Source organism: Pseudoxanthomonas sp. J31 (assembly GCF_000510725.1).
Classification (GTDB): domain Bacteria; phylum Pseudomonadota; class Gammaproteobacteria; order Xanthomonadales; family Xanthomonadaceae; genus Pseudoxanthomonas.
The window spans coordinates 104,019-158,327 of sequence record NZ_AZNZ01000004.1; the positions used below are offsets into that span (position 1 = coordinate 104,019).

Below are 54,309 nucleotides of genomic sequence, written 5' to 3' on the forward strand. Positions count from 1 at the left end.
GCGCGGCCCTGTTCCACCCACTCCACCAGCGGGGTCAGCAGGTCGAACTGGTCGCGCGCGGTGCCGCCGCCGCAATGGCCCATGCCCGGTACGAAGTAGAACCGCGCCGCGTCGTTCCAGGCCTGGGCGCCGTTGGCCGCCTCGGCGCGCCTGAAGTAGTCCAGCGTGTCCCAGGCCGAGAACCAGGGATCGCTGACGCCATGCACGTACATGGCCTTGCCGCCGCGGCCGAGGAAGCCGCCGAGGTTGGTCCAGGTGTCGGTGTCGGTCAGCATCTGCACCGCGTCGGCGCGCACCCGGCGGGCCTGGGCATCGGCGTCGAAGCCCTCGGCCGGGGGCATCACCGCGGCGAGGATGTCCGGCCCCTCGGCCGGCAGGAAGCCGGGGATGCCCGGGCCCTCGTACACGATGCCGGTGTCGTAGGGGTAGTCCACGTACAGCGGCGCGCCGGCCGCGTCGCGCGGTGCCTTGAACGCCTCCTCCAGCACCGCGACCTGGGCCGCGGAGAGGCAGCCGTCCTGCTTGCCGGCCTTGCACTGAAGGCGCTTCGGCTCGAAGCGGCAGGCCAGCACGTTCTCGATCACCCCGTCGGCCAGGCCGTCCAGGGCGTCGCACTGCGCCAGCAGTTCCTTCAGGACCAGCGCCTTGTCCGCGGCCGAATAGGTCCGCGCCAGCTGCGGCTTGCCTTGGGCATCGCGTGGCGCGGCCTGCATGAACCTGCTGCGCGCATGCGCCAGGGCCAGGTTGGAGAAGCCGGTGCGCATGGCCGGGGCCACCGCGATCACGCCGTCGAACAGCTCCGGATAGCGCTGGGTGGCGAGCATGGTCTCGCGGCCACCGGTGGAGCAACCGGCCATGTACGAATGGTGCGGCGCCTTGCCGTAGTAGCGCTCCACCAGCAGCAGCGCGGCCTGGGCGGTGGTGCCGACCGAGGCATGGGCGAAGTCCAGCGCGGCGCGCTGGTCGCGCATGAACGAGGCGTCGAAGCCCTCGCCCTTGTGCCCGCTGTCGGTGGAGACCACGGCAAAGCCGCGTGCCAGCGCAGGCGCGTCGCCGGCGGCGGTGGTGCCCAGTGCCGGGGCGATCGAACCGTTGAGCCCGCCGCCGCCCTGGAACAGGAAGCGCCCGTTCCAGCCCTCCGGCAGGGCCAGCTCGAAGCCGATGCCGTAGCGGACGCCATCGGCGCCGGTGCGGTCGTTGATCCGGCCGGAGACCTTGCAATGCGCCGGCAGCGGTACCGCCACCGGCGGCAGGTAGGGCTGCGCGCGCACCGTGCCCGGGGGCGCCGCGGGCACGCGCTCGGCCGCGGTCACTTCCAGCCGCAGCCGCGCATCGGTGAAGCCCACCAGCGCCTGGCACGCATCCGCGCCCTTGCCCGCGGCCAGCGCCTCGCCCGCCACGCCGCCCAGCAGCACCAGGCCCAGCAGGGCCGCTCCGGTCATCCGCATCGCATCCTCCCCTTGGTCACGGTTCCGTCCAGCCCGCGCGCGCCGGCAGCCGACGGCATGCAGCGCCTTTGCCGCGGACGGCGCAGACGGCCGCATCTTCCGGCACGCTTCCGGCGGAAGGCAATGCGGCGGCGCGGTTACTCGCAGCCGATGCCGTCGTTGTCGCGGTCCAGGTGCGGGCCGTAGCCGGGATCGCCGCGGCGTACCGGGGCGGCGCCGGCCGCGCGTGCCTCGGCGCAGTTGCGGAAGGCACGGCCATTGGCCGGGGCCGCGCGCGCGGGCGCCTGCAGCGACTGCGCCTGGCTGGCGGCATTGCCGGCGGGCGCGCGATGGCAGTGGTAGCTGCCGTTGCGGCGGTCGTGGTGGCAGCCCTCGGCGTTGAGCCCGCCGGGGTGGGCCTGCGCCAGCGGGGCCAGCGGCGCGAGCAGCACGACCAGCAGCAACCACCAAGACCTGGACATGCGCCTGTTGCGCATGGATCCCCCTCCCTCCCGGTGTCCGCACACAGGTACCGCCAAATGCCCTGGCATGCAATCGGACACTGGTTCACCCCTCCGGGACTGGGGCCGGGGCGGACCGGTCGTCGACGCAGGCGCATGCCTGCGCCGGCGGGAACCCCGCATCCTGCGACGCCTGCTCCGCCTCCGTCCTGCTGCATTTGCCCGCACGCGCCGCGGCGTGCATGCGTGGCCCAGGCCCTGCGGATTGCGGCCGGCATGGCCCGCGCTTGACCCAGGTCAGGGCACCACGAAGCGGCGACCGCCACAGTGCGCGCGTGGGCATCCGCCCATGCACGCGAGGACTGCAACACGCCATGGACATGGATCGCTACCACCGCGACCACGCGACGATCCTGGAGCAGATCGAGACCCTGCGCTCGCTGTCACGGGCCGGGATCGCCGGCAACGCCGGTGCCATCAGCCAGGCCATCGTCGGCACCGCCAGCCTGATCAAGTTCCACCTGGCGGCCGAGGACCAGGTGCTGTACCCGCGCCTGGCGCGCAGCGGCCGCGCCGACCTGGCCGCGCTCAGCTCCCGCTACCAGGCCGAGATGCAGGGCCTGGCCGAGGCCTTCGGCCGTTTCGTCGAGCGCTGGCGGGTGCCGGCGCGGCTGCAGGCCGACCCGGAAGCGTTCCGCAGCGACGCCAACACCGTGCTGCGGGCGCTGTACGAACGCCTGCGCCGCGAGGACCGGGAGCTGTATCCGGCCGCCGGCCGGCTCTGAGCGCGGCGCCGCCACCGGCGCGACGAAAGCGGCGGCGAAGAACGCCAGCGAGCCCAGGCCAGGCCCCAGGAACCGCATGTCCGCCATCGCCGGCACCTCGTGGCCGCGGGCAGCTAGGCCGCCTGCGGTACCGGCGGCAGCTCCGGTGCGTCCAGTCCGGCGAAGGGATCGGACCAGGCCGGAAGCGCCTCGATCCGCGCGTACCAGGCGCGGATCGCCGGATAGTCATGCAGCGGCAGGCCGGCGATCTGGTGGTGCGGCAGGAAGCTGGCCATGCGGAAGTCCGCATAGGAGATCCCGTCGCGCAACAGCCAGGGCCGCGCGGCCAGCTGTTCCTCCAGCAGCGCGGCGCTTTCGGCGAACAGCGCCAGGCCCTTGGCCACCTCGCCCCGGTCCACCGGTCCCAGGCCGTAGCGCTGCTTGGTCACGTACTCGAACTGGACCATGTCGCAGGCGCGCACGAAGTTCTGCTTGCCCCAGCTGAGCCATTGCAGCATTGCCGGCTCGTCCATGCCGGTGCGCCAGAACGGCGAACGCACCTCGCGCGCCAGCCGGCAGGCGATGGCGTCGGTTTCCCACAGGCTGCTGCCGTCGTCGTACACCAGGATCGGGACGCGCAGCGCCGGGGTGAGCGGGCGGTAGCGCTCGGCCTGGCCCGGCGCCAGCGGCGCGGCAAACTCGAACTGCACCGGCGCCTGCAGGTAGCGCGCGGTGGCCACGGCCAGGCGCGGGTTGGGGTTGCGGCTGTACAGCAGCTTCATGCGCCCCTCCCCTGCCGGCTGCGGTGCCAGGCGACGAGGGCATTGGCATGGCCGTGGCCCAGGCCGTGGGTCTGCCTGAGCAGGGCTACCTGGTCCATGTGCGCCAGTCCGGCGGTCTGGTCCAGCACCGCCAGCCAGTGGGCGATGGGCTTGCCGTAGGTTCGTTCGATCGAGGGGAAGTAGGACGCGGGCCCGGTGGCCCCTGCTGGATTGCCCATGGCGTGCTCCGTGCGCGGGGATGTCGCCGGTACGACGTCCCGGGCGCGCCCCGATCGACATTGCGGGCGCGCCGCCTAGCGCAGTCCGTAGTGGGCGAAGTACAGCAGCGGTGGCAGCAGGGCCAGGACCAGCAGGAAACCGATCCCGAACCACCCCGGACGCACCAGGAAGGCGCGGTGGTGGCGGGTCGGGTGGTGCAGCACCCGCACCCGGTCGCCGTCCGCGTGCACGCCCAGGCGCTGCAGCTCGAGCAGGCCGCGGAGGGCGCCGGAGGCAGCCAGCGGCCAGGCCGTCACCCGCGAGCCACGGTAGCGACGGCCGTCCACTTCGTACTCATAGTCGGCCTTCATGCGGTAGGTACGCTCCGCGCGGAGCAGGGCCACGCCGATCTGGCGCTGTTCCAGCATGCGCAGGGTGCCGGCCACCGCGGGCCAGCGGCGGATGCGCAGCAGGTACCACGCGCCGTAGCCGCAGCACAGCGAGGCGTACATCCACATCCAGAACAGCAGCGCCTGCCTGTCGCCGGCGGCCGCGCCGTGCCACATGCGCACCAGGTACTCCGCCACGCTCACGTGCCGGCCTCCGCGGCCGGGCGCACCCTGCGCCACGCGCGCCGTTCCAGGTACAGGCACAGCAGGCCAAAGCCCATGAACGCCAGCCCGCCGAACAGGGGCAGGCGGGCGGCCGCGGTAATCCCCGGCTGCAGCACCGCAAGCTCCGGCCGGGCGGGGTGGTGGAACACGGCCACCTTCCGCCCCGGTGCCAGGCCGGCAAGCATGGCTTCGGCGCCCTTGCGGTCGCTGGAAACCGGCAGGCCGGAGAAGTACAGGCGGGTGGACTCGTAGGACTGCCCGCGCACCTGGTAGCGGTAGTGCACGCGCGGGAGGAAGGTGTGGGAGCGGCGGACGTCCAGCCCGGCATCCAGCACCACGCCTTCCACGGCCGGCCAGTCGCGCGAGGCCGCGGCGTGGGACAGCCCGTGCAGGCCCGCGGCCAGCAAGGCCGCGCCCAGCAGCACGAACAGCGCGCAGAACAGCTGCTTCAACACCTGTGTTGCCCGTCCCCTTGTGGCCCCGGGCAGGCGACCACCAATCCCGTGGCGGGGCAACTCCCCCCGCCCCGCGCCTGCCCTGTCGGCGTCGGATCATCCGGCACCACGGCGGCCGCTGGCAACGGCCGGGGATGCTCAGTGCAGGGTCAGGACGATGGGCGCGTCGCGGGTGATGACCAGGGTGTGCTCGTACTGGGCCGAGCGGTTGCCCGGCGCGCCCAGCAAGGTCCAGCCATCGCCGGCTTCCTCTACCACGCGGGTGCGGGTGGCGATGAAGGGCTCGATGGTGATCACCATGCCCTCCTCCAGCACGCGCGCGTCGGTCGGGTCGTAGTAGCCGGGGATATGGTCCGGCTCCTCGTGCAGGCTGCGGCCCACGCCGTGGCTGCCCAGGTTCTCGATCACCCGGAAGCCGAACCGGCGCGCAGTGGCCTCGATGGCCTTGCCGATCAGGTTCAGCGGCTGCCCGGCGCGGGCGACCTTCAGCGCCTCCGCCAACGCAGTGCGCGAGGCGTGGCACAGCCTGGTATCGCGCGCCGAGGCCTTGGGCAGCACGCGGGTGCCGCCGGTGTCGGCATAGTAGCCACCCAGCTCGGCCGAAACGTCCACGTTGAGCACGTCGCCGGCGCGCAGCACGCGCGGGCCCGGCACGCCATGCGCGGCCTCCTCGTTGACGCTGATGCAGGTCGCGCCCGGGAAACCGTAGACCGCGCGTGGCGCCGGCGTCGCCCCGGCGTCGGCCAGCATGCGTTCGCCGATGGCGTCCAGTTCCGCGGTGGTCATGCCCGGAACGGCCGCCGCCAGCATCGCCTCGCGCACCCGCGCGACGATGCCGCCGATGACTTTCAGGCCCTCAAGGTCGGCAGGAGATTCGATGGTCATGCGCGGAGTCTACTCCTGGCGTGCGGCGGGGAATGGAACAGCGCTGCCGCGCGGGAGCGACCGGCCCCTGCTGGTGGTGCAGGCCGCCCATGCCGGGACCGGGCCGCACTTCAGGCCGCCTCGATGCGGTTGCGGCCGGATTTCTTGCCGCGGTAGAGCGCGGCGTCGGCGGCCTGCATGGCCTGCTCCAGGGCGGCGGTGCTGGCGAAGCTTCCGGAGATGCCGATGGTGACGGTGCAGCGCAGGGCTTGATGGGCCGGGTCATGGCCCAGGGCCTCGGCCTCGACCGTGCCACGGATGCGCTCGGCCAGGCTCCACGCGGCCTTGGCGTCGATGCCCGGGCAGACCACCGCGAACTCCTCGCCGCCCATCCGGCAGACCAGGTCGCCCGGGCGCACGGCACCGCGCAGCACCGTGGCCACCGCGCACAGCACCGCGTCGCCGGCCTGGTGGCCGTGGCGGTCGTTGATGCGCTTGAAATGATCCACGTCGATCATCAGCAACCGCGCATCGGCGCCCGGGCGCTGGAAGCAGGCCTCCAGCGCCTCGGCCAGGCCGCGGCGGTTGAGCAGCCGGGTCAGCGGATCGCGCGCAGCCATCCCGCGCAACTGGTCGGTCAGGCGGCGCAGCACCAGCCATACGAACGACGGCGGCATGATCGTCGCCAGCGAGCACATGTAGATGTAGAAGACCATCTGGAAGCGCGCGTCCATGTCCAGCGCCTCCAGGCCGCCGTCCACGAGCTTGCCCAGCTTCATCAGGTTGAGCACGAGGATGCCGCCGATCAGCAGCACGAACAGCACCACCTCGCCGCGCAGGTTGCGCGCGTAGCTGCGCAGGCCCAGCAGCAGGGCCACGATCATGAAGGCGAAGCACAGCGAGCACACCGCCGACAGCAGGGCATAGCGCGCCACCGCGCCCAGGCCCCAGTGCACCACCGCCTGCAGCGCGGCATATCCCAGCACCACCGCGCACAGCGGCAGCAGCAGGGGCACGCGCTTGCCGAAGAAGCGCGCGCCGCCGATGCAGTACGCCACCAGCGCGCCGAGGGTGAAGCAGTGGTTGACCACCCCCATCCAGCCCCATCCGGGCGACTCCATCAGCTGCAGCACGTAGGCCACGCCGAGGATGAGATTGCCCGCCGCGAACGCATCCATGCCCATGCGGTCGCTTCCCAGGCGCCGGCCGATGAGCAGGAACATCACCGCGAAGCTCAGCGAGTAGACACACAGCATGCCTACGAGGACGGTGGCAACCATCGGTCAGTCCCTGGACGGATGTGGACGCGCGAACCATCGGGCTGCCAGCGCCGGACCCGCGCTGGCGCGGGCCCCTTCCGGCGCGCGGGAGGTCGGGCCGTGTCGTGGCAACGGCCACCCCGGGGTACGGGACACCCGTGCCCCGGGGGTAATGCAACGCAGCCGGATCCGGCCGCGCGGCTGCCTGCGGTCAGTTGCTGGGCAGCCAGCCCTTCTCGGTCTTCTCGAAGTTGTGCCAGGCGTGGCGCTCGACGCCGTCGCCGACCTGGAAGTCGTCGGCGAACTGCATCTGCTCCAGGTGGTTCCAGGCGACGATGAAGGACACCCGCCGCAGCTCGGCCTGCTCCGGCGCATCGGCGCTTTCCCAGAACGCACGGCACGGCGCACAGGCGGCCAGCATCGCGTCGCGACGCGGCGCGAATCCGTCGCCCTGGGCGTTGAGCCACTGCGAGGCGACCATGACGGACTGCATCAGGTTGACCCCGTCCTGGAGCGCGCCGAAGTCCATGTCCGACTGCGCCTGGCGCGCCGCCGACTGCTGCAGCTCCTCGTTCAGGCCGCGGGCCAGGCCGAGGATGACCTCGCCGTAGGGCTTGGCCAGCTGCAGCTTGTAGGTGTAGGTCACCCGGTAGCGGTTGGCCGAATCCGGATCCAGCCGGCCATTGCTGCGCTGGAAATCCACGATTTCCAGGCCATCAGCCAGGTCGGTCTCGGCCAGCTTGCGCACCACCGGCTCGGCCACCTTGTCACTGGGCCGGTCCTCGCCGCAGCCGGCCAGCAGCAGCACCATCAGCGCCGCCGCCGCGGCCTTGGACAGAATTCGCTTCACGGATCACCTGCATTGGGGGGACGCCCTGCGCGCGGGCAGGGACAAGGCATCCGTTATCGGCCGGGCGGAGGCAAACCTTAGGCATGGCTAACGCCGCCGCTCGACCCGGAAGCGGAACACGTAGTCCTCGTCGTTCCAGTGCGCGACCACGTCGACCTCGTACGGCGCCCGGCCCCTGGCCTTGCCGACCACGATCTGCCCGCCCCAGGACTCCTGCGGGCCGACCGTGGTGGTCTGCAGGATGGTATTGCCGAGCCGTTCCAGGGTCGCGTGCAGCTCGCGGTCGATCAGGTAGATGCCGCCGGCGGCCAGCGCCGTGGCCGCGGCGGTCCCGGCGGCGGCCGCCGCCGGGTCGTACCAGGTGGTGCGCGCCAGGCGCGGACCGCGCGGCGTGTAAACCGTGGTGTCCACGCTGGTATAGGCGTTGTTGGTGGCCGCCACCGCCGTGGCCACCCCGGCCAGGGCCACGGCGACCGCCGCCCAGGTCGCCGCCGACTCCGCCTCCCGCTCCAGGTCCTCGTACGAATAGACCGGCACCCAGGCCCCGCCCACCCGCGCGGTGAAGTTCCCGGGCCCGAAGTCCGAAGGCATGTCCAGCTTGTTGTAGCCGGCCACGGCAAAGCTGATCCGCCCGTTGACCTCCACCCCCAGCGGCGTGACCCGCACCGCCCCGTTGCGCAGCTCCAGGTCGGCCGTCGGCCGCCCGTTGTAATAGCTCAGCTGTGCCGCGCCGGTATCGACCGGCGTGATCGTGTACTTCGTCGTCGCGCACGCAGTCAGCGCGAGCGCCGTCATGGCGCAAACCAGTGCCTTTCCAGCCATCCCCCTACCCCCCCACTCTGGCGCGTTCCGCCATGGGGACTCTATTACCTGGCCGGGCCGCTTGAAACGGACCACGGATGGCACCGTTGGGCGGCCAGACAGCCAGGACATCAGCCGGCAAACGGGGTGGCAAACACGGCAGACGGGGTCAGGTTCGCCTCCTGCAAGGCCGGTTGGATCTTCCGGAACCGGCCGGACCCTTGCCGCGGCGGACCAGGCCCAGGCCGCGGAAGTGGACCTGACCCCGCTCAACCCCGTTCGCAATCCGGCCGTGCCTCCACCCCAGTGGCGGACCCGCACCACCCCGTTGCGCGGCTCCAGGCCGGCCGTCGGCCGCCGGCGCGCGGCGCCCGCCGCACTGCCCCCGGCGCAAATAAGATGTATCCGGTGCCAGGGGCACCATCCCGGCCTGCCAGGATCGGCTCCCAATGGATCCCCGGCACGTCAGGGCCGACCTTTGCCGCACCGGTCGTTCCGCAGCGCGCAGGACCACGCCGCGCTGCTCCTGGCGCAGTTCCCGTTCCACGTTCCACGACCAAGGGAGTGAACGGATGTCACGCGTGCTGATGTGTGTCTTGCTGCTCTTCCTTTCCGGATGCGCCTCGGTGCCGAGGGAGGAAGCCCTGAAGCTCGGTGCTGCCGGACAGAAGGCCGCCGAAGCGGGCCAGGCCGCGCTGGCCGACCTGGCCGGCGAGGTCGGCGGGTTTCCCGAACGCAGCGCGGTGCTGCTGACGGTTGCCACGTGCACGGCGCCGGCAGCGCCCTCGCCGTGCGGGATCAGCCAGGCACCAGGCGATGTGCTCACGGCGGACGAAAAGCTTGCAGGGGTGATATCGCTGAGGGCCCGCGCCCTGTCCCAGCTGCACTCGGCCTATGGCGCCTTCCTGGAGGAAGCGGAGTACGACGCCGCGGTCGATATCGACCAGTCCCTCGGCGAGCTTACCGACAGCGTCAACAACCTGGCCGGTGCCATGGCCTTGCTGTCGGGCGGGACCAGCTTGCTGGCGCTTCCGGCCACGAAGATCGCGCGCAAGGCGGCAGGGGAATCGGCCAGGGCCGCGCAGAAGCGACGCCTGCTGGAAGCCAGCCGGGCACTGCGGGAGATAGACCAGCGGCTGCTCGAACTGCTGCGCGAGGAAGCGGAGGCCTACCAGGGCATCAGCGAAATCCTGCACACCAACCGCCTGCAGCTGGCCAATGCCCTGCTGCAGGCCGGGCTCCTCGATCCCAGGCCGCTGGTCGACGATTTCCTTTCCCGCAACCGGCTGGGAGCGGCCATGGAACTGGAGGCCAGCGACCCGGTCGTCCTCGCCCTGGCGCGCACCGTCCACGCACACCAGGCCGGCCGCCTCGCCGCCGCGAGCCGCGCGGCCTACCAGTCGCACATCAGCGCCTTCGAAGCCCTTATCGCCCTGCACGAGGACTTCGAGGCCGGCAAGCCGCTATCGCTGGACGACGTCGCCAGGGCCCTGGGCGAGATCAGGCTGTGGGCTGAACTTCTCGAGGAACCCGACGGGCAGGCCGCGGAGGAAGCGCCGTGACGATCAAGGACACCAGGCTCAGGGAATTCCAGCGCGCCCTGCAGGACGCCACCGAAAACCTTGCCGCGGACATTGCCGCCGCCCAGGGCAACGCGGAGCTGATCCAGAAGATCCAGGCCAACTACTGGAAGCACCACGCCAACTGGTCCATGGCCGCCACCGCCGCGCTGGAAAAGAACAACGACAGGATCCAGGCGCTGTTCGACGACGCCAAGGCTGCGAACAAGGCGATCAAGGAGGCGCGCAAGAAGGCGGAGGACATCGCCACCATCGTCCGCTCCTCGTCCAACGTCGCCACGGCGCTCACGCAGCTGCTGGAGAACGTGGCCAAGGCCTAGGCACCCGCCCGCCACGCTTCCTGGATGACGAGGATCGCGTGCGCTACCGCCCCGGAACAAAAGGGCCAGGGCCGAAGGAAACCCGACCCTGGCCCCTGTTTCCCATCTGAACCACCCGGGCCACGCCACGCAGCCCGGGTGGCACCGTTACACAATGCGCAACGGCGTCAGCCTTCGATGCCCATCTTCGCCTTGACCAGCTGGGCGGACTGCGCGCCGTGGCGGTCATACGGACGGGTCAGGAAGTACTTGTCGGCCGGGAAGCCGGCCGGCAGGACCTTCTTGTCCAGGGTCACCAGCACCTCGCCGGTGCCCGGCACCAGCAGGTCGAACGCATCCGGGAACACGACCGCTTCCAGGCGGGCGCTGTTGACGGTGGCCTTCTCGCCGCCGTTGTCGGACATGGCCGAGGCCAGGAACACGTACCCCTTCACGACCAGCGGCACATCCGTGTTGCCGTTGCCGTCGCGCTTGCCGGCCAGCTTGGCTTCGACCTCGCGTGCGGCGGCCTCGTCCATCGGCAGCCAGAATTCCGAACTGTTGGCCAGGTCCATCGACGGCACCACTACGGCGTACTCCACCGAGTTGCGCCCGTGCAGGTCCACTTGGGCATTGCTCGTGGTGGTGTACAGGAAGATCGGGAACGCCTTCTTCTCCATGTCGTACTGGCCGAAACGGACGGTGTCGTTGATATCGATGGCGATATCACCGATCTGGCGCACGCGGGCCAGGTACTCGTCCATCTTCGGCTTCAGCGCGGCGAGCATGTCCTTGCGCTTGAACGGGTCCTGCTCCTGGGCGAACTCCTTGGAGATGGTGTAGGCCAGCAGCTCCTCGTCGATCGGATCGGCCTTGCTCCAGTACAGGTCCACATAGGCCAGGTGCTCGGGGCTGTTCTCGTAGAACTGCTGGCCCAGCTTCATGTACGGCACGTAGGTACGGCCTTCGGCGCTGCGGAACGGCATCACGGTGATGTCGCGGCCATTGGCGTCCTTGGCTGCCACCACCATCGCGCTCTTGCCGCCCTCAGGCCCGGCCGACGCGCTTGCGCCGTTGCCATCGGCCGAGGTGGTATCCCCACCGCTCTTGTCGCCACAACCGGCCAGCAGGCCGCCCGCCAGCAGCATCGCTGCCATCAACGCATTGATCTTCACCTGAATCTCCATTGGGTTCGCAGTAGCCGTACTCCGGCGGCCACTCCGGTTCCCCAAAGCCGGCCGGCGCAAGAGGCCGGCAACGTTAGCGGCGACGATTCACTTTTCTTGACGGAACGGGACCAGGTTCACTTCCTGCCGCATGTGGCACAGGATCCTGACAGAGGCGCCGGCAGGCCGGGCAGACTCAGTGCGAGTCCATGCGCATCCTTCCGGCATTGCCGCCTGACGGAACGGGGTCAGGTTCACTTCCGAGGTCGGAACGGGGTCGCGGAACGGGGTCAGGTTCACCTCTTACTGGACGTGGCACAGGATCCTGCCAGATGCGCCGGAAGGCCCAGACAGACGTAGTGCGAGGCCATGCGCACTCTTCCGGCATGGCCGGCTGCCGCGCTTCAACCTCCCTGAATCGCCCCGGCTTCTGTAGACACCCCGAAGCCTCAAATTGATTGCCGCTTTTCGAACTCTACCGGAGGCAGGCCATCGTTGTGCCGCACCCAACCCAACGGGGAAAGTGAACCTGACCCCGTTATTGTCGAATTTCCTAGCCAGCAGCGCGCCCATATGTGCGCGCGATCAGCCGAACGTCCGACCGGAGCCCTTCACCAAGTCCAAAAAGCTTATGCAGGGCGGAGGCAGAATATGTACGCAAACCGCGGGAATCTTGTACTTCTTCTTGTTACTCGGAAGAGTTGGCTGCCTACTCTCATTTGACACTAACTGAGCGCCAAATACCCTCCCTACAGCAATTATTAAGATGTCATTCTCATCAACACCGTCAGGATGATATTGATCATTTGATATACCCAAACCATCTTTAATTAATTGCGCATACCTGAGTACGTCGTTAGTAATAGGGAGGACCTTGAGCCCTACTTGACGGAGCCATGCCGCGCAATCCGGAGCCACATGCTCAACTTCGGTCATTGCTGGCTGCGGGATGCACAAATCGCCATTTTTAAACCCCTCCTCAAGCCAACCCCAAAGCGGAGGAAATATTCCAATCGGGTAGTTATCCCAAGCATGCACAATAGCAGAGGCATCAATGACCAGCATAATGCCCCTCAAGCTTGTGTAAATCACCCACCTTTAAGCCATCGAGAAACTTACTGGCCTTTGTAAGAGTGATTCGCTGACGCTCCAGCGCCGAAAGAACCATCCGCACATAGCCATCGCCAAGTATGTGCTTTGGTTCCCTGTACCTATAAAGGCGGGCCCCGCCATCATCCTCCGGTATCGGCTGTTTAAGCTGCCACTCTTTATAGGCCGCATAGATCGAACGATCTATATAACCGGCATCCAAGAGCCTCAGCAGAATGACCTCCGAACTCACGCCGAGACGGGCCCGATGGTGCTTCAACCAATCGTCAATGCCCGATACATCTACCGGTACTGAAACCAGCCCCGTATTCTTCAGGTAACCATCGGGGATGAGGACGAGGGCAGCAAAGCGGTTAGCATCGCGCTCACGCCCGGAAATCAGCTCAAGGTCCGCCTCCTCATCGATCACACTATCTCGATGAAGAATGATATGAGCCAACTCATGGAAGAGGGTAAACGTTTGCCTGCTTTCGTATTTAGTTTTTCGAATAACTATTACAGGGAAGCTGTCGTGGTAGATAGCAAACCCAAGCACCGAGCTCGACTTTGGAATCTGCCATTTTCCTTGATACCCATTAGTCCGAAATACCAACATTCCTTTACGCTCGATGGCGCGGCGATACCCGTCGAACGAATGGATTCCGTCTAAGTCAAGCCAACCCCTAACAACTGATGCTGCATCTTCGATCGATAACCCATCGACCTCAGGAGGATTAAATTCTTCAACGCCATCGTCTTCAATGTCAGCTCTCAGCGATAAATACGCCTCCCGCTGCCACTCTGCGAGTTCAATTATGCGCTTTACAGAGGCATCAATATCCACCTTCTGGTTGGCTAAGGCTCGAAAGCCGCTCGTAAAAACTTGCTCAGGATCGACCGGTCCAGACTCTAAAAAGAAAAGAACGCCTCGCCCAAGATAACTAGCCAGCCTCTGCAGTTGATTGAAAGTGAGCGCATCCTCACCCTGCTCAACACGCCCCAGGACCGAATGGCTCACACCAACGGCAGCAGCGAGCTCTTCCGTAGTGATACGGCGCTCGCCGCAACACCACTGAATTCGCTGCCAGTTCACGTTGGAAATTCGCTCGACCATCTCAGTTCTGATGCCCCCAATGGGTATTAGCCTAGCACCTCAAACCTTAAGAAGAAGCCCCGAAAAAAGAAGGGCGGCCGTCCGGCCGCCCCCCCCCTAACACCCTGTGGTGCCCCTCCTCAAACCCCCACAGGGTTGGCCTTCTCCGGATCGATCTTGTACAGCTTGATCGCCCTGGCCACATCCTTGCCGGTCATCTTGCCCTCCTTCGCCAGGGCCGCGATCGCCGCGTGGGCGATGTAGTAGCGGTCCACCTCGAAGAAGCGGCGCAGGTTGGCGCGGGTGTCGGAGCGGCCGAAGCCGTCGGTACCCAGCACGGTGTAGCTCATCGGCACGAAACCGCGGATCTGGTCGGCGAACACGCGCACGTAGTCGGTGGCGGCGATGGCCGGGCCCTGGCGGCCCTCCAGCAGCTGGGTGACGTACGGCTTGCGCGGGGTCTCCTCCGGATGCAGGCGGTTCCAGCGCTCGGTGGCGAAGCCCTCCTTGCGCAGCTCGTTGAAGCTGGGGCAGGACCAGATGTCGGCGGTGACGCCGAAGTCCTTGTCCAGCAGCTCGGCGGCGGCGATGGCCTCGCGCAGGATCGTGCCCGAGCCCATCAGCTGCACGCGCAGCTCGCCCTTCTTGGGCTTGCCGGCGTCCTTCAGCAGGTACATACCCTTGATGATGCCCTCGGCCGCACCCTCCGGCATTTCCGGATGGGTGTAGTTCTCGTTCATCAGGGTGACGTAGTAGTACTCGTCGATCTGGTCCTCGAGCATGGCCTTCATGCCGTGCTGCATGATGACCGTGACCTCGTAGCCGAAGGTCGGATCGTAGCTGCGGCAGTTCGGGATGGCGCCGGCCAGCAGGTGGCTGTGGCCGTCCTCGTGCTGCAGGCCCTCGCCGTTGAGGGTGGTGCGGCCGGAAGTGCCGCCGAGCAGGAAGCCGCGGGTACGCATGTCGGCCGCCTGCCAGGCGATGTCGCCCACGCGCTGGAAGCCGAACATCGAGTAGTAGATGTAGAACGGCAGCATCGGCACGTCGGACACCGAGTAGCTGGTGCCGGCGGCCATCCACGACGCGATCGCGCCCGGCTCGCTGATGCCCTGCTGCAGCACTTGGCCGGACTGGTCCTCGCGGTAGTACATCAGCTGGTCGGCGTCGACCGGCTTGTACTTCTGGCCGAACGGGGCGTAGATGCCGATCTGGCGGAACAGGCCTTCCATGCCGAAGGTGCGGGCCTCGTCGGCCACGATCGGCACCAGGCGCGGACCGATCTCCTTGTCGCGCAGGGCGATGTTGAGCGTCTGCACGAAGGCCATGGTGGTGGAGTAGGCGCGGTCGCCGCTGGACTTGAGCAGGCGCTCGAACTTGTCCAGGCCGGGCACGGCGAAGGACTTGCTGGCCTTGCGGCGGCGCTGCGGCAGGTAGCCGCCCAGCGCGGCGCGGCGCTCCTTGAGGTACTGCACTTCCGGCGAGTCCTCGCCGGGGTGGTAGAACGGAACCTGCTCCGCCTCGGCCAGCTGCTTGTCGCTGATCGGGATGTTGAAGCGGTCGCGGAACGCGCGCACGGCGTCGTCGTCCAGCTTCTTGGTCTGGTGGGTCGGGTTCAGCGACTCGCCGGCGCTGCCCATGCCGTAGCCCTTGACCGTCTTGGCCAGGATCACGGTCGGCATGCCCTTGGTGTTCACCGCGGCGTGGTAGGCGGCGTAGACCTTGTGCGGGTCATGGCCGCCGCGGTTCAGGCGCCAGATGTCCTCGTCGGACATGTTGGCGACCATGGCGCGGGTCTCCGGGTACTTGCCGAAGAAGTGCTCGCGGGTATACGCGCCGCCGAAGGCCTTGCAGTTCTGGTACTCGCCGTCGACGGTTTCCATCATCAGCTTGCGCAGGACGCCGTCGGTGTCCTTGGCCAGCAGCGGATCCCAGTAGCTGCCCCACAGGACCTTGATGACGTTCCAGCCGCCGCCGCGGAACACGCCTTCCAGCTCCTGGATGATCTTGCCGTTGCCGCGCACCGGGCCGTCCAGGCGCTGCAGGTTGCAGTTGACCACGAAGATCAGGTTGTCCAGGCCCTCGCGGCCAGCCAGGGCGATGGCGCCCAGGCTCTCCGGCTCGTCGGTCTCGCCGTCGCCCAGGAAGCACCAGACCTTGCGGTCGGACGGCTCGATCAGGCCGCGATGCTCCAGGTACTTCATGAACTGGGCCTGGTAGATCGCCGCCAGCGGGCCCAGGCCCATGGACACGGTCGGGGTCTGCCAGTAGTCCGGCATCAGCCAGGGGTGCGGGTAGGAGGAGATGCCGCGGCCGTCGACTTCCATGCGGAAGTTGTCCAGCTGGCTCTCGCTGATGCGGCCTTCCAGGAACGAGCGGGCGTAGATGCCCGGGGCGCTGTGGCCCTGGATGTAGAGCAGGTCGCCCGGGTGGTGGTCGGACGGGGCACGCCAGAAGTGGTTGAAGCCCACGTCGTACAGGGTCGCCGCCGAGGCGAAGGAGGCGATGTGGCCGCCCAGGTCGCCCGGCTTGCGGTTGGCGCGCACGACCATCGCCATGGCGTTCCAGCGGATGATCGAGCGGATGCGCCACTCCAGCTCCGCGTTGCCCGGGCTCTTGGCCTCCTGGTGCGGCGGGATGGTGTTGACGTACTCGGTGGTGGGCGAGAACGGAAGGAACGCGCCGGAGCGGCGGGTCAGCTCGACCATGTCCTCCAGCAGTGCATGCGCACGCTCCGGGCCGTCACGGTCGATCACCGCCTTGAGCGATTCGATCCACTCGCGGGTCTCTACCGGATCCGGATCGTTGTGCAGCACATCGTTCAGCCAGTTCATATCACTCCCATTGCCGCGCGTGGGGGGCCGCGGCGTGACGTTCTTGTGGACCCCGGAGTTTACCGCACGGGTGGCACCGGCCGCTTCGCTACGGGTGCGTATGTGCGGTGGGACAGGCTTTTTCACCGGTGTGAATTGCGAGGGGGAGACGGGCCGCCGACCGCACCAAGGCCCGCCTGGCGGCACGTCTGGCGGATAGTCTCCGTTGCAACCAGTGGCGGCCGCGACTGACAGGGCTGTTGCCGGGCGACGCACTGCACGCCCACCGGATCGCAGCCGGAGCAGGTTTTGTTGCGTCGCAAAAAACGCCAGCAAACGACCGTGTGTGGGGTCGGGGCACTACATATCTATACGGGGTCGCGACTGATGGCCCTGATCCAGGTCAGATCGATGGGCGTTGGCCGTGCCGGGCGGGCGATGCGGAGGCACGCCTGATCCAGCGCCGATGCGGGTGCCGCCGGACACATGCTTGCCGGGTTGCTCCCGCGCCCGGCGGGTAGGAGCCGGGACGAAAGCGTCGACCGCGACCATGCCGCTGTGGGAGCCCACCCGGGCAGGTTGGCCTGCAATGCCGGCGACCTGGTCGCTGGAGGGACTGCGGCATGGTCCCACCGCCGCCGGGTGCCTGAAGAACCGTTCAGGCATGGCCTCCGATCACCACGTGGCCTTTGCATCTGCCCCCATACGATCCAGTACTGGCAGCCTGCCCCCCGGGGCGCCTCCGCAGGCCGCCGTATCCCTGCGGGACTGGAGACCGACGCAATGAGCCAGCTCAGGATCGACCCCACCCCGCCGCACAACGGCGTCCAGCGCATTGCCGTCAGCGGCCGCCTGGACGCGGGCAGCTATCCGGAGCTGGACCAGGCGCTGGATCCGCTGCTGGCCGACGACCGGGTGTCGTCGGTGGTGCTGGACCTGGAAGGCCTCAACTACATCAACAGCGCCGGCATCCGTTCGCTCGAGCGGGTGCGCCGCGCCCTCGCCGCCCGCCATCGCGCCGTTCTGCTGGTCAACCTGCAACCCCAGGTGCGGAAAGTCCTCGACGTGGTCGAGGCGGTACCGGTCGAGGAGGTGTTTGCCTCCTACGAGGAGGCCGACGCGTACTTCGACGTCATGCAGCGCCGACTGGTGTCCAAGGTGGCGGCGCACGCGCCGGAAGCCGGCGCGGACGGCTGATCCCTCGGCCTCAGCGCCGTCCCGTTCCGTTGCTTCGCTGTCTGCGCTGCGTTATCCGGGCCGGCAGAACACCGAACCTGCCCACCTCGCTGCAGCCACGACGGTCTAGCTGCACTCCTGCGAAAGCTTGACGTGGGTGTCGTACGCCGCGTGGGCAATCGTCATCAGGCTTGCGCGGTTATGCCATGTCCAAGCGAAGGCAAGGAAGGCGAACAGCATCAGCGGCAGACTGTTCCTGGTCTTCATAGCGGCAACCGAATGTGTACGTCCATCACGCGAGCACGCATGTTTCACGCGCCCCCCAATGTCATCCCGTAGTACGCCACCGACAGGACAAGCAGGGCATTGGATGCAAGATGCAGCATCCAGGTATGGAAGAAGGCGACCTTTGCCCCGTCCTTGCGTGCCAGGCAATACATGACCGAAAGGGATATACCTCCGGGCAGTCCGTACACCAGGCCATTGAAAGGGCCATTCATCACAAGGTGCAGGACGAAGAAGACAAGCCCGGCCAAGGCACCGCCTACATAGAGGGCCACGGGCTTCCCCCTGCCCAGCTTCAAGCTCGCCTCGACAAGAAGCGAATGAATGAGGGCCGTTTCAAGGAACGGCATCACCAGGATCACGGGAAGCAGGTTAGGCAGCTCGAGGAACCTGGCAGGATTCACTGGGCCAGCCAACAAGTCGCGGCACAACAGGCCAAGAAGCAAGCTTGCGAGATAGTCCAGAATCAGGATGAGCGGCAGATAGTTCATGCACTGCTCTCAGAGGCAGGGGCGCGGCAATCCGCGCCCCTGGTCATTACTCACCGCGGAAGGTATCCCGGAGGGACCGGTACGCATCCGCCACGGTAAACATCACGTGGGCGGTGAAATCCACCAGACCATCGTAAATGTTGGTCAGGGTCCTCCCCAGATTGCCAGGATCACCTTCGACGCTGACCTTGGCACAGAGGTCGCCCTTGCAGACCTCGCCCGCCATCTTCATGCCCCCGCAAACATACGGGACTTCGTCGACTTTCAAGATACGCATCATCCACTCCTTGGATTCTGCGTGCGGACCACCCCTGGCCCGCACGGCCGGCCCCTGCCGGCCATCGCTATTTTTCATATCCGGCAAGGCGCCGCCAGAGCCCACGCCCTGAATCTCGGGTCAGAAAACTCCGACCCGATCCGTCGCGTCGGCAGGCTGGCGTGTGGACGGCGACGACCTGCCCGAATGCGCGGCACCCGTCGCCATGCACGCCAGCGGGGCTCAATCCCCCCCACCCCGCTCCAGCTGCTGGCGGATCTGCGCGTCGACCGCGGCGATGGCGGTCATGTTGAGGATGCGGCGCGGGGTGGCGCTGGTGGTGAGGATGTGCACCGGCTTGCTGATGCCCATCAGGATCGGGCCGATGGCGACGCCGTCGGTGAACACCCGCACCAGGTTGTAGGCGATGTTCGCCGCCTCCAGGTTGGGCATCACGAACAGGTTGGCGCGGCCCTTGAGGGTGCTGTTGGGCATGATCTTGCCGCGCAGCAGCTCGTCCCAGGCGGTATCGGCCTGCATCTCGCCGTCCATGTTCAGGCGCGGGCTGCGCTTGCGCAGCAGTTCGCGCACCTGGCGCATCTTCAGCGCGTCCTTCGATTCGTGGCTGCCGAAGTTGGAGTGCGACAGCAGGGCCACGTTCGGCTCGATGCCGAACAGGCGCATGCGGAACGCGGCCTGCAGCGTGGCCTCGGCGATCTGCTCGGCGGTCGGGTCCTCCTGCACGTGGGTGTCCACGAAGAAGAACACGCCCTGCTGGTTGATCACGCCGGTCATGGCCGAGGTGGACTGCACCCGCGGCTCCAGCGGGATCACGCTGCGCACGTAGCCCAGCTTCTTGTGGAAGCGGCCGACGATGCCGGTGAGCAGGGCGTCGGCTTCGCCGCGCGCCACCATCACCGCGCCGATCAGGGTCGGGCGCGAGCGCATCAGGCTCTTGGCCGCGGCCACGGTCACGCCGCGGCGCTCGGTCAGGGCGTGGTAGTGCTGCCAGTACTCGTTGAAGCGCGGGTCGTCGTCCTGGTTGGTGATCTCCACGTCCACGCCGGGGCGGATGCGCAGGCCCAGGCGCTTGATCCGGGTCTCGATCACCTCCGGGCGGCCGATCAGGATCGGGAACGCCAGGCCCTCGTCGACCACGGTCTGCACCGCGCGCAGCACCACTTCCTCCTCGCCCTCGGCGTAGGCCACGCGCTTGAGGTCGGAGCGGGCGCGGTCGTAGACCGGCTTCATCATCAGGCTGGAGCGGTAGACGAACTGGCCGAGCTTCTCGCGGTAGGCGGCCATGTCCTCGATCGGGCGCTGGGCGATGCCGGAATCCATCGCCGCCTGCGCCACCGCCGAGGACAGCTCGACCAGCAGGCGCGGGTCGAACGGGCGCGGGATCAGGTAGTCGGGGCCGAAGCTGGGGATCTCGTCGCCGTAGGCGCTGCCCAGGTCGGAGGCTTCCTTGCGCGCCAGCGCGGCGATGGCGTGCACGCAGGCGACCTTCATCGCCTCGTTGATGCCGGTGGCGCCGACGTCCAGCGCGCCGCGGAACAGGTAGGGGAAGCACAGCGCGTTGTTGACCTGGTTCGGGTAGTCCGAACGGCCGGTGGCGATGATCGCGTCCGGGCGCACGCGGCGCGCTTCCTCCGGCAGGATCTCCGGATACGGGTTGGCCAGCGCCAGGATGATCGGGCGCTCGGCCATGGTGGCGACCATCTCCGGCTTGAGGATGCCGCCGGCCGACAGGCCCAGGAAGATGTCGGCGCCGGCGACGATCTCCTCCAGGGTGCGGGCGTCGGTGTCGCGCGCGTAGCGGCGCTTGTCCGGGTCCAGGTCGGCGCGGCCGGTGTGGATCACGCCGCCGCGGTCGAAGGCCAGGATGTTCTCCGGGCGCAGGCCCAGCGAGACCAGCATGTCCACGCAGGAGATGCCGGCCGCGCCCATGCCGGTGGTGGCCAGCTTCACGTCCTCGATCTTCTTGCCGACCACGTGCAGGGCGTTGACCACCGCGGCGCCGACGATGATCGCGGTGCCGTGCTGGTCGTCGTGGAACACCGGGATGTTCATCCGCTCGCGCAGCTTGCGCTCGACGATGAAGCACTCCGGCGCCTTGATGTCCTCCAGGTTGATGCCGCCGAAGGTCGGCTCCAGCGAGGCGATGATGTCGACCAGCTTGTCCGGGTCGGTCTCGTCGATCTCGATGTCGAACACGTCGATGCCGGCGAACTTCTTGAACAGCACGCCCTTGCCTTCCATCACCGGCTTGCCGGCCAGCGGGCCGATGTTGCCCAGGCCCAGCACCGCGGTGCCGTTGGAGACCACCGCCACCAGGTTGCCGCGCGCGGTCAGCTCGCTGGCCTGCCGCGGGTCCTCGACGATCGCCTCGCAGGCATGGGCCACGCCCGGCGAATAGGCCAGGGCGAGGTCGCGCTGGGTGAGCATGGCCTTGGTCGGCGAGACCTTGATCTTGCCGGGGCGCGGGAAGCGGTGGTAGTCGAGGGCGGCCTGTTTGAAATCTTCCTGTTCGGACATCGATCGGCTTCGGCGCGGCGCAAGGGGGCTCGATTCTAAGCCCTCCGGCGACGCAGCGACCCCCCCTTGCAATCGCGGCCGCAGCGGCGCCGGCGCGACGCACGTGCTTCGATGCAGTGCAGCAATCGGCGTATCGGCGCGGCGCTTGCGGCATGACAGCGTTGGCCAGCGCCCTCAGCGCAGGCCTTCGCCGATGTGGTCGATGCGGATGCGGTTGGCGAACAGCGAGAACGCCAGCAGCCCGGCCAGGCCGCCGGCGCGTTCGATCCATGGCGGCAGCCACTGCGGCGGCTCCAGGGTGCCGTCGGCGAACAGCGGCTCGAAGCGGACCACGTCGTCCAGGGTCATCTTGCCGGCCAGCAGCCAGCGGCACAGGCGCAGGCGGTCGCGTTGCAGGGCCAGGCGGAAGAAGGTGTGCACGCCGACCAGGCCGCGCAGGTACACCGTGTCCTTGGTGAAGGCGCAGCCCCCGGAGAGCGGCACGCCGCGGAACACGCGCTGGGCCGAGGCGAAGCTCTCCTCCTCGCCCTGCCCGGCGCCGAGGAAGTAGCCGAATACCTGCAGGAAGTCCGCGCCGTCCAGGGCCATGGCCACCGCCTCGGTGCGCAGGCTGATGCGCTTCATCCGGCCGATGTCGATGCTGCCGGTGATCAGCTCGGCCAGGGTGGCCAGGCCCTCCTGGGTGGCGGTGACCCGCGGCGAGGCCAGGGCCAGGCTCGGCAGCACCTCCTGGTTGCGGCCGTTGAGCGCGGTCAGCGAGTGCACCAGGGCCTCGTGGTGGAACAGCTGGCGGCGGTCGTAGTCGCTGAAGGCGGCGCCGGCGCGCAGGCGGATACGGGTCGCTCCGGCGGCGGCCTTGGCGATCAGCTCCGGGTCCAGCTCGACCTGGACCACCCGGCCGCCGAAGAACTCGTCGAGGTCGCCCTGCAGCTGCAGGGCCAAGGCGGTCGCCGAGACCGGCACCTGTTCGGCCGGAGAGAACAGTTCGTGGTCCAGCTCGCTGGCGATCTGGATGAAGTGGTGGGCCGCTTCGCGGGTGGTGGGGCCGTCGCCGGGCAGCGGATCGTCCGGACGCCCGAACAGGGCCACCGCCTCGGCCCCGGCCCGGGCCGTGCCCAGCGCCTCCAGCAGCCGCGCCGCGCGCTCCCAGCTGCCGGCCGACTCGCGCAGGTAGATGCCCAGCGGGTGGCCGGGGTCGGCGGCGGCGGCCACCGCGCGCAGTTCGGTGCGGGCGGCGGCGAAGTCCAGCTTCGGGTACTCGACCCGGGGCAGCACCGCCCGACCCTGGCGCCAGGCGGCCAGGAAGGCGTGCTGCACCGCGGCCGGCCAGCTGGCCAGGCCGAGCAGGCGGATGCCGCGCGCAGCCCGGACCAGGCGCCGGTCCAGTGCGGCATGGCGGGCGATGGCGTCGGTCATCGGCGGCTCGGCGGCGCATGGGGCCCGGGTGCCCCGCCCGCACCGTACCGCAAACCCGGCTAGCGCCGCGGGCGCGGGGCCGGACGCCTGCGCCCGGCAGGGCCGCGGGCCTCGTTCTTCTGCGCCAGGCGCTGGGCCAGGCGCGCGGCGGCACCGGCCACCTCCTCGCGCAGCTTGAGGTAGTTGGCCAGGCGCTTCGGGTCCAGGGTGCCGGCCTCGATCGCGGCCAGCACCGCGCAGCCGGGCTCGTTGCGGTGGCTGCAGTCGTTGAAGCGGCACTGGGTGGCCAGCTCCTCGATGTCGCCGAACCCGCCGTCGGCCAGCTCCTCCTCGCCGGTGGGCTTGAGCTCGCGCATGCCGGGGGTGTCGACCAGGCAGGCGCCGGAGGGCAGCGCGATCAGCGCACGGTAGGTGGTGGTGTGGCGGCCGCGCGAGTCGTGGGCGCGCACCTGGCCGGTCTTCATCCGCTCCTCGCCCAGCAGGGTGTTGGTGAGGGTCGACTTGCCGGCGCCGGAGGAACCGACCAGGACCACGGTCAGGCCTGGCGCCAGCCACGGGGCCAGCTGTGCCGCGGCGCCGCCGTCGCGGGCGTTGAGCGCCAGCACCGGCACGCCCTGGGCGCGCACGCCGGCCAGCGCTTCCAGCGCGGCTTCCGGATCGGCCCCTTCCAGGTCGGCCTTGGTCAGCACCACCACCGGTTGCACTCCGCCGCCGCCGACCAGCAGCAGGTAGCGCTCGATCCGGCGCGGGTTGAAGTCCGCGTCCAGGCCGCAGACCACGAAGGCGGTGTCGACGTTGGCCGCGATCACCTGCTGCTGGTAGTGCTCGCCGGCGGCGGCGCGCTTGATCGCGGTGCGCCGCGGCAGCAGGGCGAGGATGCGGCGGCCGTCGTGCAGCACCCAGTCGCCGACCGCGGCGCGCTCGTGCGCCGGCACGCCATCGGGGCGGAACACCGGGCGGCGCATCCATTCCGGCGGTGACTCGGCGCGGAAGCCGGCGTCCGGCGCGTCGGCCAGCACGTAGCCGGTGCGGTGCTGCTCGCTGACCCGGGCCGGGCGGGCCTGCGGATGCGCCTGGAACAGGGCCTGCCAGGCCGGGTCCTCGGGCGGGCCGGCCCAGGGCCAGCCAATCCGTTGCAGGGCGGTGTAGTCGGGTCCGGGGAGGTTCATCGGCAGGCATTGTAGTGCCCGGCCGGTTGGCGGCAGTGGCGGCGCGCCGGGTTGCTGGCGCTGCCAGCTTCCGTTTCGACCGAAACGGCCGCCAGGACTGGGCTTGCGGTCCCACCGGGGGGCGTTTTTTTCGATACCATGCCAGACCTTGCCACGCCCGCTGGGCCCTGCCATGCCGTTCACCGAAAAAACGCTCGCGGTGCGCGAGCGACTGTCGGAAGTCCGCTACGAGATCCGCGGCGAGCTCAACCGGCGAGCGCATGCGCTCGAGGCAGCAGGACGCAAGCTGATCAAGCTCAACATCGGCAACCCGGGCGCGTTCGGCTTCCGCGCGCCGGAGCACCTGCAGCAGGCGATCATCCGCGACATCGACAACACCGACCCGTACACCCACCAGCTGGGCCTGCCGGCCGCGCGCGAGGCGCTGGCCGCGGCCTACCGCAAGCGCGGCGCGCCGCACGTGGATACCGAGCGGGTGTTCGTCGGCAACGGCGTGTCCGAACTGATCGACATGACCCTGCGCGCCCTGCTCAACCCGGGCGACGAGGTGCTGGTGCCCTCGCCGGACTACCCGCTGTGGTCGGCCGCCACCATCCTCAACGACGGCCGCCCGGTGTACTACCGCTGCACGCCGGAGAACGGCTTCATGCCCGACCCGGTGGAGGTGGAAGCGCTGGTCTCCGCGCGCACCCGGGCGATCGTGCTGATCAACCCGAACAACCCCACCGGCGCGGTGTACCCGCGCGCGCTGCTGGAGCGGCTGGTGGACATCGCCCGCCGCCACAACCTGCTGCTGCTGGTGGACGAGATCTACGACCAGGTGCTGTACGACGGCGCCGAGTTCGTGCCGACCGCGCCGATCGCCGGCGACCACCCGTGCATCACCTTCTCCGGCCTGAGCAAGGTGCACCGCGCCTGCGGCTGGCGCGTGGGCTGGGCGGTCCTCACCGGTTCGCACGCCCGCACCGCCGAGTACCGCAATGCGCTGGACCTGCTGTCCGGCCTGCGCCTGTGCGCCAACGTCGGCGGCCAGTACGCGATCGAGGCGGCGGTCAACGGTCCGGACACCATCAGCGCGCTGTGCGCCCCGGGCGGACGCCTGTACGAGACCCGCCGCGCGGTGGTCGAGGCCTGCGCCGCCAGCGAGCACCTGCGCCTGATCGAGCCCAAGGGCGCGCTGTACGCCTTCCCCTCGGTGGTGGGCGCGGCCGCGCGCGGCTTCGACGACCACCAGTTCGCACTGGAGCTGCTGGAGACCGAGGACGTGCTGATCGTGCCGGGCAGCAGCTTCAACGTCCCCTACCGCGACCACTTCCGCGTGACCCTGCTGCCGGAAGCCGGGCTGATGCGCGAGGTGTTCGCGCGCATCGACCGGGCGCTGTCGCGGCGCGCCGAGCTCAACACCAAGGTCGTGCCGCTGAAGGCGCGGAACGCGGCGGCGTAAGCGTGGCGCAAGGCTTCCTCGCCCTGGGCGATTCCTACACGATCGGGGAAGGCATCGCGGCGGACGGGCGCTGGCCGGTGCAGCTGGCCGCGCTGCTGCGCGCCGAAGGGCTGGACGTGGGCCAGCCGCGGATCATCGCCACCACCGGCTGGACCACGGATGAGCTGGACGCCGGCATCGATGCCGCCCACGCGCAGGCGCCGATCCCGGCCGACCACGCCCTGGTCAGCCTGCTGGCAGGCGTGAACGACCAGTACCGCGGGCTGGAGCCGGATGGCTTCCGCACCCGCTTCGCCGCCCTGCTGCGGCGCGCGGCCGGCTTCGCCGGCGGCGATCCGGCGCGGGTGCTGGTGCTGGCGATCCCGGACTGGGGCGTGACCCCGTTCGCCTTCGCCCAGGGCCGCGACCGCGCCCTGGTCGCCACCCAGATCGACGCCTTCAACGCCATCTGCCGGGAAGAAGCCGCGCGCGCGGGCGCGCACTGGGTCGACATCGGCCCGGTCAGCCGCGCACGCGGCGCCGAGCCTGGCATGCTGGCCGACGACGGCCTGCACCCCTCGGCCGCCCTGTATACCCTGTGGGCACGGCTGGCATTGCCGGCCGCCCGCGCCATCCTGCAAGGCAGGAGTACCCCTTGAACGCGATGCCCCGACCCCAGCCGCGACCGCTGTCGCGGGACACCGCTGCGCGTATCGCCAGCAGCTTCCTGCCCGGCACCCTGCTGGGCAACCGCTACCACTACTACTACGCCCGGGCGAAGCTGCGCAGCGACCCGCTGTACCCGGGCGTGTGCGCGGCCCTGCGCGACGCCGCCGGCCCGCTGCTGGACCTGGGCTGCGGCATCGGCCTGCTGGCCCACGCCCTGCAGCACGAGGGCATCGCCCTGCGCTACTTCGGCGTGGACAACGACCACCGCAAGATCGCCTCGGCGCGCCGCGCCGCCGCCCGCGCCGGGCTGGTCGACGCCGGCTTCGAGGCGCTGGACCTGTCGCAGGCGCTGCCGCCGCACCGCGGCAGCGTGGCGATCCTGGACGTGCTGCAGTTCCTGCAGCCGCAGCGCCAGGCCGAGGTGGTCGACGCCATGGTCGCCATGCTCGAGCCGGGCGCGAAGCTGGTGATCCGCACCGGCCTGGACGACGGCAGCCGCCGCGCCCGCATCACCCGCACCACCGACGTGTTCGCGCGCCTGGTGGGCTGGATGAACGCCGCGCCGATCCACTACCCGGACGCGGACATGCTGAGGAAGCGTTTCGACGCCGCCGGCCTGCGCAGCGAGTTCTCGCCGCTGGCCGGCGACACCCCGTTCAACAACTGGCTGGTCGTCGCCACGCGCGACTGAGCCCTCGCCGGCAGCCGCCGCCCCCGACGGCGGCGGCCGGGCGCTCACTCCGGGATGACGCTGGCGTAGCCCTGCTCGCGCAGCAGGCACAGCGCCGCCTCGACGATCTCCACGCTGCGCCCGTGCGGCGCGCCCTCGTGCAGCAGCACGATCGCGCCCGGGCCTAGCCCGCGCTGCAGCCGCTGCAGCACCCGCACCACGTCGCCGTCCACCGCGTCGTAGCCGCGCACGCTCCAGGCCGCGCGCGCCAGCCCCAGCCGCCGCAGCGGCGCGGCCAGGAACGGATTGGTGTGGCCGGCCACCGCGCGGAACCAGCGCGGCGGCTGCCCGGCCAGTTCGCCGAGCACGGCCTGGGCGCGTTCCACCTGCGCGGCCATGGCGCGCGGGCCGAGCGCCCAGAACCAGGCCTGCGGATGGCTCCAGGTGTGGTTGGCGACGCCGTGGCCGCGGCGCAGGATCTCGCGCACCAGCTCCGGCCGCGCCTGGGCGCGCTGCCCGACCAGGAAGAAGGTGGCCTGCATGCCGTGGCGGTCCAGCGCGTCGAGGATCGCCGGGGTGTCGTCCGAGGGGCCGTCGTCGATGGTCAGCCAGACCTGGCGTTCGTCGCCCGGCAGGCGCGACAGCGCCGGCGCGTACAGCGTGGCCCGCGGCAGGAACACCGGCACGATGAAGGCCGCGTGCGACAGCAGCAGGGCCGGCAGGCCCCAGCGCCAGCCGGCCACCCACCACAGCCCCGCCACCGCCAGCTGCGAGGCGGCCAGCCAGGCCAGCCAGGCATGCGGCCGGTGCGGGGTGCGATGCAGTGTTGTCGGGCGGCTCATCGCCGCATCATGCCACGCGGCGTAGAATGCAGGCCCCTGAAAAATCCGTGGTGAGCCCCCGCATGTCCCTGGATCCCGCCCTGCGTTCGCGCATCGAGTCGCTGCTGCAAGCCAACCGCGTCGTGCTGTTCATGAAGGGCCAGCCGGGCATGCCGCAGTGCGGCTTCTCGGCCAAGGCCAGCGGCATCCTGGAGGACCTGGGCGTGGAGTACGCCCACGTCAACGTGCTGGCCGACCAGGAGATCCGCGAGGGCATCAAGGTCTACGGCAACTGGCCGACCATCCCGCAGCTGTACATCGACGGCGAGCTGGTCGGCGGCAGCGACATCATCGAGCAGCTGGCCTCCAGCGGCGAGCTGTCGCAGATGCTGGGCCTGCCCGCGCCGGACCGCACCCCGCCGCAGGTCACCGTGACCGAGGCCGCCGCCGAGAAGCTGCGCGGCGCCCTGGCCAGCGAGCCGGGCGCGGCGCTGGCGCTGTCGATCGACGTGCGCTTCCAGCCGCGCTTCCAGATCGTGCCGCGCAACGACAGCGCCATCGCGGTGGAAACCCAGGGCCTGCGCATCCAGTTCGACCTGTCCAGCGCGCGCCGCGCCAACGGCATCACCATCGACTGGGTGGACGACTTCCGCGGCCAGGGCCTGGCCATCGACAACCCCAACGCGCCCAAGCCGGTGCAGGCGATCACCCCGGCCGAGGCCGAGCGCCAGGTCGGCACCGGCGAGCTGGTGCTGGTGGACGTGCGTCCGCCCGAGGAACGCGCGATCGCCTCGCTGCCGGTGCCGCACCGCACCCTGGACGGCGACGGCCGCCCGGCGCTGGAAGCCCTGCCCAAGGACACCCGCCTGGCCTTCATCTGCCACCACGGCGGCCGCAGCGCGCAGGCCGCGGAGGAGTTCCGCGCCAAGGGCTTCACCGCGGTGTTCAACGTGGAAGGAGGCATCGACCGCTGGGCACAGGAAGTCGACGGCGGCATCCCGCGCTACTGAGCGCGCGGCGCCAGCCAGCTGGCGGCGGCCGCGGCCGCCCTTTTCCGTTTGCGCCGCCGCTAGAACCCGCCGCCGGCGTCGAGCCAGGCCTGCTCCTCCGGCGTGCTGGTGCGCCCCAGGGCGCGGTTGCGGTGCGGGAAGCGGCCGAAGCGCGCGATTACCTCGCAGTGGGCGATGGCGTAGTCCAGGTAGAGCTTGTCGCCGAGGGCGGTGAACAGTTCCACCGAATGGTCCTGGTCGGCCGGGTCCTCGGAGTGCTCCAGGGGCAGGTAGAAGAACGCGCGCAGCGCCGGTTCGACCTGCCGGTCGTGGCCGGCCTGCAGCGCGCGCAGCGCGTAGTGCCGCGCCAGGCCGTCGGTGGCGAAGGCGTGGCCGCTGCCGCGGAACACGTTGCGCGGGATCTGGTCGAGCAGGATCAGCAGGGCCAGGGCCCCTTCCGCCGTCCCCAGCCAGTGCTCGCACTCGCCGCGCGCCGCCGCCAGGTGCGCCTGCAGGAAGCGCGCCTCGCACTGGCGGTCGAACGCCTCGCCGCCGTTGAACCACGCCTGCTGCCCGGCCTGGCGCCAGAACTCCACCACTTCGCCCGCGCTTGCCATTGCATCCTCCTCGGTCGTCGCCCCCCGAGCATGCGCCATCGGCCATGCACGCGGCGACAGCACCGCGGCAACGCAGCGTGGCGCCGGGCGCTGCTGCCGGCATCATCATGCGCACGTCCCGCAGGAGCCGCCCGATGACGCCACGCTGGTACTTCGACTTCGTCTCCCCGTTCTCCTACCTGCACTGGCAGAAGATGCGGCCGCTGGTGCAGGCGGGCCGGGTGCAGCCGGTGCCGGTGGTGTTCGGCGCGGTGCTGGCCGCGCTGGGCAACCTGGGGCCGGCGGAAATCCCACGCAAGCGCGAATTCATCTACCGCCAGGTGCTGTGGCAGGCGCGGCGCGAGGGGGTGCCGCTGGTGTTCCCGCTGGCGCATCCGTTCAATCCGTTGCCCGCATTGCGCTTGTGCGTTGCGGCAAACATCCGCCCCGAGGCGATCGACGCGATCTTCGACGCGATCTGGCGCCAGGGCCTGGATGGCAGCCCGGCGGCGCTGGCGGAGGCCGGGCGCGGGCTCGGCATCGAGGACGTGGCCGCGGCGATCGGGGCGCCCGCGGTGAAGCAGAAGCTGCGCGAGCTAACCGATTCAGCCCTGGCGGCCGGCGTGTTCGGCGTGCCCACGCTGGAGGTGGACGGCGGCCTGTTCTGGGGCAACGACAGCCACGAGCTCATGCTGGCGGTGCTCGAGGACCCCGGACTGCTGCGCGAGGGCCCCCTGGCGGAGATCGGGAAGCTGCCGGTGGGGATCCTGCGCAAGCGCTGACCACCCCGCTTCCGGCAGTCGCAAGCCGCCGGATTCTGCGATAGGGTTCACGCCGCTCCGCGTGCAGGACGCCTGGGAGGGCCCAATGCGCATAGGGATAGTCGTCGATTCGGCCTGCGATCTGCCGGCCTCGTTCATCAGCGAACACGGGATCGTGGTCATGCCGATCACGGTCCGCATCGGCAACGCCGTGCTCGAGGACCGGCGCGACGAGAAGGCCACCCTGGCCTTCCTGCACGCGCACGTGGCCGAGCGCGGCCACGAGGCGGAGACCACGCCGCTGAGCGTGGAACAGATCCGCGACCTGTTCCTGCAGCGCCTGGTGATCGACTACGACCACGTCTTCTGCCTGACCATCTCGCGCCTGCGCAGCCAGATCCACGACAACGCGCTGCAGGCCAGCTACGCCATCCTCAACGAGTACAAGCCGGTGCGCCAGGCCGCCGGGATCACCACCCCGTTCGCGCTGCGGGTGATCGACTCGCTCAACCTGTTCGTCGGCCAGGCGATCACCGCGGTGGAGGCGGTGCGCATGCGCGCCGCCGGCGCCGGCGTGGCGCAGATGCGCGCGCGGCTGGAGGAAATGGCGCAGCACACCTGCGGCTTCATGATCCCGCGCGACCTGTACTACCTGCGCAACCGCGCCCGCACCAAGGGCGACCGCAGCGTCGGCCTGCTCAGCGCCGCGCTGGGCTCGGCGCTGGACATCAAGCCGGTGATCCGCGCCTGGCGCGGCACCACCGAGCCGGTGGGCCGGGTGAAGGGCTTCGAGGCGGCCACCGAGAAGATGTTCGAGATGGCCTGCCAGCGCGTGCGCAGCGGCCTGCTCACCCCGACCGTCAGCGTCTGCTACGGCGGCGACCTGGCCGAGCTGCACGGCCTGCCCGGCTACGCCCGCCTGCTCGACACCTGCCTGGACCACGGCGTGGAGGTGTTCGAGAGCATGATGAGCCTGACCGGCATGGTGAACGTGGGCAAGGGCGCGGTGGCGGTGGCCTACGCCTCCACCGACGCCAGCTTCGGCTGAGCCGGCGGCCACGGCCGCTTCGCGCCGGCGCTGCTAGATTGTCCGCTCCCGCCCGCAGGAGCCGCCGATGCCCGTCCGTTACGTGATCCGCCTGCCCGAGCCGGCCGCCGCGCGCGGCAGCGAGCCGTCGCTGTCGTTCACCGCCAACGGCTACGAAGCCTTCGCCGAACAGCTGCAGGATGCGCTGCGCTCGCCGGCGCTGTTCGAGCGCTGGCGGCAGATGCAGCCGGAACCGGACGAGGTGGACCCGGCGCTGGGCGCGACCGATCCGCAGGCCACGGTCGAAGGCCGGCGCGAGGACATGTCGGTCTACCTCACCGCCACCACCTCCCTGCCCGGCGAGATCCTGCGCCACCGCCTGCGCCTGCTGGCCGGTTCGCGCTGGGAACTGCGCGACGTGCGCTGAGCCTGCCACGGCGATGGCGGCACGCATCCCGGTCCTGCTGGCCTGGAGCGGCGGCAAGGACGCGGCCTGGACCCTGCACATGCTGCGGCAGTCGGCCACCCACCAGGTGGTCGGCCTGCTGTCGACCGTCAGCGCTGGCCGCGCTTCGATGCAGGGAGTACGGGTGGAGGTACTGCGCGCGCAGGCCGCGGCCGCCGGCCTGCCGCTGCTGGAGGTGGAACTGCCGCCGGCCTGCGAGAACGCGGCCTACGGCGCGGCCATGGCCGGCGCGCTGGACGCGGCCGCGCGGCGCTGGCCCGGGCTGCGCACCATGGCCTTCGGCGACCTGTTCCTGGAGGACATCCGCGCCTGGCGCCGGCAGCAGCTGGAAAGCCTGGACTGGGAGCTGCTCACCCCGCTGTTCCGCTTCGACACCGCGTTGCTGGCGCGGCGCATGCTCGACGCCGGCCTGCGCGCGCGGGTGTGCTGCGTGGATACGCAGCAACTGGACGCGCGCTTCCGCGGCCGCGCCTTCGATGCGGCCCTGCTCGAGGAACTGCCGGCGGGAGTGGATCCGTGCGGCGAGAACGGCGAGTTCCACACCTGCGTTTGGGCCGGGCCGATGTTCGCCACGCCGCTGGAGCTGGAGCACGCCGGCGACAGCATCGAAGCCGGGCGCTTCGCGCGCACCGACTTCGCGCTGCGGGAGTGACGCTCAGAAGCCCGTGGCCGCGGCCGGATCGCACTCGCGGCGCAGGAAGTCCAGCGCCGCGTGCACCCGCGAAGCCATCTCGCTGCCTTCCAGGTGAAGCACCGCGTCGTGCTGCTCGCCGGCAAAGCGCAGGTACACGCGCGAGCCGTCCTGGCGCAGGGCGCGGATCGAGCCGAAGTGCAGGCCATCCGGGCTGCCGACGTGGTCGTCGCCGGCCATCGCCGCGAAGCCGGCCTCGGTCGCCTCGCCGGTGGCCGGGTCGCGCACGGTCAGCCAGGTGTTGGCGATCTCGCCGATCAGGTAGGAGCGGCAGTGCGCCACCGGGTCGGCGTCGACGATCGGCGGCAGCGGCTCGAACTCGGCGCGCAGGCCGTCGCGGCGGGCCTTGGCCAGGACCTCGCTCATCATCGTCGACAGATAGCGGTTGCCCGGCAGCACCTGGCGCAGGAATTCCTGCGCGCCGGCCACCGTGCGCTGCGGCGCGGCGCCGCCCTCGGCCGCGGCCGCGCCGGCGGCCGTGGCCAGCAGCGCCACCGCCAGTGCATACCCGTAATGACTCCTGCCCCGCATGCGTCTCCCCCCTGGTCGGCGTCCATGTGGCGCAACCATGCCACACGGCCGCCGCGGGGGTCATGCTGCGGCGCCGGCGCGCTCAGCCGCGCGGCACCCCGGCCTGGCCGCGCAGGGCCGCGGCATGGTGCGCCAGGTGCTCGCCGATGAAGCTGGCGATGAAGTAGTAGCTGTGGTCGTAGCCCGGATGCATGCGCAAGGTCAGCGGATGCCCTGCCGCCGCGGCCGCGGCCTGCAGCAGCTGCGGGCGCAGCTGGAGCTCGAGGAACTCGTCGTCCGCGCCCTGGTCCACCAGCAGCGGCAGCTTCTCCGCGGCGCCGCCCAGCAGCTCGCAGGCGTCCCACTGCTTCCAGGCCGCGTGGTCCGCGCCCAGATAGGCGCCGAACGCCTTCTCGCCCCACGGCACCTGGCTGGGCGCGACGATCGGCGAGAACGCCGAGACGCTGCGGTAGCGCCCGGGATTGCGCAGCGCGCAGACCAGGGCGCCGTGGCCGCCCATCGAATGGCCACTGATGGCGCGTTCGCCGGTCACCGGGAACTGCGCCTCGACCAACGCCGGCAGCTCGTGCACCACGTAGTCGTGCATGCGGTAGTGGCGCGCCCAGGGCTCGCGGGTGGCGTTGAGGTAGAAGCCGGCGCCCTTGCCCAGGTCGTAGCCTTCGGCATCGGCCACGTCCTCGCCGCGCGGGCTGGTGTCCGGGCAGACGATGGCGATCCCGTGCTCGGCCGCGTAGCGCTGCGCGCCGGCCTTGGTGATGAAGTTCTGCTCGGTGCAGGTCAGGCCGGACAGCCAGTACAGCACCGGCACCCGGCGTTCGGCCGCCTGCGGCGGCAGGTAGATGGCGAAGCTCATCGTGCAGCCGAGCACGGACGACGCGTGGCGGTAGACGTCCTGCCAGCCTCCGAAGCAGGCGCGGTGTTCGATGCATTCCATGGTTACCTCTCCTTATGCGTTCCGGTGCGGCGCGGCGGATGCGCCCTGCATGCGCGCCGATCCGAGGATGGTGTGGCCGCTTGCGCGCGGCACTTCGGCGGCCAGCGCGGCAGCGACGTCTTCGGCGGTGATGGCACGCAGCTGCCCCGGCAGCAGCGGACGCAACCAGCGGTCCAGGCGCGCGGCCAGGTGCTCGCCGCGGCGATGCGGCTGGCCCAGGCGGGCGCGGTCGCCCAGCAGCAGCGCCGGCCGCGCGACCACCAGTGCATCCAGCGGCAACGCGGCCAGCGCCTGCTCCAGTTCGCCCTTGGTGCGGTTGTAGAACACCGGCGACCGGGGATTGGCGCCCATCGCGCTGACCAGCCCGATGCGGCGCACGCCGGCCTCCAGCGCCGCGCGCGCCACCGCCAGGCTGGCGTCGAAGTCCACCGCCCGGAACGCCTCGCGCGTGCCGGCCACGGCAATGGTGGTGCCCAGTGCCAGGTAGGCCTCGCCGGCTGCCGGCAACGGCGGCAGGCGCGCGAAGTCGACCACGTGCAGCTGGAGCTTCGGGTGCCGCAATTGCAGCGGGCGGCGGACCAGGGCGTGCACCGCGGCCACCTGCGGATCGGCGCACAGGCGCGCGAGCAGCGCGCGCCCGACCAGGCCGCTGGCACCGGCCACCAGCGCGATCCTCGCGCCGGTGGCCATGGCATTGGCGCCCGCCGGCTGCATCGCTCAATAGTGGATGACGGTGCGGATCGACTTGCCCTCGTGCATCAGGTCGAAGGCCTCGTTGATCCGCTCCAGCGGCAGGGTGTGGGTGATGAAGGGCGCCAGCTCGATCTTGCCGGCCATCGCGTCCTCGACCATGCCCGGCAGCTGGCTGCGGCCCTTCACGCCACCGAAGGCGGTGCCCATCCACTTGCGGCCGGTCACCAGCTGGAACGGACGGGTGCTGATCTCCTTGCCCGCGCCGGCCACGCCGATGATCACGCTCTGGCCCCAGCCGCGGTGCGCGCATTCCAGCGCCGCGCGCATCACCTCGACGTTGCCGATGCACTCGAAGCTGTGGTCCACGCCCCAGCCGGTCATCTCCACGATCACCTGCTGGATGGGCTTGTCGTGGTCCTTCGGGTTGACGCACTCGGTGGCGCCCATCTGCCGCGCCAGTTCGAACTTGGCCGGGTTGGTGTCGATGGCGATGATGCGGCCGGCCTTGGCCTGCCGGGCGCCCTGGATCACCGCCAGGCCGATCGCGCCGAGGCCGAACACGGCCACCGAATCGCCTTCCTGCACCCTGGCGGTGTTGTGCACGGCGCCGATGCCGGTGGTCACGCCGCAGCCCAGCAGGCAGGTGTGTTCCGGGTTGGCCTGCGGGTTGACCTTGGCCAGCGAGACCTCGGCGACCACGGTGTACTCGGAGAAGGTCGAGCAACCCATGTAGTGGTAGATCGGCTGGCCGTTGTAGGAGAAGCGGGTGGTGCCGTCGGGCATCACGCCCTTGCCCTGGGTGGCGCGCACCGCCACGCACAGGTTGGTCTTGCCGCTCTTGCAGAACAGGCACTGCCCGCACTCGGCGGTGTACAGCGGGATGACGTGGTCGCCCGGCTTGACCGAGGTCACGCCCTCGCCCACCTCGACCACGATGCCGGCGCCCTCGTGGCCCAGCACCGCCGGGAACACGCCTTCCGGGTCCTCGCCGGAGAGGGTGAAGGCGTCGGTATGGCACAGCGCGGTATGGGTGATCTTCACCAGCACTTCGCCGGCCTTGGGCGGGGCGACGTCGATCTCGACGATCTGCAGCGGCTGGCCTGCGGCGAAGGCGACGGCGGCACGGGACTTCATGGGGAAACTCCTTTGGGACGGCGACGAACGGATCCGCCGGCGCTCCGGCGGAGGGGGAATCACTTGAGGTAGGAACGCACCAGCGCGGTCATCTCCGCGACCCGCGCCTGGCGCTGCTCGTCCGAGCCGGCGGCGTGGCCGAAGGTCTCGCGGATATGGGCCTCCATCACCTCGGACATCAGCCCGTTGACCGCGCCGCGGATGGCGGCGATCTGCTGCAGCACCGGGGCGCAGTCGGCGCCGGCCTCCAGCGCGCGCTCCAGCGCCTCGGCCTGGCCGCGGATGCGGCGCACGCGGGCCAGCACGCGCCGCTTTTCCTCGGGACTGTGGGGCATGGCCGGCCTCCTCTGATACTGGGGGATAGTATCAGCCAGGCCGCCGGCCGGCGAGCCGCCGCGGTGCTCAAGCCAGGCCACGTCCGGCCGATATGGCCCCCGGCACCCTGTCCCCCCAGAGCCGCCGGTCCACGATGCAGCGCACCATCCCCGTCCACCAGCTCCGCCCGGGCATGTACGTGCAGCGGGTCAACGGCGCCTGGCTCAAGCATCCGTTCTGGCGGACCTCGTTCCTCGCCACCGCGCGCGACATCGAGCGCCTGCAGGGCAGCGGGATCGAGACGGTGGACATCGACCCGGAGCGCAGCCTGCCGGAGGAAGACCCGGCCGAAGCGGCCGCGGAACCCGCCGCGGAACCCACGCCGCCTCCCGGCGCCGCCGGGACGACCGCCGGCGCGGAGGAAGATCCTGGCCCGCGCGGCGCGAGGGTGGCGCCGAAGGTCGACCTCGACGCCGAACTGACCCGGGCGCGCCGCATCTGCCAGGAGGGCCGCGAGGCGGTGGAGGCGATGTTCCAGGAAGTGCGCATGGGGCGCATGGTCGATGCCGCCTCGGTGCTGCCGCTGGCGCAGGAGATCTCCGCCTCGGTCGGCCGCCATCCCGGCGCGCTGATCGGCATCGCCCGGCTCAAGACCGCCGACGACTACACCTACCTGCACTCGGTGGCGGTCGGCGCGCTGATGTCCGCGCTTGCCCGCCAGCTGGGCCTGGACGAACAGGCCTGCCAGGCCGCCACCGTCGGCGGCCTGCTGCACGACCTGGGCAAGGCCTGCGTGCCGCTGGAGATCCTCAACAAGCCCGGGCGCCTGGAGCCGGATGAGATGGAGGTCATGCGCACCCACCCGGAGCATGGCGCGCGCCTGCTGCGCGAGGGCGGCGAGCACGACGACCGGATCCTGCACATGGTGCTGCACCACCACGAGCGCATGGACGGCACCGGCTACCCGGCCGGCCTGGCGGCCGCGCAGCTGCCGCTGCTGACGCGGATGAGCGCGGTGTGCGACGTGTACGACGCGATCACCTCCAACCGCCCCTACAAGGAAGGCTGGGATCCGGCCGAGGCGCTGCGGCGGATGGCCTCGTGGAAGGGCCACTTCGACCCGGTCGTGCTCAAGGCCTTCATCGCCAGCCTCGGCATCTATCCGGCCGGCAGCCTGGTGCGGCTGTCCAGCGACCGCCTGGCGGTGGTGCTGGAACAGCGGCCGGGCGACCTCACCCGGCCGCTGGTGCGGGTGTTCTATTCGGCGCGGCTGCGCTCGCACCTGCTGCTCGCCGACGTGGACCTGTCGGCGCCCGGCTGCAGCGAGCGCATCACCGGGATCGAATCGCCCCGCGAATGGGGCTTCCGCGACCTGCACAAGCTGTGGGCGCCTTGACCGCCGCGCCCGCGCGCGGGCGTTCGCCGATGCGCAAGAAAGTGTTCCGCCAGGTTGCCTGAGCAACCTTCGCCGGATCGCTATAGTCGTTGCTCCCCCGACCGCCACACTGCATGGAGCAACCGTGAGCGATTCCCCCCGCCCACCATCCGTCCTCCCGTTCCTGTGCGGCGCGGCCGCGGCGCTGGCCTTCGCCGCCGGCAGCAACACGCTGCCCAGCCGCGCCCCCGTGCCGGCCACGCCGCTGCCGGCCCCGGCGCCGGCGCGCGGCCAGGCCGGCCGCTTCGATGGCGCGGACCTGTGCCTGCGCGAAGCCGCCGCCCTGCTCCCGGCCGATACCGCGTTCCCGGAGATCGCCTCCTACTTCGACCAGGACGGCAGCCTGCAGCTGTGCACGGTCGACTACCAGGACCCGGCCGATCCGCAGCGGCGGATCGGGCACCGTTTCGACGTGGCCGGCGGCCGCTTCGGCCAGCCGTATGCCGGCGTGCTTCCGGCCCGGCACGAGCCCGGCCTGGCCCTGCCCGCGCTGGATGCAGGCAGGTAAGCGCGGCGCGGGCCTCCACGGCCCGCCCCGCCTTCAGTAGGCGAATTCGGCGAACACCCGGTCGATGTCGCCCTGCCACGGGCCGTGGAACAGTTCGAGCTTGCGCTCGGCCGGGGTCAGCCCGGACTCGGCGATTTCCATCAGGGTGTCGAGGAAGCGCGATTCGTCGATGCCGTCGGCATTGCGCGCGGCGCGCCGGCGCAGGCCGGCGGCGGAGATCTCCAGCGCCGCCAGCGCCAGCTCGCGCACGGTGGCGCCGCGGAACGGCAGCTTCAGCGCGTGCCTGGGCACGCCGTCGCGCAGGGCGTGGCGCTCCTCGCCGGTGAAGTCCTTGACCAGGTCCCAGGCCGCGTCCAGCGCCGCGTCGTCGTACAGCAGGCCGACCCAGAACGCCGGCAGCGCGCACAGCCGCGCCCACGGGCCGCTGTCGGCGCCGCGCATCTCCAGGTACTTCTTCAGCCGCACCTCGGGGAAGGCGGTGGTCATGTGGTCGGACCAGTCGCGCAGGGTCGGCAGCTTGCCCGGCAGCGCCGGCAGGCGGCCTTGCATGAAGTCGCGGAAGCTCTGCCCGCTGGCGTCGACGTAGGTGCCGTCGCGGTAGCTGAAGTACATCGGCACGTCGAGCAGGTAGTCGACGTAGCGCTCGTAGCCGAAGCCGTCCTCGAACACGAAGTCGAGCATGCCGGTGCGGTCCGGGTCGGTGTCGGTCCAGATGTGCGAGCGGTAGCTGAGGAAGCCGTTGGGCCGGCCCTCGCTGAACGGCGAATCGGCGAACAGCGCGGTGGCCACCGGCTGCAGCGCCAGCGACACCCGGAACTTCTTCACCATGTCCGCCTCGGAGGCGAAGTCCAGGTTGACCTGCACGGTGCAGGTGCGGGTCATCATGTCCAGGCCGAGGCCGCCGACCTTCGGCATGTAGGCGCGCATGATCCGGTAGCGGCCCTTGGGCATCCACGGCATGTCCTCGCGCCGCCACTTCGGCTGGAAGCCCATGCCGAGGAAGCCCAGCTGCAGCTCGTCGGCGACCTGGCGCACCTCGTCCAGGTGGGTGCCCAGCTCGACGCAGGTCTGGTGGATGGTCTCCAGCGGTGCCCCGGACAGCTCCAGCTGCCCGGCCGGCTCCAGGGTCACCGAGGCGCCGTCGCGCACCAGCGCGATCACCCGCTCCGGCTGCCCGTCCACGCTCTCGCGCACCGGCTGCCAGCCGAACCGGGCCAGCCCGGCCAGCAGCGCCTCGATCCCGCGCTCGCCGTCGAACGCCGGCGGCCGCAGGTCGTCCAGGCGGAAGCCGAACTTCTCGTGCTCGGTGCCGATGCGCCAGTCCGCGCGCGGGCGTTCGCCGCCGGCCAGGTATTCCACCAGCTGGTGGCGGCCGGTGACCGGGGTGTCGGCGACGTGGCTGGGACTCGACAAGGCTGGCACTCGCGCGGGGGAACTGTAGGGACCCGGCGCTGGCCGGAACGGGTGCGAACTATAGCGTGCCGCGGCGCACACCGATGTCGTACCGGTGGGCGTGCAGCTTTCCATGGCCGGGCTGGACTGGCATAAGCTGCCGCCATGCCACAGCCCCCGCAGCGCCACAGCCGCCAGCCCGAACTGCACCGTACCGACCGGGTGGGCTGGTTGCGCGCGGCGGTGCTCGGGGCCAACGACGGCATCGTCTCGGTATCCGGCGTGGTGGTGGGCGTGGCCGCCAGCGGCGCGGCGCCAGGCGCGATCCTGACCGCCGGCATCGCCGCGACCGTGGCCGGGGCGATGTCGATGGCCGCCGGCGAGTACGTGTCCGTGCAATCGCAGGCCGATACCGAGCAGGCGGACATGGCGATCGAGCGGCGCGAGCTGCAGGAGGACCCGCAGGCCGAGCTGGAGGAGCTGGCGCGGATCTACCAAGCGCGCGGGCTGGAACCGACGCTGGCGCGCCAGGTCGCCGAGCAGCTGACCGCGCACGACGCCCTGGCCGCGCACGCACGCGACGAACTGGGCATCAGCGAGAGCCTGCGCGCCCGCCCGGTGCAGGCGGCCGGGGCCTCGGCGGCGGCGTTCTGCGCCGGCGCGGCATTGTCGATCCTGGCCACGATCCTGGCGCCGCCGGCCAGCACCGGCCTGGTGGTCACCGCGACCACCCTGGTGGGCCTGCTGCTGTCCGGGGCCTGGGCCGCGCACATGGGCGGCGCGCCGCTGCTGCGCGGCGCCTTGCGCGTGGGGTTCTGGGGCGCGGCGGCGATGGCCGCGGCGCACCTGATCGGCGGGCTGTTCGACGTGCCGGTCTAGCCGGCGCAGTCCCGGCTCAGGCCAGTTCCAGCCAGCCGGCGACCACCGCGCGGGCTTCGTCCACGCCCTGCTTGCTCTCGCTGGAGAACGCCTGCACCCCGACCTGGCCGGCACCGGCCGCGGCCAGCTCGCGCCGAACCGCGGCCACCGCCTGCGCCTGCTGGCCACGGCCGAGCTTGTCGGCCTTGGTCAGCAGCGCGTGCGCGGGCAGGCCGCGGGCGATGGCGTAGTCGATCATCTGCCGGTCGTAGTCCTTGAGCGGATGGCGGATGTCCATCACCACCACCAGCCCGCGCAGGGCCTGGCGGCTACGGAACCAGCCGTCGAGGAAGCGCTCCCAGTGCGCCTTCATCTCCATCGGCACCTTGGCGTAGCCGTAGCCGGGCAGGTCGACCAGGTAACGCTCCGGTGCGACCTCGAAATAGACCAGCTGCTGGGTGCGGCCGGGGGTCTTGGACACCCGGGCCAGGGCGTTCTGCCGGGTCAGGGCGTTGAGCGCGCTGGACTTGCCCGCGTTGGAGCGGCCGGCGAACGCCACTTCGAAGCCGCCATCCGGCGGCAGCTGCGCGGGCGTGTGCGCCGAGCCCAGGTAGCGGGCCTTCTCGAGGGGATTGGACATGGGCATAGGATCGCATGCCCGGCCCCGGGTCGGGGCCGGGCGCGGTCCGGGCGGGGGTTTCGTTGACCGTCGCTGCCCGGCGCGGGGATAATCCCGACGTTTCGCGGCCGTCCAGGCCGCGCCGAATCGGGTTCCCGGAGCTCTAGCATGCGCCACGCTCGCGTTATCGCCCTTGCCGGACTGGCCGTCGCGGTCACCGCCGTCGCCGCCTACGCTGCACAGACCACGGTGGTGCCGATCCCGGACAACGAGCCGGTGCAGGAACAGCCGCTGGAGGTGGACCTGAGCAAGACCCACTGGGGCGATGCCGAGGCCGGTGCCACCGCCGCCACGACCTGCGCGGCCTGCCACGGCGCCGACGGCAACCCGTCCGATCCCATGTACCCGCGCCTGGCCGGCCAGAGCGAGCGCTACATCGCCCGCCAGCTGGCCCTGTTCGCCAGCGGCGAGCGCCACAGCGGCCTGGCCGCGGTGATGGTGCCGTTCGCCCAGTCCCTGACCCCGCAGCAGATGCGCGACGTCGGCGCCTACTTCGCCCGGCAGAAGTCCGGCGCCGGCGTGGCCGACGACGCCGAGATCACCACCGGCCCGTACGCCGGCATGAAGTTCTACGAGGTCGGCGAGAAGCTGTACCGCAGCGGCGACGCCGAGCGCGGCATCCCCGCCTGCATGGCCTGCCACGGCCCCAGCGGCGCCGGCAACCCGGGCCCGGCCTACCCGCACGTCGGCGGCCAGATGTCCGAGTACACCGCCCGCCGCCTGGAGGAGTTCCGCGCCGGCGTGACCAGCGAGCGCGACCCGGCCCTGTTCAACATCATGGCCAAGGTCGCCTCGAAGCTGACCGACGAGGAGATCGGCGCCCTGTCCAGCTACCTGCAGGGCCTGCACGACCGCGCCGACGACGTGGCCGCCGCCGGGGCCGCCGGCCGGCAGTGAACTTCCGCCACCGGCCGCGGTCGGAGTAAGCGTGGTCCCTCTCTGATTACCTTGCGCCGGCCCCCGAGGCCGGCGTCTTTATTTCCGCCAGGCGCCCAACCGGCGCCGCGAGGAAGCCCGCGATGAAGCCCTTGCTCACCGGACTGCTGTTGCTTTTCCTGGCCCGGGTGCCGGCCGCGCCGGCGGCCACCCCGGAGCTGCAGGAAGGCGTGGACTACGTGCGCATCGAGGCCGGCCCGCTTGACCCGCGCGCCGGCCGGATCGAGGTGGCCGAGGTGTTCGCCTACACCTGCCCGCACTGCGCCAGCTTCGAGCCGCGGCTGCAGGAGTGGAAGCGGCGCCAGCCGGCGGACGTGGACCTGGTGCAGGTGCCGGCGGCCTTCGGCGGCGCCAGCGACGCCTGGGCGCGCACCTACTACGCTTCGCGGCAGCTGGGCGTGGCCACGCGCAGCCACCCGGCGCTGTTCGAGGCCCTGCACCAGCGCCACAGCCTGCCGCGCAACCCCACCCCGCAGGAACTAGGCGAGTTCTTCAAGGACTTCGGCGTCGACCCGGAGCGGCTGCGCGCCGCGCTGGCCGACCCGCAGGTCGGCGAGCAGGTGCGCAAGGCCGGCGCCTGGATCCGCACGATCGACCTGGAAGGCACCCCGAGCCTGGTGGTCAACGGCCGCTACCGGGTGCGCGGCCGCGACTTCGACGACATGCTGCGCATCGCCGGGGCCCTGGTCGCGCGCGAACGTGCCGCCATGCGATCCCAGACTTCCCGTTGACGGCCGCTGGCCGATCCTCATCCTCCCTGGAGACCTGAAATGAATATCCGCCCCTTCCTGACCCTGCTCCTGCTGGCCAGCCTGGCGGCCTGCTCCGGCCAGGATGCCGCCCCGCAGGACAGCCAGCCCGCGCCCCCGGCCACCGAGGCCCCGGCGGGCGACGCCGCCGCCGAGCCGGCGGTGGACGCTGGCGCTGACCCGGCCACGGAAGCGGCGGACGGCGGCGAGGCCGCCGCTCCCGCGGCGCCGGCCCCGGCCGCACCCTCCGGTCCGGCCCCGGTCGCCGGGGTGGACTACCAGGTGATCGAGAACGGCCAGCCGTTCCAGCCGGTGGCCGGCAAGATCGAGGTGGCCGAGGTGTTCGGCTACACCTGCCCGCACTGCGCCAACTTCGACCCGATCCTGGAGGCCTGGGCAAAGCGCCAGCCGGCCGACGTGAACCTGGTCCTGGTGCCGGGCGCGTTCGGTGGCTACTGGACCCCGTACGCGCGCGCCTTCTACACCGCCGAGGCCCTGGGCGTGCTGCCGAAGACCCACGCGGCGACCTTCCGTGCCATCCACCTGGAGCGCAGCCTGCCGGTGAACGCCAACGTCGGTGCCGCCGAGCTGGCCCCGTTCTATGCCCAGTACGGCGTGGATGCCAAGCGCTTCGCCGATACCTTCAACAGCTTCGGCGTGGAGGCCAAGCTCAACCGCGCCCGCCAGTTCGCCGCGCGCGCGCGCATCGAGGGCACCCCGGCGCTGGTGGTGGCCGGCAAGTACACGATCAACGCCGACCAGTACGGCTTCGAGAAGATGCTGGCCACCGCCGAGTGGCTGGTCGCGCAGGAGCGCGGCGGGGCGCGCTGAGCGCCCCGATGGTTTCGCGCATGGACACGCCTCCCCTCCCCGAGCTGGCACCCGGCGAGCCGGGGGGCACCATGCTGGAGGCCGGCGCGCCGCCCACGCGCCGGCTGCGGGTGCTGTCGGCCAACATCCAGGCCGGCTCCAGCACCCGCCGCTACAGCGACTACGTGACCCGCAGCTGGTCGCACGCGCTGCCGGCCGGGCGCAAGCGCACCAGCCTGGATGCGATCGCCAAACTGGCCGCGGAGCACGACATCGTCGGCCTGCAGGAGGCCGACCCGGGCAGCCTGCGTTCGGGCTTCACCAACCAGACCCACTACCTGGCCCAGCGCGCCGGCTTCCACTACTGGACCCACCAGCCCAACCGCAGCGTCGGCGGCGTGGCCTCCAGCGCCAACGGCCTGCTGAGCAAGCTCGAGCCGGTGCGCATCAGCGACTACCCGCTGCCCGGCCGGATCCGCGGCCGCGGCGTGCTGCTGGGCCACTTCGGCGACGGCCGCGAGGGCCTGACCGTGGCGGTGGCGCACCTGTCCCTCGGCGCCAGGTCGCGCCTGGCGCAGCTGTCGTTCATCGCCGAACTGCTGCAGGACCATCCCAACGCGGTGCTGATGGGCGACTTCAACTGCCTGCCCGACGTGCCGGAGATGGAAGTGCTCTACCGCAACACCAGCCTGCGCCCGCCGGAGTGCATCGTGCCGACCTTCCCCAGCTGGAAGCCGCAGCGCGCGATCGACCACATCCTGGTCAGCGGCGAACTGCGCTGCGCCGGGGCACAGGCGCTGCCGGCGGCCTTCTCCGACCACCTGGCGCTGGCGATGGAAATCGAGGTGCCCGAGCGCAGCCTGCGCACCTGAGCGCGCGCCGCCTCAGAACCCGTAGCGCAGGAAGCCGCCGTCCACCGCGATGCACTCGCCGGTGACGTACGAGGACGCCGGCAGGCACAGGAACGCGACCGCCGCGGCCACTTCCTCCGGCTCGCCGATGCGCCGCATCGGGGTGCGTTCCAGCACCTGGTCGTAGTAGTCCGGGTCCGAGAGCGGGCCGGAGGTGCGCCGGGTGCGGATGTACCACGGCGCCACCGCGTTGACCCGGATGCCATCGGCGGCCCATTCGCAGGCCAGGTTGCGGGTCATCTGGTGCATGGCCGCCTTGGTCATGCCGTAGACCACGCCGGAACGCACGTGGGTCAGGCCGGACACGCTGCCGACGTTGACGATGCACGAGGCGGCGTGGCGCGCCAGCAGCGGGTGCGCGTAGCGCGACAGCTCGAAAGCCGAGAACAGGTTGGTCTCGAAGATCGCGCGCCACTCGTCCTCGGTGTAGTCCACCGCCGGGCGGGTGACGTTGCCGCCGGCGTTGTTCACCAGGACGTGCAGGCCGTCGCCGTGGTCCTCGGCCCAGTCCAGGATCGCCTGGCGGTCCTCGTCGTCGGCCACGTCCGCGGCCATGCCATGGAAGGACTGCTGCGGGTACAGCTCCTCCAGCTCCTCGCAGGCGTCCTGCAGCGGATCCTCGTTGCGCGCCACCAGCAGCAGGTCCGCGCCCAGCGCGGCCAGCTCGCGCGCGATCGCCAGGCCGATGCCGGCGCTCGCGCCGGTCACCAGGGCCAGCTGTCCATCCAGTCGCCAGCGGTTCGTGCTCATGGGCGCTAGGATAGCCCGCGGTCCCTGCCACCGGGAGCGAACGCAAATGCGAAGCCAACCGAGCCGCCTGGCCGCAGCCGTCGTCCTGCTGGGACTGGCCGCGTGCCGGCCCGAACCGCCGCAGCCCGAGCGGCCGCCCGAGCCGCGGGCCACCGCCCTGCGCGATGCGATGCAGGCCCCGCTGCAGGAAGCGCGCGCGGCCGACCAGGCCTTGCAGGACGCCGCGGCCCGGCGCGATGCCGCCGCGGCGGCCACGGCCGACGACTGACGCCGGCCGCGGCCCGCCGGGCTACAGGCCGCAGAAGCAGTAGGCCAGCGACTTCACCGGCGCGCCGTCGCGGTCGCGCATGGCTTCCTCGACGAAGCGCAGCTGCGCCTCGGCCTCCGGCATGGTGCGCGCCAGCAGCGCGCGCGCCAGCGCGCTGTCGTCCAGCAGCGCGGCCGCCAGGCGGCTGCCGGCCAGGCCGGCCATGAACTGCGCCAGCGGCGAGGGATCCTTCTCCACGTAGCGCAGGCGGAACTTGCCATCCTCCAGCCCGGCGCGGGTGGCGGCGTCGGCGACCGCGTCCGACAGCCCGCCCATCGCGTCGACCAGGCCGCGCTCCAGCGCCTGGGCGCCGCTCCACACCCGGCCGCGGGCCACCGCGTCGATTTCCTCGACCTTGCGCTGGCGCGCCTCGGCGACCTTGCCGATGAAGTCGGCGTAGCCCTTGTCGATCACCGCCTGGATCACCCGCGCCACGTCCGGGTCCAGCGGGCGGGTGACGTCGAACGCGCCGGCGTAGCGGGTGGTGCCGACGCCGTCGGTGTGCACGCCGATCTTGTCCAGCGTGCGGGTGAAGTTGGGCACCAGGCCGAAGATGCCGATCGAGCCGGTGATCGTGGACGGGTCGGCGTAGATGCGGTCGGCGTCCATGCTGATCCAGTAGCCGCCGGAGGCGGCCAGGTCGCCCATCGACACCACCACCGGCTTGCCGGCCTGCTTCAGCAGCGCGACCTCGCGCCGGATCTGCTCGGAGGCGAACACCTCGCCACCGGGCGAATCCACCCGCAGGACCACGGCCTTGACGTCGTCGTCCTCGCGCGCCTGGCGCAGCAGCGCGGCAGTGGATTCGCCGCCGATGCGGCCGGCCGGCTGGTCGCCGCCGATGATTTCGCCCTCGGCCACCACCACCGCCACCTGCGGGCGCTTGTCCAGCGGCAGGGCCTTGCGGTCCAGGTGCTGCAGGTAGGCGCCCAGGCCGATGTTGCGGAAGCCCAGGTCCTCGTCCTCGTCGGCCACGCCGCGCTCGGCCAGCAGGTCCAGCACTTCCTGGCGGGTCTTCAACCCGTCGACCAGCTTCAGTTCCAGCGCGTGGCGGGCGACGTCGCCACCGGCCGCCTCGATGCCCGCGGCCAGCTGGTCGATCTGCGCGGCCAGCTCGGCCCGGTCGAGCTTGCGCGCCGCGGCCACGTCATCCAGGTAGCGGCCCCAGATGTCGTTCATCCAGAACAGGTCCGCTTCCTTGGACTCGGCCGAGGCGGCATCGAGGACGTAGGGCTCGGCCGCAGACTTGTACTCGCCCACGCGGAACAGGTGCACGTCCACGCCCAGCTTGTCCTGCAGGCCCTGGCGGAAGTACTGGCGGTAGCGGCCGATGCCCTGCAGCAGCAGGCTGCCCATCGGGTCCAGGTAGACCTCGTCGGCCTGCGCCGCCAGCAGGTACTGGCCCTGGCCCAGGTTCTCGGAGAACGCCACCACCTGCTTGCCCGACTCGCGCAGGCTGGCCAGCGCCGCGGCCAGTTCGCGCAGCGAGGCGTAGCCGGACGGCTGCAGGCCGTCCAGGCGCAGCAGCACGCGCTCGATCTTGTCGTCCCCGCGCGCGGCCTCGATCGCCCGCAGCAGGTCGCGCAGCTGCACCTCGCCGGCGTCCTGGCCGCCCAGGGCCCGGCCCAGCGCGCGGCTCACCGGGTCGGTGGTGTACTGCTCCACCAACCGCCCCTGCGGCGCCAGCACCAGGGTGGTCCGCTCCTGCATCGGCTGTGCGCCGCCGCCACCGCGGCCCACCGCGACCACGAAGACCAGCAGGAACAGGAACAGCAGCCCGAAGAACAGCAGGTTGAGGACCAGCCGCCGGACGAAGTTCATCACGTCCCACAGCCCCACGAAGAACGTGGCGATCGGGTTGCGGGGGCGGGGCAGCGGGGGTGGGATCATCGGGAGCTCCGGCAGGGGACGTCGGTCCGGTGGCGATTAGGGGACAGCATAACGGCGCCGCCGGGGGTATTCATGCGCCTGAAGTAACCGTGCCGGAGGGCGCGGCCACCGGCGGCGGCAGGCGGCGCAGGCTGTGGTGCAGGCGCCAGCCCATCAGCACCGCGGCGGCGGTCAGGCCCAGGATCAGGCCGGTCCACATGCCCTGCGGGCCGCGGCCCAGGCCCAGGCCCAGCCAGGCGCCCAGCGGCATGCCGATGCCCCAGTACGAGACCATTGCAAGGAACATCGGCACGCGGGTGTCGCGCAGCCCGCGCAGGGCGCCGGCGGACATCACCTGCACGCCGTCCGGGAACTGGAAGGTGGCCGCGTACAGCAGCAGCACCGAGGCGGTGGCGGCCACCGCCGCGTCGCGGGTGTAGATGGCGACGATCGCGTCGTGCCCCAGCAGCATCACCAGCGCCGAGCAGGCCTGGGTGGCCAGGACGATGGTGTATCCGGCACGCGCGGCGCGGCGCACGCCCATCGGGTCGCCGGCACCCAGCGCGCGCCCCACCCGCACCGTGGTCGCCTCGGCCAGGCCCATCGGCACCATGAAGCACAGCGCCGAGACGTTGATCGCGATCTGGTGCGCGGCCGCCGGCACCTCGCCCAGGCGCGCGATCAGCAGCGCGGTGGCGATGAACAGGCCACCTTCCATCAGCACGGTCACGCCGATCGGCAGGCCGGTGGCGAGCAGGCCGCGGATGTCGGCCCAGCGCGGCGGATCGAAGCGCGCGAACAGCCCCAGCGGCGCGAACCGGCGCGAGCGCGCCAGGTAACCGGCAAAGCACAGCGCCTGCAGCCACATCACCACCGCCGAGGCCGCTCCCAGGCCGGCCGGCCCCATCTCCGGCAGCGGGCCGAGGCCGAAGGTCAGCACGTAGCCCAGCGGCGCCAGCACGCCCAGCCCGGCGAAGCCCAGGACCATGGTCGGCAGGGTCCAGTGCAGGCCCTCGCTGAGGTAGCGCATGCAGAAGAACAGGATCAGCGCCGGCACGCCCCAGCGGATGGCATGGGCGAAGGCGGTGGCGCCGGGCACGATTTCCGGGGCGATGCCGAACGCGGCCAGCGCCAGCGGCGCCAGGCTCAGGAACGCGAACATCAGCAGTCCCAGGCCCGCGCCCAGCCACAGCGCCTGGCGGAACAGCGGCGCGATCGCGTCGCGGCGGCCGCTGCCGTCCAGCTGCGAGACCGAGGCGGTGAGCGCGATCAGGGTCCCGATCGGCACCATCATCGGCAGCCACAGCAGGGCGGTCCCGACCGTCACCGAGGCCAGGGTCAGGGTGCCGTGGCGTCCGGCGATGACGTTGTCGACGAAGCTGATCAGGCCGGTGGACACGTGCCCCAGCACCAGCGGCAGGGCGAGCGTGATCGTGGCGAGCAGCTCCGGGCCGAGGCGGCGCCCCGGCGGGGAGGATGCGGACATGGGGGATCGGCGGGGAAGCTGCGGTCGTGCCGGGGGCACTGGCACCGGGCTCCGCGGGCTGGCTATGTTACCCCTCCCCACGCCACGCCACCACGCCGTGCACGAAGGCCATCCGCGCGCCTGCGCCAACTGTTCCACCGAGCTCCACGGCGAGTACTGCCACCACTGCGGCCAGCACGCGCACAACCCGGTGCGCAGCTTCGCCCATGCCGTGGAGGAGGTGTTCGAATCGTTCTGGCACCTGGACGGGCGCATCTTCCTGACCCTGCGCCGGCTGCTGGTGCCCGGGCGCCTGGCGCTGGACTACCTGCAGGGCCGGCGCGCGCCCTACGTGGCGCCGATGCGGCTGTTCGTGGTGCTGTGCGTGCTGACCTTCTTCGTCGGCCGCCTGGTGATCCACCTGGGCGACGAGCCGGACGGCCAGGGCCCGAACCTGTCGGTGGAGGCGATCGACCGCTCGCTGGAGGAAGCCACCACGGTGGAGGAAGTCGAGCGCATCCGCAGCCAGCGCGTGGCCGACCTGGAGGAGGCGCGCGAGGCGCTGCCGCCCTACCTGGAGCCGGCGCGGGTCGGCATGGACCGCACCATCGCCGGGCTGCACGCGCAGGCCGACGCGCGGGTGCGGGCGCTCGGCGGCACGCCCGCGCCGCGCCCGGCCCAGGCCACGCCGCAGGCCGAAACCCGGCGCGAGCCAAGCACCTGGATCGAGCGGATCGGCGCGCGCATGGCGCGCAACGCCGAGCGCCTGCAGGATGATCCGGACCTGCTGACCAACGCCTTCCTCGGCAGCGTGCCCACCGCGCTGTTCCTGCTGGTACCGGTGTTCGCGCTGCTGCTGAAGCTGGCCTACCTCGGCAGCGGCCGGGTGTACCTGGAGCACCTGGTGGTGGCGCTCTACAGCCACGCCTTCCTGTGCCTGGCCCTGCTCGGGGAGATGCTGCTGTCGCTGCTGGCGGACTGGACCAGCACCTTCGTGCCGCTGGTGGCCGCCGGCATGGGCATGGTCGCGCTGGCGCTGTGGCTGTGGATGCCGACCTACCTGCTGCTGATGCAGAAGCGGGTCTACGGCGACGGCTGGGTGGCGACCCTGCTGCGCTTCGGCGCGATCGGCACGGTCTACTCGGTGATGATGCTGTTGGCGGCGGTCGTGGTGCTGCTGCTGAGCCTGGTGCGGCTGTAGCGCTCAGCGCCGCGCCGCCTCCTCCAGCCAGGAGCCGCTCCGCGCCGGCGGCAACGCCAGCAACTCGCGGCGCAGCTCGATCCGGCCGGCCGGGGACTGCCGCCGCAGCACCTCGGCCAGCTGCGCGCGCTGCGCCCCGTCCATGCCGCGCAGGACCTGCAGCAGCCGCGCGCGTTCCTCCTCCGGCACGTAGCCCAGCCACGGCTGCAGCCGCGGCCAGTCGTTGCCCAGCTCCGGGCCGAACAGCCAGCCGCGGCGTTCCATGCCGTCCAGCGCGGCGAAGCGTTGCCGCAGCCGCTGCTGCTCGTCCGGCGGCAGGGACAGGAAGCGCGCGCCGGCCTCGCGCAGCCGCGCCTGCTCGTGCGCTGGCAGCCCGGTCCAGGCCTGCTGCGGCGGCGGCCCGCCTTCCGGCGCGGTCGGCGCCTGCACCGGCGCCAGCCCGTCCTCCTCGCGCTCGATCCGCGACTCCGGCGCACCGGCGGCATACCAGGCCAGCAGCGCCAGGTCCGCGACCACCGGGTCGGCCGGCAGTTCCTCCAGCGGCCGCGGCATCGGCTCGGCCGGCACCGCCGGCGGCCCGGGATCCGGCAGCGGTTCGACCAGGATCGGGCCGGGATCGTGCACCCGCAGGTCATCCACCGCGGGCCCGCCGTCGGCGTCCGCGGCCGGCGGCAACGGCGATCCCGGCTGTCGCCACCACCACAGCGCGGCACCGGCCAGCAGGGCCAGCAGCACGAGCAGCAGCGCCGGCCACCACCGCGACCGACGCCGGGCACGCCGCGGCGCCGGGCGCTCGGGCGACGCGGCGGCCGGGGCCTCCGGGCTGCCCGCGCCGGCGAGCGCGGTCTGGCGCAGGGCGGCGATGCGCTCCAGCCGGCTCTCCGGCAGTTCGCGCGCGGCGTGCTGGATGGCCTGGGCCAGGCGGTGCCAGGCGGCCACGTCCACCTCGCCGGCGGCATCGCGCGGGCAGGCCGCGGCCAGGCGCTCGCGATAGGTCTCCAGCGGGATGCCCAGCGCGTCGGCGGCCGGCTCCTCGTCCAGGCCGCCGGCCAGGCGCAGCAGCAGGGCGCGGCGGTCGGCCGGGGCCGGGCCGGCCAGCACCTCCAGTTCACCCGGCCAGTGGCCGGGGCCGGCTTCCAGCGGGCAGGTCGCCAGCAAGCGCCAGAAGCGGGCGGGCCACTCGGCCATCGGCAACTGCCCGGCCTCGGCCTTAAACGTGCGGCTGGCACCGGCCAGGGCGTGGTCGGCCGCGTCCGGGTCACCGCCCTGCAGCCACAGGAACACCCATGCGCGGCGTTCGCTGCCCCGGAGAAAGGCGGCCAGCGCCGGCGGTACGTCGGTGTGGGGGTGCAATTCTGATCCCGTGGAGCGTCGACAGGCCCGCGATGATATGCGCCCCGGCCGCGCCATGGCGCCTTGACGGATGCCCGATCAGGCGCTCCCCCCAGTGTTTATGCGGCCTGCGCCGGATCGGTTGTGCACAGCGCAAGCGCGCACAGGCTTGCGTGTCAAGGCGATATGACGCACCGCAAACCTTCACCTTTGTTCCACGGCCAAACCCATGATTTACAAGCACTTTTTCAGATGGCGTTTTTTTGACCAACCTGAGCGAGTGCCCGTTCTGGCCGCATTTGCGGCGTGAAGCCAGAGCCTCATGCACAAGGTTATCCACAGCTCGTGTGGATAACGGCGTTTCCCCTGTCAGGGCGGTGAGTTACGTAGCCTTTAGAAAGGTAACGCTAGCAATCCGCCGCAGGGCAGCAAACCGGGACCCGGCCCGGCCGCTTAGACTTCCGCCATGTCCCTCCCCGCTCCCACGGCAGACTGCCTCCGGGTCGCCTTGCCGGTACCCCTGCCGCGCCTGTTCGACTACCTGCCCCCGGCGGGAACGGTCGCCGGCGCCGGCGACGTGGGCCGGCGGGTACGGGTGCCGTTCGGCCAGCGCGAGCTGGTCGGGGTGGTGGCCGCGGTCGGGCCGGCCGAGGTCGGCGACGGCCTGCGCCAGGCCCTGGCCGTGCTCGACCCCGAGCCGCTGCTGCAGGGCGAGTTACTGGACTCCCTGCGCTGGCTGGCGCGCTACACCCATGCCCCGCTGGGGGAGGTCCTGGCCACCGCCCTGCCCAGCGCGCTGCGCAGCGGCGAGCCGCTGCCGGACACCCATGCCTGGGCCTGGCAGCTGACCGAGGCCGGGCGCACCGCCAGTGCCGGCCTGCGCCGCGGCACCCGCCCGCAACGGCTGGCCGCCCTGCTGCAGGACGGCCCGGTGGACGAGGACCGCCTGGCACTGGAGATCGACGGCTGGCGCGAGGCCGCGCGCGGGCTGCTCAAGCGCGGCCTGGTGGAACGGGTCGCGGTACCGGCCAGCGCCATGGCCCCGGCGCCGCAGCCCGGCCCGGAGCCCAACCCCGAGCAGGCCGAGGCGATCTCCACCCTGCGGGCCGCGCGCGGCTTCAGCCCGGTGCTGCTGGAAGGCGTGACCGGCAGCGGCAAGACCGAGGTCTACCTGCACGCCATCGCCGAATGCCTGGCCCGCGGCCGCCAGGCGCTGGTGCTGGTCCCGGAAATCGGCCTGACCCCGCAGACCCTGGCCCGCTTCCGCGCCCGCCTGGGCGTGCCGGTGCACGCGCTGCACTCGGGCCTGGCCGATGGCGAGCGCGCGCGGGTATGGGCGGCGGCCTGGCGCGGCGAGGCGCGGGTGATCGTCGGCACCCGCTCGGCGGTGTTCACCCCGCTGCCGGAGGCCGGGCTGATCGTGGTCGACGAGGAACACGACGGCAGCTACAAGCAGCAGGACGGTATCCGCTACCACGCCCGCGACTTCGCCCTGGTGCGCGGCAAGGCACTGGACGTGCCGGTGCTGCTGGGCAGCGCCACGCCCTCGCTGGAAACCCTGCACAACGCCTGCGCCGGCCGCTACGGCTACCTGCGCCTGCGCCGCCGCGCCGGCGATGCGCGCCCGCCGGCCGTGCGCATCCTCGACGTGCGCAAGCGCCCGCTGCAGGCCGGGCTGGCGCCGGAGACCCTGCAGATGGTCGAGGCCGCGCTCAAGGACGGCGGCCAGGTGCTGGTATTCAAGAACCGTCGCGGCTACGCCCCGGTGCTGCTGTGCCACGACTGCGGCTGGAGCGCGCACTGCCCGCGCTGCAGTACCGAGGTGCAGTCCACGCCAATGACCGTGCACGCCGGCGGCGGGCGCCTGGTCTGCCACCACTGCGGCCACCGCCAGTCGCGCGCGCTGGCCTGCCCGGACTGCGCCAGCCTGGCGCTGCAGCCGCAGGGCGTGGGCACCGAGCGCCTGGAGGAGCTGCTGGCCGAACGCTTCGCCGGCTGGCCGGTGCTGCGCATCGACCGCGGCACCACCGCGCGCCGCGACGGCCTGCAGAAGCTGCTGGCCGAACTGGGCGACAAGCCCGGCATCCTGGTCGGCACCCAGATCCTGGCCAAGGGCCACGACCTGCCCAACCTCACCCGGGTGGTGGTGGTCGGCGTGGACGAGGGCCTGTTCTCCTCCGACTTCCGCGGCGGCGAGAAGCTGGCCCAGCTGCTGGTGCAGGTCGCCGGCCGCGCGGGCCGTGCGCGCAAGCCCGGCGAGGTGTGGTGGCAGACCCACCACCCCGACCATCCGCTGCTGCACGCGCTGATCAACGGCGGCTACGAATCCTTCGCCGCGGCCGAGCTGGTCCAGCGCGAGGCCGCGGCGTTCCCGCCCTATGCGCACCTGGCGATGCTGCGCGCCGAGGCCGGCCAGGTCGAGGCCGCCAGCGCGTTCCTGCGCGCGGCGCGGCACGTGCTGGAGGACGCCGCGTTCGCCGGCGGCAAGGCCCCGGAGGTCGAGCTGCACGGTCCGATCACCGCGCCGATGGCGCGCCGCGCCGGCCATTACCGCATGCAGCTGCTGGTGTCCTCGGCGCGGCGCGGCGCCCTGCATGCCTGCCTGGATGCCGCGCTGCCGGCGCTGTATGCGCTGCCGGAAGCGCGTCGCGCACGCTGGTCGCTGGACGTGGACCCGGTGGACCTGTACTGAGCGCGGCGCCGGCTCAGCCGGCCTTCTTCCGGGCCGGGGCCCGGCGGCGGGGCTTGTCGCGCACCCACAGGGTCTTGCCCTCCTCGCGCATCTCGAACAGGCCGGTGGCCTTCACCAGGTCCGAGAGCTTGCGGTAGCCGTAGTTGCGCGGGTCGAACGAGGCCTGGTTGCCGATCTGGCTGCCGACCACGTCCAGCCGGGTCCAGCCGTCGTCGCCACTGCCGGCATCCACCGCGCTGCGCAGCATCTGCACCAGGCGCGCGTCGTTGCGCAGTTCCTGCGGGTCCTTCGGCGCGGTGGTGCTGGCCTGGCCGTTGTCGGCGGCCGGCGTGCCCAGGGCCTCGACGTAGGTGAACTTTGAGCAGGCGTTGACGAAGGGCATCGGCGTCTTCTTCTCGCCGAAGCCGTAGACCTTCATGCCGTCGGTCAGCAGGCGCATCACCAGCGGGGTGAAGTCGGCATCGCTGGAGACGATGGCGAAGCCGTCGAGGTTGCGCGCGTACAGCAGGTCCATGGCGTCGATCACCATGGCCATGTCCGAGGCGTTCTTGCCGCTGGAATAGGCGAACTGCTGGATCGGCCGGATCGCGTACTCGTGCAGCACCGCTTCCCAGCTTTTGAGGTTGGGGCTCTTCCAGTTGCCGTAGGCGCGGCGCACGTTGGCCACGCCGTGGCGCGCCACCTCGGCCAGGACCAGGTCGATCTTCGAGGCCGGCGCGTTGTCGGCGTCGATCAGCAGGGCAATGCGTTTTTCCGGTTCGGCCATGGCGACGCCTCGATGTGGACCGGCGGCAGTCTGGCACAGGGGGGATCGCCGCGCCGCCAACGCGGCGCCCGCCGTGCCATCATCCG

56 protein-coding genes (1 of these 56 cut by a window edge) are annotated in these 54,309 nt (G+C 71.1%); 22 read left to right on the forward strand and 34 right to left on the reverse strand.

Features of this window, described 5'->3' with window-relative positions; translation table 11 throughout:
• Positions 1-1,442, reverse strand: partial view of a tannase/feruloyl esterase family alpha/beta hydrolase gene (locus PSEJ31_RS0107845; protein ID WP_028915143.1) — the 5' portion only. 133 nt of this gene lie to the left of the window's left edge; only the first 1,442 of its 1,575 coding nucleotides appear in the window; the start codon lies at positions 1,440-1,442; its stop codon lies beyond the left edge, outside the window.
• A gap of 143 nt (positions 1,443-1,585) precedes the next feature.
• Complete coding sequence (locus tag PSEJ31_RS0107850) at positions 1,586-1,909, reverse strand: excalibur calcium-binding domain-containing protein (RefSeq protein WP_156924935.1); 324 nt, start codon at positions 1,907-1,909, stop codon at positions 1,586-1,588.
• 353 nt (positions 1,910-2,262) lie between these two features.
• Between PSEJ31_RS0107850 and PSEJ31_RS0107860 the strand changes: the two genes are divergently transcribed.
• Complete coding sequence (locus PSEJ31_RS0107860; RefSeq protein ID WP_019399064.1) at positions 2,263-2,673, forward strand: hemerythrin domain-containing protein; 411 nt, start codon at positions 2,263-2,265, stop codon at positions 2,671-2,673.
• Between the two features lie 113 nt (positions 2,674-2,786).
• Here the strand turns inward: PSEJ31_RS0107860 and PSEJ31_RS0107865 are convergent, their stop codons facing one another.
• From PSEJ31_RS0107865 to PSEJ31_RS0107900, 8 genes are all read right to left on the reverse strand, one after another.
• Complete coding sequence (locus PSEJ31_RS0107865; RefSeq protein WP_019399063.1) at positions 2,787-3,434, reverse strand: glutathione S-transferase family protein; 648 nt, start codon at positions 3,432-3,434, stop codon at positions 2,787-2,789.
• On the reverse strand, positions 3,431-3,652 hold the full coding sequence (locus tag PSEJ31_RS0107870) for a DUF4287 domain-containing protein (protein WP_019399062.1): 222 nt from the start codon (positions 3,650-3,652) through the stop codon (positions 3,431-3,433). Before PSEJ31_RS0107870 ends, PSEJ31_RS0107865 begins: the two co-directional genes overlap by 4 nt.
• 75 nt (positions 3,653-3,727) lie before the next feature.
• Positions 3,728-4,225: a DUF3592 domain-containing protein gene (locus PSEJ31_RS0107875; protein ID WP_125108905.1), complete on the reverse strand. Its 498-nt coding sequence runs from the start codon at positions 4,223-4,225 to the stop codon at positions 3,728-3,730.
• Entirely contained in the window at positions 4,222-4,698 is a 477-nt protein-coding gene (locus tag PSEJ31_RS16325; protein WP_051403691.1) for a DUF3592 domain-containing protein, read from the reverse strand. The genes PSEJ31_RS0107875 and PSEJ31_RS16325 overlap by 4 nt, the downstream gene beginning before the upstream one ends.
• A gap of 141 nt (positions 4,699-4,839) precedes the next feature.
• Positions 4,840-5,586 carry a type I methionyl aminopeptidase gene (gene map, locus PSEJ31_RS0107885; protein WP_028915145.1) on the reverse strand — a complete coding sequence of 249 codons (747 nt, stop codon included), beginning with the start codon at positions 5,584-5,586 and terminating at the stop codon, positions 4,840-4,842.
• Between the two features lie 110 nt (positions 5,587-5,696).
• Positions 5,697-6,845: a GGDEF domain-containing protein gene (locus PSEJ31_RS0107890; RefSeq protein ID WP_026010618.1), complete on the reverse strand. Its 1,149-nt coding sequence runs from the start codon at positions 6,843-6,845 to the stop codon at positions 5,697-5,699.
• A 190-nt stretch (positions 6,846-7,035) separates the two neighbouring features.
• Positions 7,036-7,674, reverse strand: a complete 639-nt coding sequence (locus PSEJ31_RS0107895; RefSeq protein ID WP_147208101.1) for a hypothetical protein — start codon at positions 7,672-7,674, stop codon at positions 7,036-7,038.
• 87 nt (positions 7,675-7,761) lie between these two features.
• On the reverse strand, positions 7,762-8,469 hold the full coding sequence (locus PSEJ31_RS0107900; protein WP_019399056.1) for a hypothetical protein: 708 nt from the start codon (positions 8,467-8,469) through the stop codon (positions 7,762-7,764).
• Between the two features lie 578 nt (positions 8,470-9,047).
• Here PSEJ31_RS0107900 and PSEJ31_RS0107905 point away from each other — a divergent pair.
• Entirely contained in the window at positions 9,048-10,037 is a 990-nt protein-coding gene (locus PSEJ31_RS0107905; RefSeq protein ID WP_028915147.1) for a hypothetical protein, read from the forward strand.
• On the forward strand, positions 10,034-10,375 hold the full coding sequence (locus tag PSEJ31_RS0107910) for a hypothetical protein (RefSeq protein WP_028915148.1): 342 nt from the start codon (positions 10,034-10,036) through the stop codon (positions 10,373-10,375). Before PSEJ31_RS0107905 ends, PSEJ31_RS0107910 begins: the two co-directional genes overlap by 4 nt.
• Before the next feature lie 167 nt (positions 10,376-10,542).
• Here PSEJ31_RS0107910 and PSEJ31_RS0107915 read toward each other — a convergent pair whose 3' ends face one another.
• The 4 genes from PSEJ31_RS0107915 to aceE form a co-directional block, all read right to left on the reverse strand.
• Positions 10,543-11,529: a hypothetical protein gene (locus tag PSEJ31_RS0107915; RefSeq protein ID WP_147208103.1), complete on the reverse strand. Its 987-nt coding sequence runs from the start codon at positions 11,527-11,529 to the stop codon at positions 10,543-10,545.
• A gap of 576 nt (positions 11,530-12,105) precedes the next feature.
• On the reverse strand, positions 12,106-12,585 hold the full coding sequence (locus PSEJ31_RS16535; RefSeq protein ID WP_084220835.1) for a DUF4411 family protein: 480 nt from the start codon (positions 12,583-12,585) through the stop codon (positions 12,106-12,108).
• Positions 12,572-13,723 carry an ImmA/IrrE family metallo-endopeptidase gene (locus PSEJ31_RS16540; protein ID WP_084220836.1) on the reverse strand — a complete coding sequence of 384 codons (1,152 nt, stop codon included), beginning with the start codon at positions 13,721-13,723 and terminating at the stop codon, positions 12,572-12,574. Before PSEJ31_RS16540 ends, PSEJ31_RS16535 begins: the two co-directional genes overlap by 14 nt.
• Before the next feature lie 119 nt (positions 13,724-13,842).
• Entirely contained in the window at positions 13,843-16,533 is a 2,691-nt protein-coding gene (aceE, locus tag PSEJ31_RS0107920; RefSeq protein WP_028915150.1) for a pyruvate dehydrogenase (acetyl-transferring), homodimeric type, read from the reverse strand.
• A gap of 762 nt (positions 16,534-17,295) precedes the next feature.
• Here aceE and PSEJ31_RS0107925 point away from each other — a divergent pair.
• Positions 17,296-17,709, forward strand: a complete 414-nt coding sequence (locus tag PSEJ31_RS0107925) for an STAS domain-containing protein (protein ID WP_028915151.1) — start codon at positions 17,296-17,298, stop codon at positions 17,707-17,709.
• 105 nt (positions 17,710-17,814) lie between these two features.
• On the opposite strand, the gene PSEJ31_RS17095 is transcribed toward PSEJ31_RS0107925, so the two are convergent.
• From PSEJ31_RS17095 to rsgA, 6 genes are all read right to left on the reverse strand, one after another.
• Complete coding sequence (locus tag PSEJ31_RS17095) at positions 17,815-17,955, reverse strand: hypothetical protein (RefSeq protein ID WP_019399036.1); 141 nt, start codon at positions 17,953-17,955, stop codon at positions 17,815-17,817.
• Between the two features lie 44 nt (positions 17,956-17,999).
• Positions 18,000-18,464 carry a hypothetical protein gene (locus PSEJ31_RS0107935; protein ID WP_028915152.1) on the reverse strand — a complete coding sequence of 155 codons (465 nt, stop codon included), beginning with the start codon at positions 18,462-18,464 and terminating at the stop codon, positions 18,000-18,002.
• A 46-nt stretch (positions 18,465-18,510) separates the two neighbouring features.
• A complete protein-coding gene (locus PSEJ31_RS0107940) occupies positions 18,511-18,741 on the reverse strand; it encodes a hypothetical protein (protein ID WP_147208105.1) in 231 nt (76 codons plus the stop codon).
• A gap of 222 nt (positions 18,742-18,963) precedes the next feature.
• Complete coding sequence (locus tag PSEJ31_RS0107945) at positions 18,964-21,258, reverse strand: NADP-dependent malic enzyme (protein WP_028915154.1); 2,295 nt, start codon at positions 21,256-21,258, stop codon at positions 18,964-18,966.
• 174 nt (positions 21,259-21,432) lie between these two features.
• Complete coding sequence (locus tag PSEJ31_RS0107950) at positions 21,433-22,674, reverse strand: flavohemoglobin expression-modulating QEGLA motif protein (protein WP_028915155.1); 1,242 nt, start codon at positions 22,672-22,674, stop codon at positions 21,433-21,435.
• A 59-nt stretch (positions 22,675-22,733) separates the two neighbouring features.
• Complete coding sequence (rsgA, locus tag PSEJ31_RS0107955) at positions 22,734-23,843, reverse strand: ribosome small subunit-dependent GTPase A (protein WP_019399031.1); 1,110 nt, start codon at positions 23,841-23,843, stop codon at positions 22,734-22,736.
• Positions 23,844-24,015: 172 nt separating this feature from the next.
• On the opposite strand from rsgA, the gene PSEJ31_RS0107960 reads away from it, so the two are divergent.
• Genes PSEJ31_RS0107960 through PSEJ31_RS0107970 form a run of 3 tightly spaced genes read left to right on the forward strand, consistent with a single transcriptional unit; the run spans position 24,016 to position 26,626 of the window.
• Positions 24,016-25,287, forward strand: a complete 1,272-nt coding sequence (locus tag PSEJ31_RS0107960) for a pyridoxal phosphate-dependent aminotransferase (protein ID WP_028915156.1) — start codon at positions 24,016-24,018, stop codon at positions 25,285-25,287.
• A gap of 2 nt (positions 25,288-25,289) precedes the next feature.
• A complete protein-coding gene (locus PSEJ31_RS0107965; RefSeq protein ID WP_028915157.1) occupies positions 25,290-25,925 on the forward strand; it encodes an SGNH/GDSL hydrolase family protein in 636 nt (211 codons plus the stop codon).
• A 29-nt stretch (positions 25,926-25,954) separates the two neighbouring features.
• Complete coding sequence (locus PSEJ31_RS0107970) at positions 25,955-26,626, forward strand: class I SAM-dependent methyltransferase (protein WP_026010615.1); 672 nt, start codon at positions 25,955-25,957, stop codon at positions 26,624-26,626.
• Between the two features lie 44 nt (positions 26,627-26,670).
• Here PSEJ31_RS0107970 and PSEJ31_RS0107975 read toward each other — a convergent pair whose 3' ends face one another.
• Positions 26,671-27,447 carry a polysaccharide deacetylase family protein gene (locus tag PSEJ31_RS0107975; protein ID WP_028915158.1) on the reverse strand — a complete coding sequence of 259 codons (777 nt, stop codon included), beginning with the start codon at positions 27,445-27,447 and terminating at the stop codon, positions 26,671-26,673.
• 62 nt (positions 27,448-27,509) lie between these two features.
• On the opposite strand from PSEJ31_RS0107975, the gene grxD reads away from it, so the two are divergent.
• Entirely contained in the window at positions 27,510-28,436 is a 927-nt protein-coding gene (grxD, locus tag PSEJ31_RS0107980; RefSeq protein WP_028915159.1) for a Grx4 family monothiol glutaredoxin, read from the forward strand.
• 59 nt (positions 28,437-28,495) lie between these two features.
• On the opposite strand, the gene PSEJ31_RS0107985 is transcribed toward grxD, so the two are convergent.
• Positions 28,496-29,032 carry a DUF924 family protein gene (locus tag PSEJ31_RS0107985; RefSeq protein WP_028915160.1) on the reverse strand — a complete coding sequence of 179 codons (537 nt, stop codon included), beginning with the start codon at positions 29,030-29,032 and terminating at the stop codon, positions 28,496-28,498.
• 134 nt (positions 29,033-29,166) lie between these two features.
• Here PSEJ31_RS0107985 and PSEJ31_RS0107990 point away from each other — a divergent pair, with 134 nt between their 5' ends.
• The 4 genes from PSEJ31_RS0107990 to PSEJ31_RS0108005 all read left to right on the forward strand — a co-directional run bounded on the left by PSEJ31_RS0107990 (position 29,167) and on the right by PSEJ31_RS0108005 (position 31,917).
• Complete coding sequence (locus tag PSEJ31_RS0107990) at positions 29,167-29,793, forward strand: 2-hydroxychromene-2-carboxylate isomerase (protein ID WP_028915161.1); 627 nt, start codon at positions 29,167-29,169, stop codon at positions 29,791-29,793.
• A gap of 85 nt (positions 29,794-29,878) precedes the next feature.
• Positions 29,879-30,820 carry a DegV family protein gene (locus PSEJ31_RS0107995; RefSeq protein WP_026010614.1) on the forward strand — a complete coding sequence of 314 codons (942 nt, stop codon included), beginning with the start codon at positions 29,879-29,881 and terminating at the stop codon, positions 30,818-30,820.
• Positions 30,821-30,887: 67 nt separating this feature from the next.
• Positions 30,888-31,226 (forward strand): hypothetical protein, encoded by a 339-nt coding sequence (locus tag PSEJ31_RS0108000; RefSeq protein ID WP_026010613.1) that lies wholly within the window; start codon positions 30,888-30,890, stop codon positions 31,224-31,226.
• A 13-nt stretch (positions 31,227-31,239) separates the two neighbouring features.
• Complete coding sequence (locus PSEJ31_RS0108005) at positions 31,240-31,917, forward strand: hypothetical protein (protein ID WP_019399021.1); 678 nt, start codon at positions 31,240-31,242, stop codon at positions 31,915-31,917.
• A gap of 3 nt (positions 31,918-31,920) precedes the next feature.
• Here PSEJ31_RS0108005 and PSEJ31_RS0108010 read toward each other — a convergent pair whose 3' ends face one another.
• The 5 genes from PSEJ31_RS0108010 to frmR form a co-directional block, all read right to left on the reverse strand.
• A complete protein-coding gene (locus tag PSEJ31_RS0108010) occupies positions 31,921-32,487 on the reverse strand; it encodes a hypothetical protein (RefSeq protein WP_083852434.1) in 567 nt (188 codons plus the stop codon).
• Between the two features lie 82 nt (positions 32,488-32,569).
• Complete coding sequence (fghA, locus tag PSEJ31_RS0108015; protein ID WP_028915162.1) at positions 32,570-33,421, reverse strand: S-formylglutathione hydrolase; 852 nt, start codon at positions 33,419-33,421, stop codon at positions 32,570-32,572.
• 12 nt (positions 33,422-33,433) lie between these two features.
• Entirely contained in the window at positions 33,434-34,135 is a 702-nt protein-coding gene (locus PSEJ31_RS0108020; protein ID WP_019399018.1) for an NAD(P)H-binding protein, read from the reverse strand.
• Between the two features lie 3 nt (positions 34,136-34,138).
• On the reverse strand, positions 34,139-35,248 hold the full coding sequence (locus tag PSEJ31_RS0108025; RefSeq protein ID WP_019399017.1) for an S-(hydroxymethyl)glutathione dehydrogenase/class III alcohol dehydrogenase: 1,110 nt from the start codon (positions 35,246-35,248) through the stop codon (positions 34,139-34,141).
• 59 nt (positions 35,249-35,307) lie between these two features.
• On the reverse strand, positions 35,308-35,583 hold the full coding sequence (gene frmR / locus PSEJ31_RS0108030; RefSeq protein ID WP_019399016.1) for a formaldehyde-responsive transcriptional repressor FrmR: 276 nt from the start codon (positions 35,581-35,583) through the stop codon (positions 35,308-35,310).
• 134 nt (positions 35,584-35,717) lie between these two features.
• On the opposite strand from frmR, the gene PSEJ31_RS0108035 reads away from it, so the two are divergent.
• Together PSEJ31_RS0108035 and PSEJ31_RS0108040 are read left to right on the forward strand one after the other, a co-directional pair.
• Positions 35,718-36,959, forward strand: coding sequence for an HD-GYP domain-containing protein (locus PSEJ31_RS0108035; protein WP_028915163.1), 1,242 nt, complete (start codon positions 35,718-35,720; stop codon positions 36,957-36,959).
• A gap of 124 nt (positions 36,960-37,083) precedes the next feature.
• Entirely contained in the window at positions 37,084-37,506 is a 423-nt protein-coding gene (locus tag PSEJ31_RS0108040; protein ID WP_028915164.1) for a hypothetical protein, read from the forward strand.
• A gap of 33 nt (positions 37,507-37,539) precedes the next feature.
• Here PSEJ31_RS0108040 and PSEJ31_RS0108045 read toward each other — a convergent pair whose 3' ends face one another.
• Complete coding sequence (locus PSEJ31_RS0108045; RefSeq protein ID WP_306460558.1) at positions 37,540-38,928, reverse strand: glutamate--cysteine ligase; 1,389 nt, start codon at positions 38,926-38,928, stop codon at positions 37,540-37,542.
• Positions 38,929-39,063: 135 nt separating this feature from the next.
• Between PSEJ31_RS0108045 and PSEJ31_RS0108050 the strand changes: the two genes are divergently transcribed.
• Positions 39,064-39,777, forward strand: a complete 714-nt coding sequence (locus tag PSEJ31_RS0108050; protein ID WP_037034807.1) for a VIT family protein — start codon at positions 39,064-39,066, stop codon at positions 39,775-39,777.
• Between the two features lie 16 nt (positions 39,778-39,793).
• Here the strand turns inward: PSEJ31_RS0108050 and yihA are convergent, their stop codons facing one another.
• A complete protein-coding gene (gene yihA / locus PSEJ31_RS0108055; RefSeq protein WP_019399011.1) occupies positions 39,794-40,396 on the reverse strand; it encodes a ribosome biogenesis GTP-binding protein YihA/YsxC in 603 nt (200 codons plus the stop codon).
• A 147-nt stretch (positions 40,397-40,543) separates the two neighbouring features.
• Between yihA and PSEJ31_RS0108060 the strand changes: the two genes are divergently transcribed.
• The 4 genes from PSEJ31_RS0108060 (at position 40,544) to PSEJ31_RS0108075 (ending at position 43,802) form a co-directional block, all read left to right on the forward strand.
• Complete coding sequence (locus PSEJ31_RS0108060; RefSeq protein WP_019399010.1) at positions 40,544-41,332, forward strand: c-type cytochrome; 789 nt, start codon at positions 40,544-40,546, stop codon at positions 41,330-41,332.
• A 122-nt stretch (positions 41,333-41,454) separates the two neighbouring features.
• Positions 41,455-42,102: a thiol:disulfide interchange protein DsbA/DsbL gene (locus PSEJ31_RS0108065; protein ID WP_028915167.1), complete on the forward strand. Its 648-nt coding sequence runs from the start codon at positions 41,455-41,457 to the stop codon at positions 42,100-42,102.
• A gap of 39 nt (positions 42,103-42,141) precedes the next feature.
• Positions 42,142-42,951, forward strand: coding sequence for a thiol:disulfide interchange protein DsbA/DsbL (locus PSEJ31_RS0108070; RefSeq protein ID WP_028915168.1), 810 nt, complete (start codon positions 42,142-42,144; stop codon positions 42,949-42,951).
• Between the two features lie 110 nt (positions 42,952-43,061).
• Positions 43,062-43,802, forward strand: coding sequence for an endonuclease/exonuclease/phosphatase family protein (locus PSEJ31_RS0108075; protein WP_026010609.1), 741 nt, complete (start codon positions 43,062-43,064; stop codon positions 43,800-43,802).
• Positions 43,803-43,814: 12 nt separating this feature from the next.
• On the opposite strand, the gene PSEJ31_RS0108080 is transcribed toward PSEJ31_RS0108075, so the two are convergent.
• Complete coding sequence (locus tag PSEJ31_RS0108080) at positions 43,815-44,591, reverse strand: SDR family oxidoreductase (protein ID WP_019399006.1); 777 nt, start codon at positions 44,589-44,591, stop codon at positions 43,815-43,817.
• A gap of 46 nt (positions 44,592-44,637) precedes the next feature.
• Here PSEJ31_RS0108080 and PSEJ31_RS0108085 point away from each other — a divergent pair, with 46 nt between their 5' ends.
• Positions 44,638-44,859: a hypothetical protein gene (locus PSEJ31_RS0108085; protein ID WP_037034810.1), complete on the forward strand. Its 222-nt coding sequence runs from the start codon at positions 44,638-44,640 to the stop codon at positions 44,857-44,859.
• Between the two features lie 21 nt (positions 44,860-44,880).
• On the opposite strand, the gene sppA is transcribed toward PSEJ31_RS0108085, so the two are convergent.
• Positions 44,881-46,788 (reverse strand): signal peptide peptidase SppA, encoded by a 1,908-nt coding sequence (gene sppA / locus PSEJ31_RS0108090; RefSeq protein WP_028915170.1) that lies wholly within the window; start codon positions 46,786-46,788, stop codon positions 44,881-44,883.
• 70 nt (positions 46,789-46,858) lie between these two features.
• Positions 46,859-48,253, reverse strand: a complete 1,395-nt coding sequence (locus tag PSEJ31_RS0108095; protein WP_028915171.1) for an MATE family efflux transporter — start codon at positions 48,251-48,253, stop codon at positions 46,859-46,861.
• A gap of 64 nt (positions 48,254-48,317) precedes the next feature.
• Between PSEJ31_RS0108095 and PSEJ31_RS17355 the strand changes: the two genes are divergently transcribed.
• Positions 48,318-49,433 carry a DUF3667 domain-containing protein gene (locus tag PSEJ31_RS17355; RefSeq protein WP_261793090.1) on the forward strand — a complete coding sequence of 372 codons (1,116 nt, stop codon included), beginning with the start codon at positions 48,318-48,320 and terminating at the stop codon, positions 49,431-49,433.
• A gap of 3 nt (positions 49,434-49,436) precedes the next feature.
• On the opposite strand, the gene PSEJ31_RS17250 is transcribed toward PSEJ31_RS17355, so the two are convergent.
• Complete coding sequence (locus tag PSEJ31_RS17250) at positions 49,437-50,786, reverse strand: hypothetical protein (RefSeq protein WP_232211002.1); 1,350 nt, start codon at positions 50,784-50,786, stop codon at positions 49,437-49,439.
• A gap of 445 nt (positions 50,787-51,231) precedes the next feature.
• Between PSEJ31_RS17250 and PSEJ31_RS0108110 the strand changes: the two genes are divergently transcribed.
• A complete protein-coding gene (locus tag PSEJ31_RS0108110; protein ID WP_028915173.1) occupies positions 51,232-53,457 on the forward strand; it encodes a primosomal protein N' in 2,226 nt (741 codons plus the stop codon).
• 13 nt (positions 53,458-53,470) lie between these two features.
• Here the strand turns inward: PSEJ31_RS0108110 and PSEJ31_RS0108115 are convergent, their stop codons facing one another.
• The gene (locus tag PSEJ31_RS0108115; protein WP_019397299.1) at positions 53,471-54,223 is read right to left on the reverse strand and encodes an NYN domain-containing protein; all 753 of its coding nucleotides are present in this window, start codon (positions 54,221-54,223) and stop codon (positions 53,471-53,473) included.
• Positions 54,224-54,309 lie beyond the last annotated feature (86 nt).

Bases quoted from the DNA above. Each gene is read 5' to 3' on its own strand.
- PSEJ31_RS0108050 (WP_037034807.1), top strand. From the start codon at position 39,064: ATGCCACAGCCCCCGCAGCGCCACAGCCGCCAGCCCGAACTGCACCGT.
- PSEJ31_RS0107860 (WP_019399064.1), top strand. From the start codon at position 2,263: ATGGACATGGATCGCTACCACCGCGACCACGCGACGATCCTGGAGCAG.
- PSEJ31_RS0107940 (WP_147208105.1), bottom strand. From the start codon at position 18,741: ATGCGTATCTTGAAAGTCGACGAAGTCCCGTATGTTTGCGGGGGCATG.
- PSEJ31_RS0107945 (WP_028915154.1), bottom strand. From the start codon at position 21,258: ATGTCCGAACAGGAAGATTTCAAACAGGCCGCCCTCGACTACCACCGC.
- PSEJ31_RS0108115 (WP_019397299.1), bottom strand. From the start codon at position 54,223: ATGGCCGAACCGGAAAAACGCATTGCCCTGCTGATCGACGCCGACAAC.
- PSEJ31_RS17095 (WP_019399036.1), bottom strand. From the start codon at position 17,955: ATGAAGACCAGGAACAGTCTGCCGCTGATGCTGTTCGCCTTCCTTGCC.
- PSEJ31_RS0107900 (WP_019399056.1), bottom strand. From the start codon at position 8,469: ATGACGGCGCTCGCGCTGACTGCGTGCGCGACGACGAAGTACACGATC.
- PSEJ31_RS0108070 (WP_028915168.1), top strand. From the start codon at position 42,142: ATGAATATCCGCCCCTTCCTGACCCTGCTCCTGCTGGCCAGCCTGGCG.
- PSEJ31_RS0108000 (WP_026010613.1), top strand. From the start codon at position 30,888: ATGCCCGTCCGTTACGTGATCCGCCTGCCCGAGCCGGCCGCCGCGCGC.
- PSEJ31_RS0107870 (WP_019399062.1), bottom strand. From the start codon at position 3,652: ATGGGCAATCCAGCAGGGGCCACCGGGCCCGCGTCCTACTTCCCCTCG.
- PSEJ31_RS0108095 (WP_028915171.1), bottom strand. From the start codon at position 48,253: ATGTCCGCATCCTCCCCGCCGGGGCGCCGCCTCGGCCCGGAGCTGCTC.
- PSEJ31_RS17355 (WP_261793090.1), top strand. From the start codon at position 48,318: ATGTTACCCCTCCCCACGCCACGCCACCACGCCGTGCACGAAGGCCAT.
- PSEJ31_RS0108025 (WP_019399017.1), bottom strand. From the start codon at position 35,248: ATGAAGTCCCGTGCCGCCGTCGCCTTCGCCGCAGGCCAGCCGCTGCAG.
- PSEJ31_RS0107975 (WP_028915158.1), bottom strand. From the start codon at position 27,447: ATGAGCCGCCCGACAACACTGCATCGCACCCCGCACCGGCCGCATGCC.
- PSEJ31_RS0108065 (WP_028915167.1), top strand. From the start codon at position 41,455: ATGAAGCCCTTGCTCACCGGACTGCTGTTGCTTTTCCTGGCCCGGGTG.
- map (WP_028915145.1), bottom strand. From the start codon at position 5,586: ATGACCATCGAATCTCCTGCCGACCTTGAGGGCCTGAAAGTCATCGGC.
- PSEJ31_RS16540 (WP_084220836.1), bottom strand. From the start codon at position 13,723: ATGGTCGAGCGAATTTCCAACGTGAACTGGCAGCGAATTCAGTGGTGT.
- PSEJ31_RS0107935 (WP_028915152.1), bottom strand. From the start codon at position 18,464: ATGAACTATCTGCCGCTCATCCTGATTCTGGACTATCTCGCAAGCTTG.
- PSEJ31_RS0108060 (WP_019399010.1), top strand. From the start codon at position 40,544: ATGCGCCACGCTCGCGTTATCGCCCTTGCCGGACTGGCCGTCGCGGTC.
- PSEJ31_RS16535 (WP_084220835.1), bottom strand. From the start codon at position 12,585: ATGCTGGTCATTGATGCCTCTGCTATTGTGCATGCTTGGGATAACTAC.
- PSEJ31_RS0107990 (WP_028915161.1), top strand. From the start codon at position 29,167: ATGACGCCACGCTGGTACTTCGACTTCGTCTCCCCGTTCTCCTACCTG.
- PSEJ31_RS0108085 (WP_037034810.1), top strand. From the start codon at position 44,638: ATGCGAAGCCAACCGAGCCGCCTGGCCGCAGCCGTCGTCCTGCTGGGA.
- PSEJ31_RS0108005 (WP_019399021.1), top strand. From the start codon at position 31,240: ATGGCGGCACGCATCCCGGTCCTGCTGGCCTGGAGCGGCGGCAAGGAC.
- PSEJ31_RS0108020 (WP_019399018.1), bottom strand. From the start codon at position 34,135: ATGCAGCCGGCGGGCGCCAATGCCATGGCCACCGGCGCGAGGATCGCG.
- PSEJ31_RS0107925 (WP_028915151.1), top strand. From the start codon at position 17,296: ATGAGCCAGCTCAGGATCGACCCCACCCCGCCGCACAACGGCGTCCAG.
- PSEJ31_RS0107985 (WP_028915160.1), bottom strand. From the start codon at position 29,032: ATGGCAAGCGCGGGCGAAGTGGTGGAGTTCTGGCGCCAGGCCGGGCAG.
- PSEJ31_RS0108035 (WP_028915163.1), top strand. From the start codon at position 35,718: ATGCAGCGCACCATCCCCGTCCACCAGCTCCGCCCGGGCATGTACGTG.
- PSEJ31_RS0107865 (WP_019399063.1), bottom strand. From the start codon at position 3,434: ATGAAGCTGCTGTACAGCCGCAACCCCAACCCGCGCCTGGCCGTGGCC.
- yihA (WP_019399011.1), bottom strand. From the start codon at position 40,396: ATGTCCAATCCCCTCGAGAAGGCCCGCTACCTGGGCTCGGCGCACACG.
- PSEJ31_RS0107950 (WP_028915155.1), bottom strand. From the start codon at position 22,674: ATGACCGACGCCATCGCCCGCCATGCCGCACTGGACCGGCGCCTGGTC.
- grxD (WP_028915159.1), top strand. From the start codon at position 27,510: ATGTCCCTGGATCCCGCCCTGCGTTCGCGCATCGAGTCGCTGCTGCAA.
- PSEJ31_RS0108110 (WP_028915173.1), top strand. From the start codon at position 51,232: ATGTCCCTCCCCGCTCCCACGGCAGACTGCCTCCGGGTCGCCTTGCCG.
- PSEJ31_RS0107960 (WP_028915156.1), top strand. From the start codon at position 24,016: ATGCCGTTCACCGAAAAAACGCTCGCGGTGCGCGAGCGACTGTCGGAA.
- PSEJ31_RS0107850 (WP_156924935.1), bottom strand. From the start codon at position 1,909: ATGTCCAGGTCTTGGTGGTTGCTGCTGGTCGTGCTGCTCGCGCCGCTG.
- PSEJ31_RS0107995 (WP_026010614.1), top strand. From the start codon at position 29,879: ATGCGCATAGGGATAGTCGTCGATTCGGCCTGCGATCTGCCGGCCTCG.
- aceE (WP_028915150.1), bottom strand. From the start codon at position 16,533: ATGAACTGGCTGAACGATGTGCTGCACAACGATCCGGATCCGGTAGAG.
- PSEJ31_RS0107890 (WP_026010618.1), bottom strand. From the start codon at position 6,845: ATGGTTGCCACCGTCCTCGTAGGCATGCTGTGTGTCTACTCGCTGAGC.
- PSEJ31_RS0107905 (WP_028915147.1), top strand. From the start codon at position 9,048: ATGTCACGCGTGCTGATGTGTGTCTTGCTGCTCTTCCTTTCCGGATGC.
- PSEJ31_RS0108080 (WP_019399006.1), bottom strand. From the start codon at position 44,591: ATGAGCACGAACCGCTGGCGACTGGATGGACAGCTGGCCCTGGTGACC.
- rsgA (WP_019399031.1), bottom strand. From the start codon at position 23,843: ATGAACCTCCCCGGACCCGACTACACCGCCCTGCAACGGATTGGCTGG.
- fghA (WP_028915162.1), bottom strand. From the start codon at position 33,421: ATGGAATGCATCGAACACCGCGCCTGCTTCGGAGGCTGGCAGGACGTC.
- sppA (WP_028915170.1), bottom strand. From the start codon at position 46,788: ATGATCCCACCCCCGCTGCCCCGCCCCCGCAACCCGATCGCCACGTTC.
- PSEJ31_RS0108010 (WP_083852434.1), bottom strand. From the start codon at position 32,487: ATGCGGGGCAGGAGTCATTACGGGTATGCACTGGCGGTGGCGCTGCTG.
- frmR (WP_019399016.1), bottom strand. From the start codon at position 35,583: ATGCCCCACAGTCCCGAGGAAAAGCGGCGCGTGCTGGCCCGCGTGCGC.